Annotated in this window: 57 protein-coding genes, 2 tRNA genes and 3 rRNA genes (1 of these 62 running past the window's edge); 39 read left to right on the forward strand and 23 right to left on the reverse strand. The window is 43.0% G+C overall.

The genetic code is table 11. From position 1 onward, the window contains the following. From F941_RS13645 to rrf, 5 genes are all read left to right on the forward strand, one after another. Positions 1 to 1081, forward strand: a 16S ribosomal RNA gene (locus F941_RS13645); the annotation flags it as partial. 59 nt (positions 1082 to 1140) lie between these two features. Beyond that, positions 1141 to 1217 (forward strand) — tRNA-Ile (locus F941_RS13650). A 50-nt stretch (positions 1218 to 1267) separates the two neighbouring features. Next, a tRNA-Ala gene (locus tag F941_RS13655) sits at positions 1268 to 1343 on the forward strand. A 406-nt stretch (positions 1344 to 1749) separates the two neighbouring features. Then, positions 1750 to 4644, forward strand: a 23S ribosomal RNA gene (locus F941_RS13660). Between the two features lie 184 nt (positions 4645 to 4828). Then, positions 4829 to 4943, forward strand: a 5S ribosomal RNA gene (gene rrf / locus F941_RS13665). 113 nt (positions 4944 to 5056) lie between these two features. Here the strand turns inward: rrf and F941_RS13670 are convergent. Next, a complete protein-coding gene (locus F941_RS13670; RefSeq protein ID WP_005012436.1) occupies positions 5057 to 6448 on the reverse strand; it encodes a dihydrolipoyl dehydrogenase in 1392 nt (463 codons plus the stop codon). 142 nt (positions 6449 to 6590) lie between these two features. On the opposite strand from F941_RS13670, the gene F941_RS13675 reads away from it, so the two are divergent. Continuing rightward, on the forward strand, positions 6591 to 8810 hold the full coding sequence (locus tag F941_RS13675; protein ID WP_005012439.1) for an Ig-like domain-containing protein: 2220 nt from the start codon (positions 6591 to 6593) through the stop codon (positions 8808 to 8810). A 156-nt stretch (positions 8811 to 8966) separates the two neighbouring features. Here the strand turns inward: F941_RS13675 and F941_RS13680 are convergent, their stop codons facing one another. After that, complete coding sequence (locus tag F941_RS13680) at positions 8967 to 9389, reverse strand: protein tyrosine phosphatase family protein (protein WP_005012441.1); 423 nt, start codon at positions 9387 to 9389, stop codon at positions 8967 to 8969. Next, the gene (locus tag F941_RS13685; RefSeq protein WP_005012443.1) at positions 9382 to 9717 is read right to left on the reverse strand and encodes a protein tyrosine phosphatase family protein; all 336 of its coding nucleotides are present in this window, start codon (positions 9715 to 9717) and stop codon (positions 9382 to 9384) included. Before F941_RS13685 ends, F941_RS13680 begins: the two co-directional genes overlap by 8 nt. Positions 9718 to 9839: 122 nt before the next feature. On the opposite strand from F941_RS13685, the gene F941_RS13690 reads away from it, so the two are divergent. The 3 genes from F941_RS13690 (at position 9840) to F941_RS13700 (ending at position 11607) form a co-directional block, all read left to right on the forward strand. Continuing rightward, entirely contained in the window at positions 9840 to 10736 is an 897-nt protein-coding gene (locus F941_RS13690) for an alpha/beta hydrolase (protein WP_005012444.1), read from the forward strand. Continuing rightward, positions 10737 to 11168: a thioredoxin TrxC gene (gene trxC, locus F941_RS13695; RefSeq protein WP_005012445.1), complete on the forward strand. Its 432-nt coding sequence runs from the start codon at positions 10737 to 10739 to the stop codon at positions 11166 to 11168. Positions 11169 to 11241: 73 nt separating this feature from the next. Beyond that, on the forward strand, positions 11242 to 11607 hold the full coding sequence (locus tag F941_RS13700; RefSeq protein WP_018573150.1) for an acyl-CoA thioesterase: 366 nt from the start codon (positions 11242 to 11244) through the stop codon (positions 11605 to 11607). 65 nt (positions 11608 to 11672) lie between these two features. Here F941_RS13700 and F941_RS13705 read toward each other — a convergent pair whose 3' ends face one another. From F941_RS13705 to F941_RS13715, 3 genes are all read right to left on the reverse strand, one after another. Then, positions 11673 to 12167, reverse strand: coding sequence for a nuclear transport factor 2 family protein (locus tag F941_RS13705; RefSeq protein ID WP_005012453.1), 495 nt, complete (start codon positions 12165 to 12167; stop codon positions 11673 to 11675). 158 nt (positions 12168 to 12325) lie between these two features. After that, positions 12326 to 12832: a DUF4442 domain-containing protein gene (locus F941_RS13710; protein WP_005012454.1), complete on the reverse strand. Its 507-nt coding sequence runs from the start codon at positions 12830 to 12832 to the stop codon at positions 12326 to 12328. Between the two features lie 29 nt (positions 12833 to 12861). Then, the gene (locus tag F941_RS13715; protein WP_005012457.1) at positions 12862 to 13350 is read right to left on the reverse strand and encodes a YajQ family cyclic di-GMP-binding protein; all 489 of its coding nucleotides are present in this window, start codon (positions 13348 to 13350) and stop codon (positions 12862 to 12864) included. A 91-nt stretch (positions 13351 to 13441) separates the two neighbouring features. Here F941_RS13715 and F941_RS13720 point away from each other — a divergent pair, with 91 nt between their 5' ends. Further along, the gene (locus F941_RS13720) at positions 13442 to 13756 is read left to right on the forward strand and encodes a rhodanese-like domain-containing protein (RefSeq protein WP_005012459.1); all 315 of its coding nucleotides are present in this window, start codon (positions 13442 to 13444) and stop codon (positions 13754 to 13756) included. Between the two features lie 66 nt (positions 13757 to 13822). On the opposite strand, the gene mnmC is transcribed toward F941_RS13720, so the two are convergent. From mnmC to F941_RS13740, 4 genes are read right to left on the reverse strand one after another with little or no spacing between them, the layout of a single operon-like run. After that, on the reverse strand, positions 13823 to 15718 hold the full coding sequence (gene mnmC / locus F941_RS13725) for a bifunctional tRNA (5-methylaminomethyl-2-thiouridine)(34)-methyltransferase MnmC2/FAD-dependent 5-carboxymethylaminomethyl-2-thiouridine(34) oxidoreductase MnmC1 (RefSeq protein WP_005012462.1): 1896 nt from the start codon (positions 15716 to 15718) through the stop codon (positions 13823 to 13825). Between the two features lie 51 nt (positions 15719 to 15769). Continuing rightward, on the reverse strand, positions 15770 to 16273 hold the full coding sequence (locus F941_RS13730; RefSeq protein WP_005012464.1) for an SH3 domain-containing protein: 504 nt from the start codon (positions 16271 to 16273) through the stop codon (positions 15770 to 15772). 5 nt (positions 16274 to 16278) lie between these two features. Further along, complete coding sequence (locus F941_RS13735; protein ID WP_005012466.1) at positions 16279 to 16581, reverse strand: YciI family protein; 303 nt, start codon at positions 16579 to 16581, stop codon at positions 16279 to 16281. A 28-nt stretch (positions 16582 to 16609) separates the two neighbouring features. Next, a complete protein-coding gene (locus F941_RS13740; protein ID WP_005012467.1) occupies positions 16610 to 17221 on the reverse strand; it encodes a septation protein IspZ in 612 nt (203 codons plus the stop codon). A gap of 46 nt (positions 17222 to 17267) precedes the next feature. On the opposite strand from F941_RS13740, the gene F941_RS13745 reads away from it, so the two are divergent. After that, a complete protein-coding gene (locus tag F941_RS13745; RefSeq protein ID WP_005012469.1) occupies positions 17268 to 18119 on the forward strand; it encodes a PHP domain-containing protein in 852 nt (283 codons plus the stop codon). A gap of 109 nt (positions 18120 to 18228) precedes the next feature. On the opposite strand, the gene F941_RS13750 is transcribed toward F941_RS13745, so the two are convergent. Then, a complete protein-coding gene (locus F941_RS13750) occupies positions 18229 to 19140 on the reverse strand; it encodes a bestrophin family protein (RefSeq protein WP_005012470.1) in 912 nt (303 codons plus the stop codon). Positions 19141 to 19206: 66 nt separating this feature from the next. Continuing rightward, a complete protein-coding gene (gene radC / locus F941_RS13755) occupies positions 19207 to 19908 on the reverse strand; it encodes a RadC family protein (RefSeq protein WP_005012471.1) in 702 nt (233 codons plus the stop codon). Between the two features lie 113 nt (positions 19909 to 20021). Between radC and coaBC the strand changes: the two genes are divergently transcribed. Both coaBC and F941_RS13765 read left to right on the forward strand, forming a co-directional pair. Further along, positions 20022 to 21305 carry a bifunctional phosphopantothenoylcysteine decarboxylase/phosphopantothenate--cysteine ligase CoaBC gene (gene coaBC, locus F941_RS13760; protein ID WP_005012474.1) on the forward strand — a complete coding sequence of 428 codons (1284 nt, stop codon included), beginning with the start codon at positions 20022 to 20024 and terminating at the stop codon, positions 21303 to 21305. 187 nt (positions 21306 to 21492) lie between these two features. Further along, positions 21493 to 21870 carry a cytochrome b562 gene (locus F941_RS13765; protein ID WP_005012476.1) on the forward strand — a complete coding sequence of 126 codons (378 nt, stop codon included), beginning with the start codon at positions 21493 to 21495 and terminating at the stop codon, positions 21868 to 21870. Positions 21871 to 21967: 97 nt separating this feature from the next. On the opposite strand, the gene dusA is transcribed toward F941_RS13765, so the two are convergent. Next, on the reverse strand, positions 21968 to 22990 hold the full coding sequence (dusA, locus tag F941_RS13770) for a tRNA dihydrouridine(20/20a) synthase DusA (protein WP_005012477.1): 1023 nt from the start codon (positions 22988 to 22990) through the stop codon (positions 21968 to 21970). Between the two features lie 133 nt (positions 22991 to 23123). On the opposite strand from dusA, the gene F941_RS13775 reads away from it, so the two are divergent. Then, positions 23124 to 24272, forward strand: a complete 1149-nt coding sequence (locus tag F941_RS13775) for a site-specific integrase (RefSeq protein ID WP_005012479.1) — start codon at positions 23124 to 23126, stop codon at positions 24270 to 24272. Here the strand turns inward: F941_RS13775 and F941_RS13780 are convergent. Further along, on the reverse strand, positions 24256 to 24528 hold the full coding sequence (locus tag F941_RS13780) for a pyocin activator PrtN family protein (RefSeq protein WP_005012480.1): 273 nt from the start codon (positions 24526 to 24528) through the stop codon (positions 24256 to 24258). The genes F941_RS13775 and F941_RS13780 overlap by 17 nt on opposite strands. Before the next feature lie 292 nt (positions 24529 to 24820). Here F941_RS13780 and F941_RS13785 point away from each other — a divergent pair, with 292 nt between their 5' ends. The 4 genes from F941_RS13785 (at position 24821) to F941_RS13800 (ending at position 28768) form a co-directional block, all read left to right on the forward strand. Beyond that, a complete protein-coding gene (locus F941_RS13785) occupies positions 24821 to 25648 on the forward strand; it encodes a hypothetical protein (RefSeq protein WP_005012481.1) in 828 nt (275 codons plus the stop codon). Positions 25649 to 25734: 86 nt separating this feature from the next. Then, positions 25735 to 26748 (forward strand): inovirus-type Gp2 protein, encoded by a 1014-nt coding sequence (locus F941_RS13790; protein ID WP_154649293.1) that lies wholly within the window; start codon positions 25735 to 25737, stop codon positions 26746 to 26748. A 332-nt stretch (positions 26749 to 27080) separates the two neighbouring features. Further along, the gene (locus tag F941_RS13795; RefSeq protein ID WP_005012489.1) at positions 27081 to 27350 is read left to right on the forward strand and encodes a hypothetical protein; all 270 of its coding nucleotides are present in this window, start codon (positions 27081 to 27083) and stop codon (positions 27348 to 27350) included. A 548-nt stretch (positions 27351 to 27898) separates the two neighbouring features. Further along, the gene (locus F941_RS13800) at positions 27899 to 28768 is read left to right on the forward strand and encodes a YagK/YfjJ domain-containing protein (protein ID WP_005012490.1); all 870 of its coding nucleotides are present in this window, start codon (positions 27899 to 27901) and stop codon (positions 28766 to 28768) included. 511 nt (positions 28769 to 29279) lie between these two features. On the opposite strand, the gene F941_RS13805 is transcribed toward F941_RS13800, so the two are convergent. From F941_RS13805 to F941_RS13820, 4 genes are all read right to left on the reverse strand, one after another. Further along, positions 29280 to 29696, reverse strand: coding sequence for a hypothetical protein (locus F941_RS13805; protein WP_005012497.1), 417 nt, complete (start codon positions 29694 to 29696; stop codon positions 29280 to 29282). A gap of 132 nt (positions 29697 to 29828) precedes the next feature. Next, on the reverse strand, positions 29829 to 30359 hold the full coding sequence (locus tag F941_RS13810; RefSeq protein WP_005012504.1) for a hypothetical protein: 531 nt from the start codon (positions 30357 to 30359) through the stop codon (positions 29829 to 29831). Positions 30360 to 30387: 28 nt separating this feature from the next. Beyond that, complete coding sequence (locus tag F941_RS13815; protein WP_005012505.1) at positions 30388 to 30612, reverse strand: hypothetical protein; 225 nt, start codon at positions 30610 to 30612, stop codon at positions 30388 to 30390. 131 nt (positions 30613 to 30743) lie between these two features. Beyond that, the gene (locus tag F941_RS13820) at positions 30744 to 31001 is read right to left on the reverse strand and encodes a hypothetical protein (protein WP_005012506.1); all 258 of its coding nucleotides are present in this window, start codon (positions 30999 to 31001) and stop codon (positions 30744 to 30746) included. Between the two features lie 676 nt (positions 31002 to 31677). Here F941_RS13820 and F941_RS13825 point away from each other — a divergent pair. The 3 genes from F941_RS13825 (at position 31678) to F941_RS13835 (ending at position 34962) form a co-directional block, all read left to right on the forward strand. After that, on the forward strand, positions 31678 to 32715 hold the full coding sequence (locus F941_RS13825) for a DUF932 domain-containing protein (protein ID WP_005012507.1): 1038 nt from the start codon (positions 31678 to 31680) through the stop codon (positions 32713 to 32715). A 148-nt stretch (positions 32716 to 32863) separates the two neighbouring features. Next, on the forward strand, positions 32864 to 33904 hold the full coding sequence (locus F941_RS13830; RefSeq protein ID WP_005012508.1) for a YqaJ viral recombinase family nuclease: 1041 nt from the start codon (positions 32864 to 32866) through the stop codon (positions 33902 to 33904). Between the two features lie 128 nt (positions 33905 to 34032). Continuing rightward, positions 34033 to 34962: a recombination directionality factor gene (locus F941_RS13835; protein ID WP_018573145.1), complete on the forward strand. Its 930-nt coding sequence runs from the start codon at positions 34033 to 34035 to the stop codon at positions 34960 to 34962. A 118-nt stretch (positions 34963 to 35080) separates the two neighbouring features. On the opposite strand, the gene cadR is transcribed toward F941_RS13835, so the two are convergent. Then, on the reverse strand, positions 35081 to 35473 hold the full coding sequence (gene cadR / locus F941_RS13840; protein ID WP_018573144.1) for a Cd(II)/Pb(II)-responsive transcriptional regulator: 393 nt from the start codon (positions 35471 to 35473) through the stop codon (positions 35081 to 35083). An 86-nt stretch (positions 35474 to 35559) separates the two neighbouring features. Between cadR and F941_RS13845 the strand changes: the two genes are divergently transcribed. The 11 genes from F941_RS13845 (at position 35560) to F941_RS13890 (ending at position 45563) form a co-directional block, all read left to right on the forward strand. Then, a complete protein-coding gene (locus tag F941_RS13845) occupies positions 35560 to 36855 on the forward strand; it encodes a cation efflux transmembrane domain-containing protein (protein ID WP_005012516.1) in 1296 nt (431 codons plus the stop codon). Between the two features lie 10 nt (positions 36856 to 36865). Next, entirely contained in the window at positions 36866 to 37120 is a 255-nt protein-coding gene (locus F941_RS13850) for a FeoA family protein (protein ID WP_005012519.1), read from the forward strand. Continuing rightward, complete coding sequence (gene feoB, locus F941_RS13855) at positions 37110 to 38939, forward strand: ferrous iron transporter B (protein WP_005012521.1); 1830 nt, start codon at positions 37110 to 37112, stop codon at positions 38937 to 38939. Before F941_RS13850 ends, feoB begins: the two co-directional genes overlap by 11 nt. A gap of 167 nt (positions 38940 to 39106) precedes the next feature. Next, the gene (gene arsC / locus F941_RS13860; protein WP_005012522.1) at positions 39107 to 39541 is read left to right on the forward strand and encodes an arsenate reductase (glutaredoxin); all 435 of its coding nucleotides are present in this window, start codon (positions 39107 to 39109) and stop codon (positions 39539 to 39541) included. Between the two features lie 57 nt (positions 39542 to 39598). Then, positions 39599 to 39919, forward strand: a complete 321-nt coding sequence (locus F941_RS16310; RefSeq protein ID WP_005012525.1) for a metalloregulator ArsR/SmtB family transcription factor — start codon at positions 39599 to 39601, stop codon at positions 39917 to 39919. Between the two features lie 6 nt (positions 39920 to 39925). Continuing rightward, entirely contained in the window at positions 39926 to 40399 is a 474-nt protein-coding gene (locus tag F941_RS13865) for an arsenate reductase ArsC (RefSeq protein ID WP_005012530.1), read from the forward strand. 7 nt (positions 40400 to 40406) lie between these two features. Continuing rightward, positions 40407 to 41450: an ACR3 family arsenite efflux transporter gene (gene arsB / locus F941_RS13870; RefSeq protein WP_005012531.1), complete on the forward strand. Its 1044-nt coding sequence runs from the start codon at positions 40407 to 40409 to the stop codon at positions 41448 to 41450. Between the two features lie 5 nt (positions 41451 to 41455). Further along, positions 41456 to 42160 (forward strand): arsenical resistance protein ArsH, encoded by a 705-nt coding sequence (gene arsH, locus F941_RS13875; protein ID WP_005012532.1) that lies wholly within the window; start codon positions 41456 to 41458, stop codon positions 42158 to 42160. Positions 42161 to 42177: 17 nt separating this feature from the next. Beyond that, the gene (gene trxB, locus F941_RS13880) at positions 42178 to 43131 is read left to right on the forward strand and encodes a thioredoxin-disulfide reductase (protein WP_005012533.1); all 954 of its coding nucleotides are present in this window, start codon (positions 42178 to 42180) and stop codon (positions 43129 to 43131) included. Positions 43132 to 43232: 101 nt separating this feature from the next. Further along, positions 43233 to 44300, forward strand: a complete 1068-nt coding sequence (locus F941_RS13885) for an ArsO family NAD(P)H-dependent flavin-containing monooxygenase (protein ID WP_005012535.1) — start codon at positions 43233 to 43235, stop codon at positions 44298 to 44300. Between the two features lie 75 nt (positions 44301 to 44375). Further along, complete coding sequence (locus tag F941_RS13890; protein ID WP_018573141.1) at positions 44376 to 45563, forward strand: MFS transporter; 1188 nt, start codon at positions 44376 to 44378, stop codon at positions 45561 to 45563. A 59-nt stretch (positions 45564 to 45622) separates the two neighbouring features. Here the strand turns inward: F941_RS13890 and F941_RS13895 are convergent, their stop codons facing one another. Further along, entirely contained in the window at positions 45623 to 46663 is a 1041-nt protein-coding gene (locus F941_RS13895; protein ID WP_005012538.1) for a flavin-containing monooxygenase, read from the reverse strand. A gap of 64 nt (positions 46664 to 46727) precedes the next feature. Beyond that, positions 46728 to 47051, reverse strand: coding sequence for an ArsR/SmtB family transcription factor (locus tag F941_RS13900; RefSeq protein WP_004651289.1), 324 nt, complete (start codon positions 47049 to 47051; stop codon positions 46728 to 46730). A 194-nt stretch (positions 47052 to 47245) separates the two neighbouring features. Here F941_RS13900 and F941_RS13905 point away from each other — a divergent pair, with 194 nt between their 5' ends. The 3 genes from F941_RS13905 (at position 47246) to F941_RS13915 (ending at position 50479) form a co-directional block, all read left to right on the forward strand. Beyond that, positions 47246 to 48475 carry a DUF6161 domain-containing protein gene (locus F941_RS13905; RefSeq protein ID WP_005012540.1) on the forward strand — a complete coding sequence of 410 codons (1230 nt, stop codon included), beginning with the start codon at positions 47246 to 47248 and terminating at the stop codon, positions 48473 to 48475. A gap of 709 nt (positions 48476 to 49184) precedes the next feature. Beyond that, a complete protein-coding gene (locus F941_RS13910; protein ID WP_005012542.1) occupies positions 49185 to 49613 on the forward strand; it encodes a hypothetical protein in 429 nt (142 codons plus the stop codon). Positions 49614 to 49840: 227 nt separating this feature from the next. Continuing rightward, positions 49841 to 50479 carry a hypothetical protein gene (locus F941_RS13915; RefSeq protein WP_005012544.1) on the forward strand — a complete coding sequence of 213 codons (639 nt, stop codon included), beginning with the start codon at positions 49841 to 49843 and terminating at the stop codon, positions 50477 to 50479. A gap of 9 nt (positions 50480 to 50488) precedes the next feature. Here F941_RS13915 and F941_RS13920 read toward each other — a convergent pair whose 3' ends face one another. Together F941_RS13920 and F941_RS13925 are read right to left on the reverse strand one after the other, a co-directional pair. Further along, positions 50489 to 51688 carry an MFS transporter gene (locus tag F941_RS13920; RefSeq protein WP_005012545.1) on the reverse strand — a complete coding sequence of 400 codons (1200 nt, stop codon included), beginning with the start codon at positions 51686 to 51688 and terminating at the stop codon, positions 50489 to 50491. 165 nt (positions 51689 to 51853) lie between these two features. Further along, positions 51854 to 52783, reverse strand: coding sequence for a DMT family transporter (locus tag F941_RS13925; protein ID WP_005012546.1), 930 nt, complete (start codon positions 52781 to 52783; stop codon positions 51854 to 51856). A gap of 909 nt (positions 52784 to 53692) precedes the next feature. On the opposite strand from F941_RS13925, the gene F941_RS13930 reads away from it, so the two are divergent. From F941_RS13930 to F941_RS13945, 4 genes are all read left to right on the forward strand, one after another. Next, entirely contained in the window at positions 53693 to 54820 is a 1128-nt protein-coding gene (locus tag F941_RS13930; RefSeq protein WP_005012550.1) for a Re/Si-specific NAD(P)(+) transhydrogenase subunit alpha, read from the forward strand. Between the two features lie 11 nt (positions 54821 to 54831). Then, on the forward strand, positions 54832 to 55152 hold the full coding sequence (locus tag F941_RS13935; RefSeq protein ID WP_005012553.1) for a proton-translocating transhydrogenase family protein: 321 nt from the start codon (positions 54832 to 54834) through the stop codon (positions 55150 to 55152). Between the two features lie 3 nt (positions 55153 to 55155). Continuing rightward, positions 55156 to 56610 carry an NAD(P)(+) transhydrogenase (Re/Si-specific) subunit beta gene (locus tag F941_RS13940; RefSeq protein ID WP_005012555.1) on the forward strand — a complete coding sequence of 485 codons (1455 nt, stop codon included), beginning with the start codon at positions 55156 to 55158 and terminating at the stop codon, positions 56608 to 56610. 368 nt (positions 56611 to 56978) lie between these two features. Further along, positions 56979 to 57671, forward strand: the 5' portion of a protein-coding gene (locus F941_RS13945; RefSeq protein WP_228128351.1) for an ammonium transporter. 615 nt of this gene lie beyond the right edge of the window; 693 of the gene's 1308 nt are visible here — the first part of the coding sequence; it begins with the start codon at positions 56979 to 56981; the stop codon falls past the right edge of the window.

A 57671-nucleotide genomic window follows, 5' to 3' on the forward strand; every position in this document is an offset into this window, starting at 1 on the left:
TAATACTACTGGATAGTGGACGTTACTCGCAGAATAAGCACCGGCTAACTCTGTGCCAGCAGCCGCGGTAATACAGAGGGTGCGAGCGTTAATCGGATTTACTGGGCGTAAAGCGTACGTAGGCGGCTTTTTAAGTCGGATGTGAAATCCCTGAGCTTAACTTAGGAATTGCATTCGATACTGGGAAGCTAGAGTATGGGAGAGGATGGTAGAATTCCAGGTGTAGCGGTGAAATGCGTAGAGATCTGGAGGAATACCGATGGCGAAGGCAGCCATCTGGCCTAATACTGACGCTGAGGTACGAAAGCATGGGGAGCAAACAGGATTAGATACCCTGGTAGTCCATGCCGTAAACGATGTCTACTAGCCGTTGGGGCCTTTGAGGCTTTAGTGGCGCAGCTAACGCGATAAGTAGACCGCCTGGGGAGTACGGTCGCAAGACTAAAACTCAAATGAATTGACGGGGGCCCGCACAAGCGGTGGAGCATGTGGTTTAATTCGATGCAACGCGAAGAACCTTACCTGGTCTTGACATAGTAAGAACTTTCCAGAGATGGATTGGTGCCTTCGGGAACTTACATACAGGTGCTGCATGGCTGTCGTCAGCTCGTGTCGTGAGATGTTGGGTTAAGTCCCGCAACGAGCGCAACCCTTTTCCTTATTTGCCAGCGGGTTAAGCCGGGAACTTTAAGGATACTGCCAGTGACAAACTGGAGGAAGGCGGGGACGACGTCAAGTCATCATGGCCCTTACGGCCAGGGCTACACACGTGCTACAATGGTCGGTACAAAGGGTTGCTACCTAGCGATAGGATGCTAATCTCAAAAAGCCGATCGTAGTCCGGATTGGAGTCTGCAACTCGACTCCATGAAGTCGGAATCGCTAGTAATCGCGGATCAGAATGCCGCGGTGAATACGTTCCCGGGCCTTGTACACACCGCCCGTCACACCATGGGAGTTTGTTGCACCAGAAGTAGGTAGTCTAACCGCAAGGAGGACGCTTACCACGGTGTGGCCGATGACTGGGGTGAAGTCGTAACAAGGTAGCCGTAGGGGAACCTGCGGCTGGATCACCTCCTTAACGAAAGATTGACGACCGGTAAGAATCCACAACAAGTTGTTCTTCATTGATGTATCTGAGGGTCTGTAGCTCAGTTGGTTAGAGCACACGCTTGATAAGCGTGGGGTCACAAGTTCAAGTCTTGTCAGACCCACCATTCTGACTAGCTGTACAGAAAGAAGATGCATTGAATCTAGATGATAAGCTGGGGACTTAGCTTAGTTGGTAGAGCGCCTGCTTTGCACGCAGGAGGTCAGGAGTTCGACTCTCCTAGTCTCCACCATATATCGCTTTGCGATATGGTTAAGTTAATAAATGAACAGTCAAAAGGCTGTTAGTTTAGTCCTTAAGCAAACGAAGTTTTAGATCCTAGAGATTAGCAAGTATAAGCGTTATGATACGCGGACTTGATAATCTCTGTGATTTATCACGGTTTCCTGACCTGACGAAGGCTGGAAAAATCATTAACAGAATATATTTGAGTTGAAATAATTTGTTCATACTCGTTTTAGTTAACTTAACAAGCAATTGTTAATGTTGAATGAAATGAGTTACTAGCGAAATTAACTGAATCAAGCGTTTTGGTATATGAATCTAATTGAAGCTGTACAGTGATTAAGTTCACAGAACTCTGAACTAAAATGTTGAAGATGCTACTTGTAGGCATCGTCGGCTGTTTGGGGTTGTATAGTCAAGTAATTAAGTGCATGTGGTGGATGCCTTGGCAGTCAGAGGCGATGAAAGACGTAATAGCCTGCGATAAGCTCCGGGGAGGCGGCAAATATCCTGTGATCCGGAGATTTCTGAATGGGGAAACCCACCTGTCATAAGGCAGGTATCATACACTGAATACATAGGTGTATGAGGCGAACGAGGGGAAGTGAAACATCTCAGTACCCTTAGGAAAAGAAATCAATTGAGATTCCCTCAGTAGCGGCGAGCGAACGGGGAACAGCCCATTAAGTCATATAAGTTCTAGTGGAATGCTCTGGGAAGTGCAACCATAGTGGGTGATAGTCCTGTACACGAAAGGGCTTATATGATGATGTCGAGTAGGGCGAGGCACGTGAAACCTTGTCTGAATATGGGGGGACCATCCTCCAAGGCTAAATACTCCTGACTGACCGATAGTGAACCAGTACCGTGAGGGAAAGGCGAAAAGAACCCCTGTGAGGGGAGTGAAATAGATCCTGAAACCGCATGCATACAAGCAGTGGGAGCCGGCTTAGTCCGGTGACTGCGTACCTTTTGTATAATGGGTCAGCGACTTACATTCAGTAGCGAGGTTAACCGAATAGGGGAGCCGTAGAGAAATCGAGTCTTAATAGGGCGTTTAGTTGCTGGGTGTAGACCCGAAACCGGGTGATCTATCCATGAGCAGGTTGAAGGTTGGGTAACACTAACTGGAGGACCGAACCCACTGTCGTTGAAAAGCCAGGGGATGACTTGTGGATAGGGGTGAAAGGCTAATCAAACTCGGTGATAGCTGGTTCTCCCCGAAAGCTATTTAGGTAGCGCCTCGGACGAATACCATTGGGGGTAGAGCACTGTTTCGGCTAGGGGGTCATCCCGACTTACCAAACCGATGCAAACTCCGAATACCAATGAGTACTATCCGGGAGACAGACTGCGGGTGCTAACGTCCGTAGTCAAGAGGAAAACAATCCAGACCGCCAGCTAAGGCCCCAAAATTATAGTTAAGTGGGAAACGATGTGGGAAGGCATAGACAGCTAGGAGGTTGGCTTAGAAGCAGCCACCCTTTAAAGAAAGCGTAATAGCTCACTAGTCGAGTCGGCCTGCGCGGAAGATGTAACGGGGCTAAAACTATATGCCGAAGCTGCGGATTTGCAATTTATTGCAAGTGGTAGGGGAGCGTTCTGTAAGCCGATGAAGGTGGATTGAGAAGTCTGCTGGAGGTATCAGAAGTGCGAATGCTGACGTGAGTAACGACAAAACGGGTGAAAAACCCGTTCGCTGAAAGACCAAGGGTTCCAGTCCAACGTTAATCGGGGCTGGGTGAGTCGACCCCTAAGGCGAGGCCGAGAGGCGTAGTCGATGGGAAATTGGTTAATATTCCAATACTTCTGTGTAATGCGATGAGAGGACGGAGTAAGTTAAGTCAGCCTGGCGTTGGTTGTCCAGGTGAAAGGATGTAGGCATGTATCTTAGGCAAATCCGGGGTACTCTATGCTGAGATCTGATAGCAAGCTGTACTTGTACAGTGAAGTGGCTGATACTATGCTTCCAGGAAAAGTCTCTAAGCTTCAGTTGCACAGGAATCGTACCCGAAACCGACACAGGTGGTCAGGTCGAGTAGACCAAAGCGCTTGAGAGAACTCTGCTGAAGGAACTAGGCAAAATGGTACCGTAACTTCGGGAGAAGGTACGCTGCCGGCGGTGATAGAACTTGCTTCTTGAGCTGCTGGCAGCCACAGAAACCAGGCCCCTGCAACTGTTTATTAAAAACATAGCACTCTGCAAACACGAAAGTGGACGTATAGGGTGTGATGCCTGCCCGGTGCTGGAAGGTTAATTGATGGGGTTAGCGTAAGCGAAGCTCTTGATCGAAGCCCCAGTAAACGGCGGCCGTAACTATAACGGTCCTAAGGTAGCGAAATTCCTTGTCGGGTAAGTTCCGACCTGCACGAATGGCATAATGATGGGGGCGCTGTCTCCAGCAGAGGCTCAGTGAAATCGAAATCGCCGTGAAGATGCGGTGTACCCGCGGCTAGACGGAAAGACCCCGTGAACCTTTACTGCAGCTTGACATTGAACTTTGATCTTACTTGTGTAGGATAGGTGGGAGGCTTTGAAACCGCGACGCTAGTTGCGGTGGAGCCAATCTTGAAATACCACCCTGGTAATATTGAGGTTCTAACTCTGCTCCATAATCTGGAGCGAGGACCATGTCTGGTGGGTAGTTTGACTGGGGCGGTCTCCTCCTAAAGAGTAACGGAGGAGTACGAAGGTGCGCTCAGCGTGGTCGGAAATCACGCGTAGAGTATAAAGGCAAAAGCGCGCTTAACTGCGAGACCCACAAGTCGAGCAGGTACGAAAGTAGGTCTTAGTGATCCGGTGGTTCTGTATGGAAGGGCCATCGCTCAACGGATAAAAGGTACTCTGGGGATAACAGGCTGATACCGCCCAAGAGTTCATATCGACGGCGGTGTTTGGCACCTCGATGTCGGCTCATCTCATCCTGGGGCTGAAGCAGGTCCCAAGGGTATGGCTGTTCGCCATTTAAAGAGGTACGCGAGCTGGGTTTAGAACGTCGTGAGACAGTTCGGTCCCTATCTACCGTGGGCGCTGGAAATTTGAGAGGATCTGCTCCTAGTACGAGAGGACCAGAGTGGACGAACCTCTGGTGTACCGGTTGTGACGCCAGTCGCATCGCCGGGTAGCTATGTTCGGAAGGGATAACCGCTGAAAGCATCTAAGCGGGAAGCCTACCTCAAGATAAGATTTCCCTAGGACTTTATGTCCTCTAAAGAGCCGTTGAAGACTACGACGTTGATAGGCTGGATGTGGAAGTGCGGTGACGCATGAAGCTGACCAGTACTAATTGCTCGTGAGGCTTGACTATACAACGCCCAAGCAGCTGTATATCATGCTTCAATTGATTCACATATAATCAATCAAACTTGATTTAGTTAAAAAGCTAGATACAATGAACAAATTAAATGAACTCAAGTACTTCTGTTAATAACTCATTTGACCAAGCAACGGCACTGAAAAGATAAGACCAAATGCAAAGTCATAACAGTTGTGCTGGCGACAATAGCAAGAGTGAACCACCTGATCCCTTCCCGAACTCAGAAGTGAAACCTCTTAGCGCTGATGGTAGTGTGGGGTTACCCATGTGAGAGTAAGTCATCGCCAGCTCATTATTCGAAAACACCCCTAACTCAAGCAGTTAGGGGTGTTTTTTTATGCATTAAATAAAAATAGGAAGGATAAAGCGGAAGGACGGGCAGAGTCAGAAAGCCAGCATAAGGTTAATCTGCTGTTTCAATAGAATTTAGCTGCCTGCGCGCATGCTTAAGTGCTGTTCGAAGGCCTTCTTCTAAAGTTGGATGATAAAAAGGCTTTGTTAGAGCAGCATCAACAGTGAGCTCTTCCGCAATGATCCAGGCCAATAAATGTGCGAGATGTTCTGCAGATTCAACAAATAGCTCGGCACCTAAGATTTTTCTTGAAATTTTATCGACGTAAATCTCGGCTGCTCCTTTATTTTTTCCGAGAACCAGCGCCCGGCCTTGTTTTTCATAAGATACAAGACCTGTTACAAATTCAATATTATTGCCTTTAAGTTTTTTAAAGCTCTGTCCGACTGTTGCCATTTCTGGTGAGCTGAAAACAATACCTAAGGGGGTAAGCATTTTTATTGATTGAATCTCAGGAAAATTTAAAGCATTGTGAATGGCGGCTTTTCCTTCATGAGCTGCTTCGTGCTGAATCGGTGTGGTCGTTTTCGCATCGCCAATAATAAAAATAGGATAATGAAGCAGCTGCTTCGTCTGATCATCAACAGGGAGATTTCGCAGATCAGTAAATGCATCATTAATGTTTTCCAGCTTGAGATGCTGTAAATTACTGTCCCGGCCAGTTGCTGAAAGTACGTAATCAGCAATTAACAGACATTCGGAGCCATTTTCCTCATATGTAATTTCAATGCCTGATTGAGAACTTTCAACTTTTTTTGGCAATACTTCAAACTTAATGTCTAATTCAGCCTGTAATTCTTTTTGAGCCAGCATTTGAAGATTCGGGCTGGTTAATGTCCCGACTTTTCGGCTGCGTGCAAATATTGTAGTTTTGACACCAAGCCTGTGCATAGCTTGCGCCAGTTCTATCGCAATAACACCGCTGCCGATAACGGCCAATGATTCGGGCAATTCGGGCAGTTCAAAAATATCATCTGAAGTAATCAGCCGGTCTCTAAGCGCTGATTTCCATTGAGGATTAAATGAGGGGGTGGATCCTACAGCAATGATGAAAGACTTGGCTTGATAAGTGGAATTGTTGACTTGTACTGTATTGGCATTAATAAAAGAGGCATGTCCAGAAATTTTATGCGATGCTTCCCAGCTATTTACGTCTTTTAATGTGGCTGCTGTAAAACGGTTTCGCAACTCTCTTACATGCGGCATGACATTTATTGTATTGATATTGGCTTCTATCTTCAAAGCGACTTCTGCCGCATGCTGAATGTCATGCATTCGGTTTGCAGATGAGATGAGTACTTTGCTGGGCATGCAGCCAACACGCGCACATGTGGTATCCCAAGGGCCATCATTGATGATGAGTATATTTTGTGTATGCTTTATTGCTTCTTTATAAGCCGCAATACCTGCTGTTCCAGCACCAATAATGATAATGTCGAACATATGAACTCCTTGTGAATTGTTGGGCTTAGATCTCAAAACATTTGTCATGCTTTTGTTTACATAAAGCAGCAACTATGATTACATATCCAGCAATAAATATTTATAACGCGCTTAAAAATTGATGAGGGTTTTGGGGATTTCCATGGAAAAGAAACAAATTGGTTTAAAATTATCAGCTGTTGCTTTGGCTGTATTGCTGGCAAGCTGCGGAGGCGGCGGCAGTGAAGGGTATTATAATCAGCAATCAAGCGGTAGCACAGGCTCTTCAAATAATCCTAATACGGGTGAAGCCGTTAAGTCTCTGAATGCTAGCGCAATTCAGCTGAAAAATTTGAATGGCAATTCGACTGCGGTTATTACAGCAGAGGGTGTAACAGCTACTGTAAAAGTGACAGATCAGTCTGGAAATGGTGTCAGCGGAGCAATCGTAACATTTACTTCAACTGGTGGCGTCACTTTTGGCAGTTCCAATGGTGCGGTAGTGACCAATGCAAATGGTGAAGCAACTATTTCAGTAACACCTGAAAATTTGAGCAGTACAGGCGCCTACAAAATTTCAGCAAGTGCTGAATTTGATGGCAATACTGCCACAGCGAAAGATGCAGTCTTTAGTTTACAGTCTTTAAATGTTGTCTTAGCGAATATATCTGCTGCCGCTGCTAGTCTTTCATCTGGCGCTTCTACAAATATTACTTTAAAAACTTTAAATCAAGATTCTGACGCTCAAAATAATGTAACGGTGAACTTTACTGCAAGCTGCGGTACATTTGATCCTGCATCTGTCATTTCATCAAATCAAGGCAATGTTATTACTTCATATAAAGCCATTGCTTCGAATGGTGATTTATGTGAAGGCCCAGTTGTTGTTACAGCATCTTCGCCTAGCAGCTCATCTTCTGTTACAACGACACTGAATATTGCAGCGGTGGCCGCCGATTCTCTAGTTTATACAACGACTGCTGATGTTAATCTGGGTATTAAAAACAGTGGATCAGCAGCATCCAGCTCTATTGAGTTTACGCTGTATGCCAATGGTGTTCCAGCACGAGACAAAAACGTTGAGGTCTCTTTGGAAAAAGCGCCAAATGATCTTCATTTTGTGACATTGAATAACCGTTCTACTCAAACTTTAAAAAGTGATTCTAAAGGTAAAATTGTTGTTAATTTATATCCAGGCAATATCCCTGGCCCTGTAGAGATTAAAGCAACGCTGGTGGCATCTCCAACAGTGTCAGCAATTTCTAAAGGGGTGAAGGTTTCTTCTGGACGTGTTACACAAAATGGTGTAAGCCTATCTGTTTCTAAACAATCCTTACGTACAGATATTGATGGTGATGTTGCAACGATTGTTGCCCGGATGCGTGACCGTACAGGTAACCCTGTACCAAAAGATACAGTCATCAGTTTTGTCAGCGAAGGCGGTAAAGTTGATTCAAACTGTATGACGGATGATAAAGGTGTTTGCTCTGTGACTTTAACTACCCAGAGCCCAAGACCTTTAGATAACCGTGTGACTGTTTTAGCCTATGTTGAAGGTGACAAGAGTTATATAGATAATAATGGCGACAATTTATATACAGCAGGCACGGATACCTTAACTGATAATATTGGCGATTTCTTTAAGGATGATAACGAAGATAATCTACATAGTGTAGGTGAATTCATTTATCAAAAAGCCGCAGGCGCATTACAATGCGCGATTTCTAGCTTTGCACAACCGAATATCCCAAATACTTGCGACAGTGGCCTAAGTGCAGTACTGCGCCAACAATTGGTATTCTCTTTTGCACACGACACACCAACATTTGTTTGGAATGCAGGATTTGATAGTAATGGGTTCATTACAAGTGGTTCAGGCAATTTCAGCTTCCAAGTGTTTGGCAACTCGCAAAAAACGGTACCAATGCCATCAGGTACAACTATTTCTGTAGCAGTGAAAGATAATAGTGATTTTCAACCTAAAGCCAAACTTCAATTAGATACTGCAGATTCAACTAAACAAATCTTGAAAGTTTCAGGGGCAGAACCAAATACTACTTTAATTGTAACGATTAATGATATTGATTATGCTGTAATAATTGATTCAACTGGAACGGGAAGTAAGGGGGGGATTGCATCAACTGTTACGGGCACCCCTGAAATAACTTATAAAAATTTATCTTGTGAAGCTGAAATTAGAAGTGGAAATTTAACCGTTCCGAATACTATGGCTTTATTAACACCAAGTACATTCGCAAATAATGGAAATGACCTAGTGGATTATACAGTACGCTTGAAAGGCTGTACGGCAGGAGATGATGTAAAAATCATTTCAAGTGTTCCAGGCGGTAAGAGCCTAACATCTTGGCTGGATATTAAATAATGTAAGCATAAAAAACAGCGCTTCGGCGCTGTTTTTTATTCAAGGATTCTATAAACGATTTAAATTGAGGTTCCGACGCTTACTCCAACAGTAGGTCGAACATTAAGTGAGCTGCAGCCGCAAACAGCAAGTGTGCAGATGAACATCAAGAGTAATTTATTCATTCAATAGGCCTTGAGCTTTGGCTTGATTAAACAGCGCAGCAGAGCGTGAACCGCTTTTGCAAACCATCAGGATGGGTTTAGGCAGTTCTTGATAATATTTGGCAAATTCAATAATGTCTGTTTGAGAAATTTTACCGCTGGTCACTGGCTGATAAATCACGCTGACTTGCGACTTTTCCGCAATATTGCGCAACTCATTCACGGTAACAGCATTGCCTTGCTCTTGGTCAGGGCGGTTCACAATCACAGATTTAAAATGATGCTGCTTTAACAAAGCGCTGAACTTATCAGCAGTCATTTGTCCTGCCACGCTGAGCTTGCTATTCAGCGCAATACTGTCATTCTCAGCCATAGCGGGAAATGAACACAGCAGCGATGCACTCAACAGCAAACTTCTCAGGAGCGGCTTAGTCATCCAGCAAATCCATCTGTTTTGCCAGCTGGTACAAATTATTAGAACGGTTTCCTGTACGGCAGAACATCAATACAGGTTTAGGCAATTCATTGAAGTGATTAGCAAAAGCACGAACGTCGACCTCAGTAATTTGACCGGCAACTACGGGCTGATAAACATAGTCGAGGCCTGCTGCGCGGGCTGCTTCCTCAATTTGAGCGCTTGTTGGCTGCTCAGGGCCGCCTTCCATATCTGGGCGGTTATTGATAATGGATTTAAAGCCTTTTTCAATCACTTGTGTTACATGTTCAGGGCCGATTTGACCAGCAAAGCCAACATTTTCGCTCATCGTGTCACTCCATAATTTAAATAATAGAATTATGCTTTATGATAGCATTAAGCCTTAATATCAGCTTGATGTATTGAAATATTTATAAACGATTACAACCATAAAAAACATCTGGAGCAATTATGCATGCTTATACTGTTGAGCCGCTGTATGTTAAAAGCGGGCAAGAGGTGATCGCTGCAGATTTCTATCGGCCGAAGAGCGTGCAGAAGCCAGGTGTCATTATTATGGCGCATGGGCTTGCATGCTTGCGCCAATTTAAACTCGTACAATTTGCCCAGCGTTTTGCCCATGCTGGCCATGCGGTTGTCCTGTTTGATTACCGCTATTGGGGCGGCAGCACTGGCCGTCCAAGGGAGCTGGTCTCGCTGCAGGCGCAGCTGGAAGATTGGCGGACGATGCTGATGCATGTCGCGCAGCGCAAATCAATTGACAGCCGTAAAATTGTGCTTTGGGGGATTTCCTTAAGTGCAGGCTATGTGCTGGATATTGCCTCTGAAAATAAAAATATTCAGGCGGTGATTGCTTTAAATCCTTTTGTCGATGGCGCTGAAAGCGCGAAGCAATACCCGCTGCCGCTGCTGCCCAAAGCATTAAAAATCTCCAGTCAGGATTATATGGGCGCAAAAGTGGGCATGCAGCCGAAAAGCTTGCCGGTTGTTTCCGAACAGGAGCTGTGCTTTGTTCCTGTTGCCGGCGCATATGAAGGCTACCAGTCTATTCTGCATTCCGATTATTACTGGAGCGGTGAAATACCGGCAAGGGTCTTCTTTAATTTAATCCGTTACCGGCCCATGCAAAATTTGAGACGCATTGCTGTGCCGGTACTGTATATCGCGTCAAAGCAGGACAGTTTAATTCCTTTAGAAATCAGCCGAGAAGCAGCCACTAATATTGCGCCTTATGCAGATTATCATGAATGGGAAATGCGGCATTTTGACATTTATCATGGAAAATGGTTTGAAAAAGCGGTAGCAGTTCAATTAGACTTTTTGAATCAACATATTGGAGACGGCTAAATGATTATTGTATGCCCAAGCTGCAGCGCTAAAAATCGAGTGCCAGAAGATAAGCTTTCGGCCAGTCCAGCATGCGGGCAATGCCATAGCAACCTGATTCCGCTTGCGCCTATTGAGCTGAATGAGCAGAATTTCAGCAGTTTTATTACGCATAGTGATCTGCCTATTTTGATTGACTTATGGGCGGAATGGTGCGGGCCCTGTAAAATGATGGCGCCGCATTTTGCGCAAGCGGCGAAGCTGTACCCGAATGTGGTTTTCGCTAAAATTAATACGGAAGAGAATCCGCGGCTCAGCAGCGCCTTTAATGTTCGAAGCATTCCGACCCTAGTTTTAATGAATAAAACCAGCGAAATTGCTAGAATAAGCGGTGCGTTACGATCCAGTGAACTGCAAAAGTGGCTGGATCAACAATTAACTGCCCAAAAGTAAATCAGGGCTTGGAGTTACAGTGTCAGATTCTCATGTAAAACCGGAGGGAACCCTATCCCTTCAAACGATTGCAATGCCGGCAGATACCAACTGGAGCGGTGATGTTTTCGGCGGATGGATTGTGTCGCAAATGGACTTGGCCGGAGCAATTCACGCTGAACGCTTCAGCAAAGGGCGCTGCGCCACTATTTCGATTAACCAAATGACATTTTTGGTTCCGGTAAAAGTGGGCGATGTGATCAGCTGCTATACCAAAATATTAAAAGTCGGCAATACTTCAATTCAAATGCAAATTGAAGTGTGGGACAGCCATGACAGTTCTCGTGATCCAGTCCGGGTAACTGAGGGCGTATTTACCTTTGTTGCCGTCGATGTCAAAGGGGCTAAGCGTCAAATTTCTGATGAAGTGAAAGCAAAATTTGCAGCGAAACATGCATAAAAAATTCAGCTGAAATATCAAAAAGCCAGTTCATACACTGGCTTTTTTTGTGCAGATAAAACAGGTTAGAACATGGTGTTGCTATTGGCGCTGTCTGCAGGCACATCCTGCTGTACATCCCAATGCTCTACAATTTTGCCATTTTCTACACGGAAAATATCAACAATTGCTGTGCCTTTGTCTTGGCCGTTTTCGGTAGAAAGCACATGTAAAAAGACCAAATCGCCTTCAGCAGCAGCGCGCTTAATGACGCTTTGGGCTTGAGGGTTTTCCTTAAAGTGCTGCGTGAAATAATTGACAAATGGCGCTTTGCCATCCGGCACATGCGGGTTGTGTTGAATATACTGATTGCCAATATAGCGGTCAGCATAGGCTGCCACCTGATGCTTTTGAAATACGCCTTCATAAAAGTCGATGACTGTTTTCTTATTTTCAGCGGCTTGATCAGCTGAGGACAAGGTGCTGACGGCAGTTCTGGCTGCAGATGGGTTTTGACTGCAGGCAGACAGCAGGGGAATGGCTGTCAATAATAATGCAGAGGTCAGGATCAATTTTTTCATTGTTTGGCTCTGGGACTTTTAGATATGTGTCTATCCTGAGCTGAAGCAGATGTTTTAAATAGAAGAATTCTGTTTGTGCGAAGTACAGGATCAGTAACAATAAAACTTACCTAAAGGTAAGTTTTATTTACATTTTAAGAAAATTCTGCTGGGCTTTTTCAGCTTTTCTTTTTGAGATGGGATTTGGCGACCCATGCCCAAAGCATTTCGCATTTGATCGGCTCTTCGCCAGATTCATCCTGGAGAGTCACACTCACCAAAGTTTCGCCTTTCTCTGTACTCTGCATGAGTTTTTGCTGCTCTGCAGTTAAGGTTGCTGTTGCTGTCATTGCGCCTTTGCTTGGGCGTTTAAAATCAGCCTTCATGCTTTTAATCAGCACAATGGCGCTGTCCGGAACATTCATGGCCGTCACAAAACCTGTTGCGGTTTCCGCAAGGAGCGCCATCGCGCAGGCATGCAGCTGGCCAATATGGTTTTGCATGGCTTTATGATTGGCCAAGCTTACCGTTACCTGTGAAGCGCTGACTTCAAGGTAACGGATTTTGGCTGTGCCGACCATAGGAACGATACGGCCAAAGGCTTTTGACCACAGCGCAGTGCGGATGCCTTGAGGGAATCTGGCGGTGCTGTGCACCAGTTTAGATAAACGGTTGCGCTGAGTCATGTGATCCTCTGCTTGGCAGAGTATCTGCCTTAGTCTTTAAAGTTATTGAATTGCAATGGTACGCCAAATTGCTGTTCTTTTAGGAACGCCATAATTTGCTGCAAAGTATCGCGCTTTTTATCGGTTACACGGATTTTGTCGCCTTGAATAGAAGACTGCACTTTAATGCCGCTTTCTTTAATGGCTTTATTAATTTTTTTTGCAGTATCAGAGTCAAGGCCATCCTTCAGCTTAATCACTTGAATGACATTTTTGCCTGAAGCGGTCATTTTCTGCGGGTCAAGCGCTTGGATATCGACTTTACGCTTAAAGAAATGGCTCTCCAGCATGCTGTATACTTGTTCGCATTGGAAATCACTTTCAGTACTGATTTTGATTTCTTTGGCTTTTTCATTCAGTTCGATCGAAACGTCTTGGCCGCGGAAGTCAAAACGGGTCGCAATTTCTTTTTGAGTGTTCTGAACTGCATGATTTACTTCAAAAACTTCTAATTCTGAAACAATATCAAAAGATGGCATGGATTAAACCTTTACAAATGGAAAGAATATCTGAGATGCTAGGGATGTTTTCTTCATTTGCCAAGTGTTGTTTACATCAAAGGAGTGCACAATGATCCGTAAGCAAGAAATTACAACATTTGAGTTCCCAGAAAATGCGATTATCTGGGATGTACGCGATTCAAGTGCTTATGCTGAAGCGCATGTTAAAGGCGCGGTTAACCAGCCGATTAACGGTCTTTCAGAAAGCAGCCTAACTCAGGTGTCGACGGATCAGCCCATTTACATTTTATGTGGTGGCGGAAGTAAAGCGCCGCGCGCAGCTGAACTATTAGAGGGTTTTGACAGCGGCCGCGAATATGTCATTTTAATGGGCGGCACTCGCGCCGCTCGTGATGCAGGTTTGCCTTTAGAGCAAAGCAGCTGAGGAAAAAGCGCCGCAAGGCGCTTTTTTTATATCATTCAATGCTGCATGTCTGGAAAATCCAAAAAATTATCCAGATTGCTGCGGTTTAAAATAAGGCTTTTTCGGTTTGGCCTTTTTACGGAAACGCTGCGCACCCAGCTTTTTCAATAAGTTCGCAGGAATCGGGCTGGCTTCACCTAAAATTTGCGCCGCCAGCGCCTCGCTGCACAGCGGCGCATATAGAAAGCCTTTAGAGCCTAAGCCTGCAAAGGCATAAATTTCCTGATCTTCTTCAGCTTTGCCCAGCAGCGGAAAATAATCCTGCGTTTGCGCCCGCACCGATGCGCGGCCTTGCCATGTGTCTGGTGCGGCCAAGGATTGTGCATAACTTGGAAATACACTGCGGATAAGTTCATAGTTATGCACATGGTCTTCAGGCAGTACAGCATCATCATCACGGTTGGGATAGAACGAAGCGCCTAAGATTAAATGCTCGGCATCCAGCTGCATGCAGTAGCCGCCATAACTGTATGCATGTTGATGCGCTAAAGGCTGTCCAGTGTTTTTCACCCAGCTGACTTGCCCGCGGATTGGCTTCAGCATAGGGCAGTGCTCAAACAGCTGCGCGCTTTGGTGCGCAGCGCAGACAATCACGTGATCGTAATCGCCTAGAAAATCTTGGTTTTGATAGAGCTGAATTGGGAGTGTGCGCTGAATTTGAGTAATTTCAGCCTGCTGAAATTGAATTAGCGGATGCTGCAGGATTTGATCACGCAATTGATGCGGAGAAACTGCGCCGGCCTGCAGCAGGTTCAGGCTTGGAAATGCGGTTTCTAATCCGCTTTCAGTGGCTGTTTCAGCGCGCAAAATCTCTGCTGGATATTGTTCGGCTAAATGCAGCAATTCTTTGGCTTTTTTCAGCGCCAGCTGATGAACTTGAATGGGCCGGAAAGCGGGAAATTTTGAATAGTGCCGCAGGGCATGTTGCCATGACAGCGTCATCAGATGTTCAGCGCTTTGTTCAATCTGACACAGCTTCGGGTTCAGCAGTGCAAGAGGATTGCCTGAACCGCCTGCTAAAGGTGCTGACTGGTCATACAGGGCAATGCGATGGCCGCGCTGAGCAAAAGCCCATGCGCAGCTTAGGCCGGCTATACCAGCGCCAATGATCGCAATTTGGCGCTGTTTAAAAGCAGGCTTAGAGCTGAGCTGCGTTTTTTTTTCAGGATTAGAGCTTTGAGCAGAATCTTCAGCTGTAGGCCAGATGGCTTTGAGCATTTCACGTTTATGGCGAAAACCGCGTGGACGGCTGATGCTGATGCCATGCTGCTTTAAGCCGCGCTTCAGGACGCCTGCAACACTGAATGATGAAAACGTGGTGCCGATGTCCGACAGGCGAATAATATGATTTAAAACATTTTCTTCCCACATGTCCGGATTGCAGGACGGCGCAAAGCCATCCAAAAACCAGGCATTGACCTGCAGAGTCCGCGCCATGACAGGAAAAACGTCATGCGCTTCACCCAGCCACAAGTCAATAGAAAAGCGCTCATCTGGAAAGTTTAAACGGTGGCAGCCGGAGATCGGCTGCGGATACTGTTCAATCAGCTGCTGCGCCAAAGGCTGCAGTTCAGGCCATGCATTCAGTGCACGGATTAAATCATTTTTAGAGAGCGGAAATTTTTCGACTGAAATCGCATGCAGGCGGCTGTGATTGTCTGGACGCGCCTGCTGCCAAAGCTGCCACAGCGCTAAAATATTCAGCCCTGTGCCAAAGCCGGTTTCACCCACACAGAAATATTCGAAATCCTGCAGCCGGGTGAGGCGTTCGGGCAGATCATTGCCGTTTAAAAACACATGGCGTGTTTCCAGCAGCCCGTTGTCTTTAGAAAAATATACGTCGCCAAATTGCTTGGAAACAGGGATATCAATGCCGTCGACTGTTTGCCAGTCCAATTCGGCCGTTTGAATTACATCAGCCACAGCTCAGCCTTTTACATGATTACAGTTAGCGGTATTTGAGGCCGCTGGGGATTACCATTGGCGGCGGCGTTTGGTGTACACATAGCTGGCAATCAAAAAGCCAAGCAAAACACCGACAGCAATGGTTGCTGCGCCGTATAGGAACATTTGCGCACTGCGTTCACTTTGCAGCACTTGAACCTGTACGCCCAGATTATCGTTTTTCAGCTGCAGTTCCTGATTTTGAGCCAAGGCATCTAAGTTGGCTTTTTCCAGCTGCTGCAGGCGGGAGTGCTGATCTTTCACCAGCGCTTTTATCTTGGCATCCTGCAAGGCTTTGTTTTTTGTCAATTGTTCAGCGGTTAAAGGATTTTCTTCCGCCGTCAGCGCATTTGGGGCGCCCTTTGCAGATGACGGCAAAGTTTTAGGCTTATTGGCTGGCAGAGTTTGCGGCGGGGGTGTTGCAGTCGTTGCTTGCACAGCAGGGGCAGCAGCAGGAGCCGGAGCAGGTTCAACCGCCCATGCAGCGGTACAAAAAATAGAGAGGCCCAGTAAGCTGGAAACAACGGCACGCATGTCACTTATCCTTGAGGAAAGGCTTTGTTGAAAGGTTTTACGTCAATGTGGCCGTAAACGCCTGCTTTCAGGAATGGTTCTTCTTGAAGCCAGTCATCCAGCGCTTCGCGAGAATCAAAATCGACAATAATGGTACTGCCGTAAAAACCTGCTTGAGGATTGCCAGGATCTTTTGGCATTGCGCCGGCAGCGACTAAACGGCCCTCATCATTCAGCTTTTGCAGGCGTTCTAAATGCTGCGGACGGACGGCAAGGCGCTTTTCAACGGTACCTTCATTATCTGTACATGTTACAACGAAAAATGGCATGTGATTTCTCTAAATTTTACCGAAAGTTCTATTCAGAAGTTTTAAAGTATTTACGCAATACAATAAACTGAATAATGATAAAGGAAAACATCACGAGCATGTCGCCAAATGCAGTGAATTCTCCCCAATATTTTCCGCCGGCGTATAAATAAGCAAAGAAAATATGCAAACTGGACATGACGACAAACATGGCGGCCCATGCATAGTTCAGCTTGATCCAGCCGCGGCCGGTTAAATCCAGTACAGGGCCAAATAAGCGTTCGATCAGCGGTTTTTTGTCTTTGCCGAACCAAGGCGAAAGTAAGAAAGCGCCAGCAAAGACCAGATTCAGCAGAACCGCTTTGAGGCGGATATAGAAATCATCGCTAAGCATTAAGGTGATGCCGCCAAAAATAACCGTCATGAACAGCACAATCCACTGCTGTTTGTCTAAGCGGAATTTCTGTATGAAAAACAATGCGCCGTAGACGATCAGCATGGAAATAATCAGACCCGTTGTCGCTGCCAGAATATTATTATTGTCGACACCGCCAGCCGAGCCGACGAGCTGCAGCAAAGGATGATCAGTGTCTTTAGGATCAACAGTTTTATATAAATAAAAGAAAATAATGAGTGGCACAAAGTCTAAAAGTGCTTTCATGTTAAAGTATCTGGTATCTGATCAAATAAATGACATAGTATAAGTGATGCAAGGCGTAGATTTACATACACACAGTAATATTTCTGATGGAACTTTGTCTCCAGAACAGCTGGTGCGTGCGGCCGGTGAAATTGGCATTCATACCCTTGCGCTGACCGATCACGATACGATGGACGGCTTAAGCCTAGCTGAAGGCGCTGCCAAAGATTTAGGCATTAAGCTGGTTTCAGGTGTGGAAATTTCCAGCCAATGGTCACGCCCTGCGACCAAAAAGAATTATGGCGTGCATATTGTGGCGCTGAATATGCAGCATCCAGAGCCTTTGCTGGCCCTGCTCGAACAGCAGAAGCAGATTCGCGCTGTGCGCGCCAAGCAGATTTGCGATTTATTAATTCCCCTAATTGGTGAAGATATTTATGCCGATGTTGTCGCTAAAGTCGATAACGTGCCAGACCGTGTGACCCGCACCCATATTGCCAAAACTTTAGTGGAAAAAGGCTATGTCAGCCGCGCGCAGCAGGCTTTTGATAAGTATATTAAAGAAGGCAAAAAAGCCTATGTGAAATTTGATGGGCTGGGGCTTGAAGAAACCATTCAAGTCATTCATGCCAGCGGCGGTTTTGCGGTGCTGGCGCATCCGACCCGCTATGATTTGTCTGCCACCAATATCCGCTATCTCATTGAAATTTTTGCCCAGTTCGGCGGCGATGCGGTGGAGCTGCCTCCAGCAGTTGAGCCGCTGGGCACACGCCAGATGGTGGACCGCATGATTGCGGAACATGGGCTGAAGGTATCGGTGGGCAGTGATTTTCATGGCGACAATATGCCGTGGATCAGACTCGGCAATATTCCGCGGGTTAAAGAAGGGCAGGCTGGGATTTGGGAAAGTTTTGTTTAATGATTTTCCTCATCCCCTTGCGGAATATCTTCCTCATCCCTGAGGGAGAATGGGTTCCCTCGCCTTGTAGGAGATGAGCAGCACTGCTGCGCAAGGGAGAGGTAATAAATCAAAGCAAATTATTGTCCAGCGCCTGAATCGGCGGCGGGGTCGGTTTGCCTAAAGTGCCCAGCAGTTCAATCTCAATGGTGCGCACCATGGAATCCAGCGGCAAATCATTGCTTTGCGTGCCAAAAGGCTCTTCAATTTCTGAACTGAGCGCATCCAGTCCTAAAAAGGTATAGGCTAAAATGCCGACCAGCAGCGGTGTCGCTAAACCCAGTGTCGAACCTAAGCTGAACGGCAGCATAAAACAGAAAAAATACACCGTGCGGTTCAGCAGCACTGAATAGGCGAAAGGCAGCGGCGTGGTGGCAATCCGGTCACAGCCGGTTTGCACCATGCTCAGCTCCATCACATGCTCATTCATCTGCGCATAAATAATGTCCGAAATTTCACCGTCTTTCAGCGCCTGCATCAGTTCCCATTGAATCAGGCTCAAGGTGTACTGCGGCGCATTGGCCTGCTGATAGAGCTGGGTCAGCGCCTGCTGGCTCATGCCGCTGGTTTGCACCAGTTCTGTGGGGTTGGCTGTTTGATGGCGCAGGCGGTCGCGCAAGACATTGGCGAATACAATCACGTGCTGAATGATCCGTTCGCGGCGGCCTTGGCTGAGCATGCGGCAGTCACGGTCAAAATGGCGCGCATTGGCAATTAAGATGCCCCACAGGCGGCGCGCTTCCCACCAGCGGTCGTAGCAGGCCGAGTTTTTAAAGCCCAAGAAAATAGACAGCACCACACCGATTAAAGTGAAGCCGACTAAGGGCAGCTCAGGAAAGTGAAAGATATTGATGTAAGACAGTCCGCCAATGACGGTGGACAGCAGCATGACAACCCCTAATGGCGGCAAAACCTTCGGCAGAATCGTGCCCCGCCAGGAAAACAGCAGTTTGAATATACTGGGTTGGTCACGCACAATCATGTGTTTGGAATCTTGATGAATTTGGACTGATCTTCATATGTGCTTAGGCCTTTGTCAATAGATGAATTATGTAGAATTTTTCGGGCTGATCAGGCCATGCTCGGCAAAGGAAAAAGAGCCTTCTGCTGAAATAATGCAGTGGTCAATGAGGCGGATTTCCAGCAGGCTGCAGGCGTGCTGAATGTGCTGCGTCAGCTGAATATCCGCAGGTGAGGGCTGCGGTTTTCCGAAAGGATGATTATGCGCAATCACAACCGCGCTGGCATGCTGCTGTATGGCATAGCGCAGCAGCTGATTGATGGAAATTTCACAGCTGCTGATCGATCCAAAGAACAGTTTTTTAAAGTGTATCTTTCTTAAATGCGCATCGAGGCACAGCACGGCAAAGATTTCTTGGGTTTCAGCTAAAAATTCAAAACGCAGAAAACTCAGCAGCTGGGCAGAGCTGTCCAGCTGCAGCGGGCTTTGGCTGAATTGCTGGCCAATGTAGCGTTTTCCAAGTTCTTTTACGGCCATGAGCTGCGCATATTTGGTTGGGCCCATGCCGTGAAACTGGCTGATCTCTTCCAGTTGGGCATCAAGAATCGGGCTGAGGCTGCCAAAATGCTGAATCAGCAATCGGGCTAATTCAACCGCTGAGTGCTGCTGCGAACCGGATCTTAAAAATATCGCCAGCAGTTCGGCATCGGATAAGCTTTGTGGGCCTTGGCGCAGCAGGCGTTCACGCGGGCGCTCCTGTTCAGGCCAGTTTTTAATTGAGAAATTCATTATTCTTAGACTTTTTTTATTATCAGTATGTTGGGTTTTTCCAAGTTGAATCTTGGGTCAGGCCATATTTAATGCTATTGTGAGCGCCACTGCAACAGATAGGTAGCCTGTTCGTGAGTTTTGATTTAAGTGTAATTCCAAACAAAAATATTATTGTGGCTGTTTCAGGCGGCATTGCTGCCTATAAAAGCGCGATTTTAGTCCGCCGTTTAAAAGACGCCGGCTTTGACGTGCGCGTGGTGATGACGGAAGGCGCGCAAGCCTTTATTACGCCGCTGACCTTTCAGGCGCTGTCGGGCAATCCTGTACATACGGCATTATTAGATCCAGAAGCCGAAGCCGGCATGGGGCATATCGAGCTGGCGCGCTGGGCAGACCTTGTGCTGGTTGCGCCAGCCACTTGCGATACTTTGGCCAAATTTGCCGCTGGCTTGGCGGATGATTTGCTGTCGACCTTATATTTGGCGACCAAAGCGCCGGTATGGGTTGCGCCAGCCATGAATCAGCAAATGTGGGCGGCCAAAGCCACGCAGCGCAATTTGAATACGCTGATTGAAGATGGCGTGCATGTGATTATGCCGGATGCGGGTGCGCAAGCCTGCGGCGATGTCGGCTTAGGCCGCATGCCGGAACCGGAAGATTTAGCGCGTCAAGTCACTGAATATTTCCACCGCGCGCAGCGCGCCATTGCCGAAAAGTTTGGCTTGCTGGCAGGCAAGCATGTGGTAATTACCGCAGGGCCGACGCGTGAGTCAATTGACCCTGTGCGCTATATCTCAAATCACAGCACCGGAAAAATGGGCTTTGCTTTAGCCGCAGCCTGCTATGCTGCCGGCGCAAAAGTGAGCCTGATTGCAGGGCCCGTCAGTTTGGATACGCCAAATGGCGTGCGCCGTATGAATGTGCAGTCTGCCATGCAGATGCTGGAACAGAGCATGGATCAGCTGGAAAAAGGCTGCGACATCTTTATTGCGACAGCCGCGGTTGCGGATTACCGTGTGGCGCACGTGGCTGAACACAAAATTAAAAAGGCTGGCGATGAACTGAATGTCGCGCTGGTAAAAAATCCGGATATTGTGGCGACCATTGCGCAGCAGGAAAAGCGGCCATTTATGGTAGGCTTTGCGGCGGAAACCCGCAATGTTGAAGAGTATGCGGCGGGGAAATTAGTCGCGAAAAAGCTGGATATGATTGCCTGCAATGACGTTTCACGTCCGGATATCGGTTTTGCTTCCGATGAAAATGCGATGATCGTATTCTTTGCCGAGCAGTACCGCTTGCCGCAGCGCGATTTAGAAAAAGCCTCTAAGCAGGAAATCGCGCAACAGCTGGTTGAAGCGATTCACGATGCACTGCACCATAAGCCGGATGAAACTGATCCTGATGAATTAAAATGATCAAAGCGGTTCAATATTCATAAAAATGCAGCGATTTCGCTGCATTTTTATGCTATGAACAATAGGCTGGCTGCTTAAAATTAAAATCTATCGAATAATTTAACTGCGGAACAGATTCGCAGCAGCGCAGCAAGCGGCAGTTTAACCATAGCCATAGTTTTGACACGATCTTTATAAGGATACCGGGATGATCAAAAAAACTTTAGCCACAGTCATGTTGTGCACAGCTTTATCTTTCAGCAGCTTCAGCTTTGCCGCCACGCTTCAGCAGAATATGAAGACTCTGGGCAAAAACTTTAAAGCCTTTAATAAGGCTGACAATCAGCAGGATGCACTGCAGGCGCTGGATCAGATGAAAGCCGCGGCTTTAGATGCAAAGAAAGTAAAATTAAAAACCAAAGATGCTAAAGCGCCAAGTTCGGATGTTTTGTTTGATCAATTGGCGGCAGAAATTGATAAAACGCGCGCCTTGGTGAAAGCGGGGCAGTTAGATAAAGCCAAAGCGGAAGGCAAAAATATAGCCGCTATTAAAGATCAGGGCCATTCTATCTACAATAAGCAGTAAGTGGCCTTTGGGCTAAAACGTTAAAACTGGGCAGTGCAGCGCCAGAAATAAAAAAGCCAGCGGACTAAAGCTGGCTTTTTTATTTCTGCTTAAGGAATTATAGAGCAGCTTGATACTCTTTGGCTTCATCTTCTGCGCGGCGCATATTTTCCTTGATATTGCGGATGGCATTTTCCACATCTGCAAACGTTTTAGCATTGCCGCCGCTCAGGGCCTGACGCCATTTACGCGCGCCGGGCAGATTTTGGAATAAGCCTAAAATGTGGCGGGTAATAATGGACAGCGGTGCGCCTTCCGCCATGCGCTGCGCAATATACGGCAGCATTTGATTGATAATGTCAAAGCGGTCAGGCGCTTCCAAATTCCACAATTGCCCTAATTCTGCCAGCAGGTAAGGATTATGATAGGCTTCACGGCCAATCATCACGCCATCCACATGTTCCAAATGTGCTTGAGTTTCAGCGAAGGTTTTGATGCCGCCATTGATTTCGATCAGCAGGTTAGGACGCTCTTGTTTGAGGCGGTACACATCTTCATAGCGCAAAGGGGGCACATCACGGTTTTCTTTCGGTGATAAACCCTGCAGCAGGGCAATACGGGCGTGGACAATAAAGTTGTCACAGCCTGTTTGGGCTACCGTATCGACAAAATGCAGCATTTCTTCATAAGACTGCATGTCATCAATGCCAATGCGGTGCTTTACGGTCACTGGAATATCGACTGCATTGTGCATTTCAGCAATACATTCAGCGACGAGATCAGGTTCGGCCATGAGGCAGGCGCCGATTTTATTATTCTGTACGCGGTCACTCGGGCAGCCGACATTTAAATTGACTTCGTCATAGCCCCAGTCCCGAGCCATTTTTGTACATAGCGCTAGATCTTGAGGGTTAGAGCCGCCCAGCTGCAAAACAATTGGGTGTTCTTCTGTGTTGAAGTCCAAATGGCGTTTGGCATCACCATGAATAATTGCGCCAGTGGTCACCATCTCTGTGTATAGGATGACATTGGGGTTAAACAGGCGCGCAAAAAAACGGTAATCCTTGGTGGTCCAATCCATCATCGGTGCAACACTGATTCGCGGAGATTGAGTGTTTTCAATGTTTTTGTTAATAGTCATTAAAAATCATACCTTTAATCTATACTTCTCAACCTGCGAGAATCTGTTTTAACCTGTGTTTAGGTGGGTTAATCGGTTTGCATTTACACCAAGTTTTACACCATAATCAAAAAAACAGGTTGTGGTGTAAATTATGGGGTCAATTACAGCAAGGAAAGGTGCAGATGGTAAAGTTAACTATCGTGCTGCGATTCGAATCAATCGAAAGGGCTTTCCTACTTTTTCTGAAAGTAAAACATTTCACTCAAAGAAGTTGGCTGAAAACTGGGTTAAGAAACGAGAAGTCGAAATTCAAGAAAATCCTGATATTTTGCTTGGCAAAGAAAAACTGATTGATCTGACCTTATCAGATGCCATAGATAAATATTTGGATGAAGTCGGGAGCGAGTACGGAAGGACGAAACGCTATTCTCTGCTCTTAATTAAGAAGCTACCAATTGCGCGCAATATTATCACAAAATTAAAATCAGTACATTTGGCCGAGCATGTTGCTTTAAGGAAGGGAGGAGTCTCTCATCTCGAACTTGAGCCTATTGCGACTAGTACGCAGCAACATGAGCTTTTACATATCCGTGGTGTGCTTTCTCATGCTGCTGTTATGTGGGAAATGGATATTGATTTAAATGGTTTCGATAAGGCTACAGCGCAGTTAAGAAAAACACGTCAAATATCTTCCAGTCAAAAAAGAGACCGACTTCCTTCAACGGATGAACTGATTGCATTGACGAAGTATTTTACAGAGCGATGGAAGCTAAACCGTTATGGTTCAAAGTATCCAATGCATTTGATTATGTGGTTTGCAATTTTTTCATGCAGACGTGAAGCCGAATTAACACGATTATATCTTCGAGATTATGATTCACATCACTCTACATGGAAAGTACATGATCTAAAGAATCCAAATGGCTCGAAAGGCAATCACAAGTCATTTGATGTCCTTGATCCTTGTAAGGAAATGATTAAAAGATTAAAGCAGTTAGAAGTTCGTGAACGAATGTTGAAGCTTGGGCATGATGAAAATTTACTGCTGCCATTGAATCCTAAAAGCTTAGGCAAAGAGTTCAGAGAAGCTTGTAAAATGTTGGGTATTGATGATCTACGTTTTCATGACTTGAGACATGAGGGGTGTACTAGACTAGCTGAACAGAGTTTTACTATTCCTGAAATTCAGAAAGTAAGTCTGCATGATTCTTGGAGCAGTTTGCAGCGCTACGTATCAGTGAAAGCAAGAAGGAATACTATGCAATTGGAGGAGGTGCTACGTCTCATCGATGAAACGTAGCATAGTCTTTGGCTGCTTTTGTGTATTCAGTATCTAAAACATCAGCTAGGTCTTTCACGTGTACTAAAAAAGGTGCACGTTTACTTTGATCTAATTTAAATACAGAGAAAGGAAACTCCTGGCTATTTGCCTTTCTTAATGCCTCAGCTTTACTAAGATGAGGAAAATAGTCGGACACTATTGTCATTAGTTCTACAGTCATAGAGCGATATTTCATAAAAAGGTAATCATTCGTATTCAATTGAAATGTTCCCATTGGTTAACTCATTTACGATAGTAAAATTTAATTTAATTAGAAAAATTTTATCTTTCTAATTATCTCTTTTTAATTCGAAGGATAGCCCGAGTTATCACGTGCAGTTTAGATATAGGTTAAATTTTGAAGTAGTCATAATTGTTTTCCACTGTGATTTAGAGATTCAAAGTAGGTCTTTTCCTACCGGCGATGAATATATGTTAGAGAAGAATGTACTGAGTAAAAATAATGCTAGAGGTGTATATAAACATAGTGCTAGAATGTTTTTTAACTCATTGATAAGAAATGATTTGTGAAGAAAATTAAGCGTGCTGACTACGAAGAGCTTCTAACTGAATTGTTGAATTGTTTTACTTATTTGATTTCTTCGCAGCTTGGCATATCAGTGGATAACTTGAAAATTCCTGATGATGAGACTAGCTACTCGATGTTAAATGATTTTAAGGATAAGAAAATACATGGATTTCATATCCTTCCACTGTATGATCTAACGCAAAGTATTCAAACATATCTGACTATTTTTGATAATTTAGATCAGAAGTTTCATAATGATATTTATCGAGATGCCTTATATTCATATATCAAGGAAGGTTATCCAATATATGGTTTTGATAATAAAAAGCTTAGAAATAGAATTAATGGATTGTTAAATGTTAGAAAAAGATATGAAGAAAACCTTTATAAGAAAAGAGAGGTTTTATATCGGGTACTGAGAGAAGAAGCTTCTTTGAATGGTAAATGGGAAAGCATTAATCAAGCAGTAAGAGAAGCTTACCCAAAGATTACTTATGAGTTTGAATTGTTTAATAAAGAGTGGATTAGGAATGAAATGATAAAGTTATTAAGTCAGATTGAAGAAAATACGCTATCTTTGATTAAAAATAAAAATAAAATTTATAATGAGGAGTATACATCTTTTCAGAATAGATCTTTTGAAAATAAAATTAATGACTTAAGAAAAAGATATAAAAAGTTAGAAAGAGCATTAAATGAAGAAAATAGTAGCGATGTTTTGGGTAAAACTTTAGCTTTTCATTCAGACTATCAGGAGGAATCTATAATAAATCATTTGAGAAGTTGTCCTGAATTAATTTCAGAAATAATTGGTGATTGTCAATAGTTTTTTTAAAAATAATGAGCTATTTTTTTTAAAAAAATCCAAAAACAACTAACTTGAATGATAACAACTAACTTAATGTGTGAGATATGCTAATACCTTATTTTTCTAACCCAATGGCACACTATGCTTTAGGATTTCAAAGCTTTGAGACAGACTCTCTTTATGATCTGTGTGAGCAAATAGATTATAAAAGGCAGTGTCATATGCCTGAACAAAGCCATCTTGCAGAAACTATACTGAAATTAGAAAAGCATATTTATGATTTAAGAAATATTCCTGAATTAAATGAAATTTATATTGATAATTTTGCAAGTTATATTTGTTCTGAGTGGAGGTGTTTGAAAAGAATTATAAACCCAATTAATGATTTCTCTCCAGAATTAAATATTTTTAGAGTTGAGTTTAAACTTTTTTTAGAGGAGAAGGGACCTGAAAATAAAGTAATTCCTATTACAAAAGATAGGTTGTATGTGTTTATAAATAGATTAGATAGAAAATTTAAAGAAGAAAAATTCTCTAAGGGGAAAAATAATTTAAGAACTAGAGTTGAAAAAAACAGAAAGTCACTTTCTAAATATACTGAATCATTACAGTATGATTACCCTAGTCTGGAAATAATTCGCTTTGAGATAGCACTGTGTCCTAGAAATGAAGATAAAATGGAAGATTTTATAAAGAGGTATATAAAAGATAAGAATGATTTTTTGTATTTTTTAACAAAACGAGAGTTTAAGAAAAATATTATAGGTTATATGTGGAAATTTCAACCTCAGCAGGATGATGGGCACGTAAGTTGTCACATAGTATTATTTCTAAAAAATGATGAAATGGAAAAAGGAAATAAAAAACAGGATATAGATTATAAAATGAAAATATTAAAGTCTAGATGGAGGGAATTAACAGATGGTTATGGAAAGTTTTGGGATTGTTATTCATTTCTGAAATATAGGTGTAACTCTGTGATTTCGTCTGAGAAGAGTAATTGTGAAATTGAATATGAGCTAAAAAGAATTGTAAATTATTTTGTAAATACTGATTATTTTTTTCGCTTAAAATTAGAAAAAAAATATCGTTCTTATGGTCGTGGTGAAATTTCTTGATCTGTATGTTGGATAATTATTGTCTCTTAATTTTTTGTTGATTTAATTAAAATAAATACAGTATGATTTGTTCTGGTTGATATTGATGTTTTTTTGTTGGGTTATTAATAATTCATATTTATTAATTTCTAGCTGGTAATTAATTACATGAGAGTACTTTGTATAGTTTAAACTACCAAAAGGAAATCTCATGAGTAATGCTTTAAATGAATCAAAGGTCTTGATAAATATAGAACATTTTATTGAAGATGTTAGTGCCAGAAAAGGCACCACCAAATCCCAATGTTAGAATTTTAGAAATGCTAAAGCGTTAGCAAAGGAATATTTTAAATATGAGTAAACAATTTCAGCGAGATTTTGGAGTTTATTGCTGTCCACATATTTTTCATAAAGAAAAACCCGTTTTAGTCGTAGTTCGTGATGAAGATTGTGATTGGCAGTTTTTATGTGGTAATGATACTGATGATGAATGCCATTATGTTGGAGTGGGACACCTTTTAGATAGGGATACTTCTTTGGAAGCTTTGGTTAATCTTGAAAAGAATACAGGCGCAGAGCGTGATGATATTGAACAAGTTTGGAAATACTTTGATTTGGCGTAAGTGATATGTGTGATTTATAGAGCTCGTTGAGCTAGTACACAGCTAAAGATTCAAAGGATCTCCAACACCCTTGTGGAGTTCGGTTCCTGCTACCTTCAAATGAATAAGTTGATTAATTTTTGAATCCTTATAATTTTTTAATTTTATATTGTTAATGTGTTAATTTTTAATTTTAGATTCAGCAACTAATTTTCTTCAAATTGTAATTGTAAATCAGCTAATCATGAATCTAAAACGACGGATAAAATAAGCTTTAATAAATAACGGTTTTTTCTGAAAAAAAAGTTTGAAGATTTAATGTGTGACAGCATATGCGCTATTTAATCTAGGTTTTTGTTTTTTAAAAAAAAGGAGGTTATTAATTTTATTAATACAGAACACGTCACTAGATATTTAATTAGTCTTTTAGATACTTCTATTATAAATAAGTATTTTTTTAAGTATGTTTCAGCAAAATCTGAAATTGTGTAATTGCTCTTTTTATCAGTATAAGTAAATAATTACACCAATACCATTCCTATGTATTAGAAATTAAGTAGGAATGGAAAATGAATAATATCTTGAATGAGTCTAAAGTACTTATTGAAATTGAAAACTTTGTTGAAGAGATTGCTCTTGCAACAAAACAGCCGCGTAACTTTTACCACACCCTCACGGATCTTCTAATTCAATTTGATCAAATATATTCAGTTGATTTTGATTACTCTGCTTCGATTGGCGTTTTTATTGTGCTCGAACTAGATTTTGAAGCATACCTGAATGATTACGATGAGCTGTTTTATCAATTAAAGCAAAGCTCATTTAAACAATTGCAGCGCGATTTTAAAAGGTACTACCAAAGACAAAAGCGTCAGCTAAGAGATCATCGTTATAGTGAGTCTAAAAATACTGAGCAACTAGTGAAGCGAATGCAGCGTATCAGTGAAAGATATGCACGTATTTTGGTCGTTCGAGTTGATTTGGCTTACCCATTAAATTTTCAGGATCGAGTTAATATTCAAACATTCAATGATGATATGAGGGTGTTAAGAAGGCGCCTTCAGAATCAAGATACAATTTTCAAAGGTTTGATTGAATATGCATGGGCATTAGAACAGGGAGAAGAGAAGGGCTATCACTGTCATTTGCTGTTGGTTTATAAGGGCAGTGAACGTCGTAATGCTTATTGGCTGGCGAATCAGGTCGGCAAGTTGTGGTTAAGGATTACAAAAGATCAAGGCAGTTATTTTAATTGTCATGGCACTGCTTATCTCAAACAGTTCTCTGATCGCAAGCGTCTAGGCATTGGGATGATTCACCGTAACAATCCAGATGAGGTGAAGAATATGCTGGATACAGTGGCTTATCTGGTACGCCCTGAGAAGAAAGCACAGCATCTGAGAGTGAAAACTAAAAAATGCATGCGGACTTTCGGCTAATAGAAAATAATATAGGCATACATCATCCACATGAAAATCACTGTCGAGTGGTCAGATTGAAGGGCTTATGCAAATAGGCCCTTTTTTTATTTTTCATTGGAGGTGTCAACTATGTTAACGCATTGCCCATATTGTCAGTCTACTCACATTCATCGTGTCTTTGTTTCACATTCTAAACCGTCTGAATCTAGCCCGCACAGAGTATCCTTATTGAGTTCTCATGCGGGATTCGGTGGAATGGTCATAAAGCAGCTGTTCAAGGGCTGGCCTTTATCACCTTGGATCACGGGGCTGGCTGAGGCGCTGCTTAAAAGTGTTTATCTGTATTGGATTGAAACTCGGCAAAGCCATTTTGATTCAGGGATCGCGATAGCGTTTTACTGTGAACAGTGCCAGCAGTATTTTAAGCTTTAGCCATCTGGGTTGAATGCGCTGTTGAATAGGGATAAAAACCGACCCGTGGTGACCGGTTTTTTACGGTATTTGAATGATGGCTTAATCTTTGTCCGCATTAGAACACATACCGTTTATTTCCTTGGATAAGCACATATTTAAAAATGTGCTCAGGCTTGCATTCACTGATTATGACATTGAAGTGGCTTTTAGCAGAAACCGTCTCACCTTCCGGTCCCCAGCTGTCAAGTTCACAGGGCTGATTCAAAGCATCGAACAATTCTATTCGATCAATCTCAATATTATGCCTCGTTGGATTTTCGATTCTCAGCAAAGAGCCGTGATCACCATACTTTTCGACACTGTAGCCTAAGCTGAAGCTAGCAGCGGGATTTTTGCAATTGGTTGAAATGGTGCGGATGCTATCGCTATTACTTTTGCAGGAATACATTTTCTGTGTGATCGGTTTGGCTTGAATATTCAACGCACAGCAAGAAAGCGTCAATAAGGCAGTCAGCAGAACTGAAGGGTGCATGGCATAGATCTCGATATAGAGGTTTATTATAAGAGGAGTGTTTCATAGGGATTCAGCATTGCGCGCTTAAATAATTTAAGCGCGCAATGCTTATTGAAATGAGAAGGACACCCGATTTATTTTTTTGATGCTTTATTTGCAGCCTTGATTGGATGCTGCAGCATCTTGGGTAAATGAAAAGCCATTGATCGGCATGCTGGAAATCGTTTTGACATCATATGCATCAGCAGTGGTTTCAAGAACGATATTCAGTTTATTTTTCACAGCGGTCTTCGGCGTCATGGTATAGGTTGAGCCTTGCCGGCCTTCATCAAAGTTAAAGCAGGCGTGCTTAAATTTTCCCGTTGCGGTTCTGATGGTGTCTTTGCCTAGAGTAATGGTTTTTCCTTCAATATTTATCACGTGCTTACTCGGCGCATTATTGAGCTGATTGACGCTGAACTGAGTTAAGCCCTTAGGGCTGTAATTGGCGTAGATGCTCAAGTTGCCCACGGTCCAATTGCTGAACTGAGCTGTTCCTGATTCAGGCTTGCCAAATTTCTGAATCAGCGTCGAGCGGCTGTCATTCATGGTGACGGTTTTTCCATTAATGATCATGTGATCAGCAGCAAAAACAGAAGTTGTAAAAGTTGCCAGTAGTATAGCGATGATATGTTTATTCATGATGTTTCCTTATTTTAAAGTCATTTCATTATTTGGAACGTAAGGCGAGACTGCCAATAATCACTAACAGCAATAGGCCGCCGATGAACTTGCCCACTGAAGGGAACATGACAGCAGGCCAGATCACGCCTTGTCCGAGATGATAGGCAAATGATTTATAGCTGTATTGCCCCCAGAAGGATTGATACAGCGTGAAAAGCAGGCCAATGGTCAAATAGCCGCGAATGATCCAGGTTTTAATCGATGGATTCATTTATTTCCCCCAAAAGCGTATTGAGCGAGCAAGAAGAAAAGCCCGAACAGGATCATCATTCCAATGAAAGGCAGACCTAAAAAGCAGATCACTGCGATGATGCAGATAGTACCGGCAATAATCCTCATGGCTTATTCCTTCAGACACTGATAGGTGCTGCTGATCATTTCCCTGTGAAATTCTTCGGTTTGCTGAATGGTATGGAGGCTGTGTTCCAGTGCATCCGCTCCGAATTTTTTCTCAAGCTTGCTGTAGATGCATGTGCATGCAGCAGTGTCACCGCCACCGGCCTTGCACCCGCTGACAAATTGACGTTCAGATTTTCCCGCGCAGCCTGTGAGCAGGAGTACAGTCAGCGTGATGAAAGCAATTGATAAAGAGGTTTTCATTAATTCCCCCGAATTTATTGTTTTGGCTATTTTGAAATAGATGGATTTATACGCGTGATTGAATGAACAGACGAACGCAGGCCCTCCAATGAAGGTGGAAGTCTTTCGGTCAATTTAAGCGGATATGTAATCTATGAATTATGCCAAGGGCGAGGGAATGGCCCAGACAGGCTTTAGGGAAAATAATAAGGCGAGATAATGCTTAGTCATGGTGATGACTCCTTAGGTTTAAGAAGTTCTACCAATTACTGCTAAATAATGGTGGCAGAACGAAAAGGGGTTAGCAGACTGAACCTAAGAATCAGCACACCCGAAGGTGTCCCCCTCCCGTTCTACCGCAGAGGGAGCACGAGTACTCACGCCAAAAAAAGGGATTCTTTTAGCGCACTTAGGAAACGGTCTGCTAAAACCGACTGGCAATGTAGGCCAGCACCCAAATCATAATCGCAGAGATGGATCGGGTCAATTGCTGAGGATTGATTTGAATAAAAAATCAGGGGGATGAATTGAACAGGATTTAAATAAATTTCAGATATATAACATTTACATGAATCTTCATGCTGCTTTGCCGCTGCATGATTTACCCGTTTGGCCTGCGCCCCCTGCAGGCCTTTTTTATGCCGGATATTTAGATTGGCGAATCTTAAACATATTCATTGTTAAATAGGAAAACATTATGGCGCATCAACTTGAACAAATGGCCTATGTCGGCGAAACCCCTTGGCATGGCTTAGGCAACCAGCTAACCCAAAACCAGCCGATTGAAGTCTGGGCACAGCAGGCCGGGATGGACTGGCGCATTGAATCATCCAATGTCAGCTACATGGCGCAGAATCAGCGCGGGCAATGCATCATCATGCCGTATGAAGAACAGCGTGTACTGTACCGTTCTGATACCCATACACCTTTATCGGTGGTCAGTCAGCGTTATCAAGAAGTGCAACCGAAAGAGATTTTGGAGTTCTACCGAGATTTAACGGAGCAGTCAGGTTTTGAGCTGGAAACAGCTGGGGTATTGAAAGGCGGCAAGAAGTTCTGGGCTTTAGCCAGAACAGGGCAAAGCGCAGCACTCAAAGGCAAAGATGTCAGCAATGGCTATATGCTGCTGGCAACCGCTTGTGACGGCACACTGGCGACCACGGCGCAATTTACCAGTATCCGTGTAGTCTGCAACAATACCTTAGCCATTGCCTTGAAAGGACAGAACAGCAGTGCAGGTGTGGTCAAAGTGCCGCACAGTACCAAATTCGATGCACAAAAGATTAAACAGCAACTCGGTATTTCAGTACGTGCATGGGATGAACATATGTATGAAATGAAACAGCTCAGTCAACGTAAAGTCACACAGACTGAAGCAGCAGCGTATTTTGATGCAGTATTTAATAACACCAGCTTAAGTCCAATCGAGCAGGATGAAGGCATTATTCAGTTCTACCGTAATGTCGCTACACAAGCCACAAAAGCTGAAAACAAAACTGAACCGAATGGCCGCGCGATGTCGAAAGTCATGACCATGTTTAATGGGCATGGCCGTGGGGCAGAATTGAGTTCAGCTAAAGATACGGCTTATGGCTTGCTGTGCTCAATTACCGAGTTCTGCGACCATGAGCGCCGCGCCATGAGTCAGGATCACCGTCTGGATTCTGCATGGTTTGGGGCTGGTGCAGGGCTTAAGCAGCGAGGACTGGAGCAGGCCTTGCGTATGATTGCTTAAGCTTATTTTCAGATTAGAGATTTAAGATGACGGCATGGGATCAAGATGATTCCATCCTTCCTCTTTGATTCAGACACCTCTTTGCCGCATCTCCAGATGCGGCTTTTTTATGCCCGAAATTTAACAAAATCAGAGTAGGAAAATAAACATGAAATCAGCAATGACCATTTCTCAAACCAAAACGCAGCCGCAACAGCGTATACCGAAGCTATTTATGGCAAAACGCTTTGTTGATACCCGAAAACTCAGTCAGGCCGAATGGCTGGAAGTGCGCAGGCAAGGTATTGGCAGCAGTGACTGTGCTGCTGCCTGTGGGCTCAATCCCTATATGTCGATGCTGGAACTGTGGATGATTAAAACAGGGCGGATTAAACAATCGATTGAGGATGAAAGTGAAGGTCATGCACCTTTGTATTGGGGCAAGCAGTTAGAGCCACTCGTTGCCGAATACTACAGCATGCATACCAACCGAAAAGTCCGTCGAGTGAATGCTGTGCTGCAGCATCCTGATCCAGACAAGTCCTTCATGCTGGCGAACCTAGATTATTCAGTTGTAGGCAGTGAAGACGTTCAGGTGCTTGAATGCAAAACTGCAGGGGAGCATGGCGCCAAGCTGTGGCGGGACGGTGTGCCGCTATATGTGCTCTGTCAGGTGCAGCATCAGTTGGCGGTGACAGGCAAGCAAGCAGCCCATATTTGTGTGCTGATCTGCGGGCATGAAACCCGCATTTTTAAAGTGACCCGCAGTGAGTCGGTGATTCAGCATATTGTGAATGCCGAACGCTATTTCTGGGACTGTGTGGAAAAGGATACGCCACCTGAAGCGGATGCCAGTGAGTCGGCAGCCAAAGCTCTACAACTGCTTTATCCGGAACATGTACCACTCTCTACGACAGATCTATCTGAAAATGAACAAGCTAATCAACAGTTTGAACAACTAATCCGAGTACGCAATCAAGTTGAAAAGTATCAACAGCAATTTGAGCTAATCAAACACCAACTGCAAGGCCAGATGCAAGAGGCTGAGAGAGCGACCTTTAAAGCGGGTTCCGTGACATGGAAGAAATCGAAGAATTCGATCAGTTTAGACACGAAGGCTCTGCTTAAGTCACACCCTGAGTATCTGAATCAGTTTCCACAAAACAAGCAGGGTACACGGCGCTTCAATATTTATACCAATGATGATTGAAATAGATTTAGCCTAAGTGTAATTCACAAGTCGAACACCCAACCGGCAATCAAAAATCCCATGCCTAAGAACATGGGATTTTTTATGTCTATTTCATTTTAATTCAAACATGAACAGAGGAAACTATGATGATTAAAGGTTTAGCGATTACACCGCCAATACTCGGGCGGATCAGTATCGGTAAAGTCGTTGAAAAGAATGGCAAACGTATTCCTGAAAAAGATGATCAGTTCACCATTACCAGCCAAATCCAAAATAAAGAGGGCTGGGTCAAACACCCCTTAGATGAGCAACTACGAGCCAAAGCTCAAAATCAAAAACTTAGAAGCATTCCAGTACGCATGATTTTTAATGATCCTGAACTGAATCTACGTGCAGAGTACAGCTTATTCGATCGACAGACAGGACGCCCAGTTTGTATCGGCAATGGCGAAACGTGTCAGCGCTTAACCAATCAAGGCGTAGAGCAACATCCATGTCCATCACCTGATTTATGCTCATTGGCACAAGGAGGGCTATGTAAGCCTTATGGGCGTTTGTATGTGAATTTAGATGAGTCGGATGAGTTTGGTGCTTTCGTTTTTAGAACCACTGGTTTTAATAGTATTCGCACCTTAGCCGCACGACTCAGTTACTACCATGCTGCATCGAATGGCTTACTTTCATGCCTGCCTCTGCAACTCACACTGAGAGGCAAGAGCACCACACAAAGCTATCGTACGCCAGTCTATTACGTAGATCTGACTTTACGTGAAGGCATGCATTTACAAGAGGCGATTCAAACCGCAAAGGAAATTGATCAGAAAAGTAAGCTCTGTGGATTTAACCAAGTTGCTTTAGATCAGGCAGCTTTACAAGGCTATGTAAATTCGCAGTTTGAGGTGAATGTGGAGGAAGGCTTGGATTTGGTAGATGAGTTTTATACAGATGGGCTTGTTGAATCTGAACAAATGAAACCTGAGTCGAAACCCAAGGTTAAAGTAAAGTTCAATCAAGGGGATGGTTTTGTGCAGGATATTCAGCAAGGGTTGCAGGGGAGTGTGAGGGCAGTGAATTGAAGCTAATCGTAAAGAATCATTAGATTCTTTACGAGTTATACACTCGATTTATTTTTTTATCATATTTAGTATCAATAGCTTATAGAACTATCGTATTAAGTCTAAACTTTGTATTTATTCAAGCTAAATTTTTCAATACACCACATCTATCAACTGTGCATGAACCATCGCATGTCTTTCTTATATCTAATAATTGTTCAATTAGTTTTTGCTGATTTTTGATACTTTCTTGTACATCTACAATATGTGCGTCAATTAATTCATTTACTTCTGAACAGTTTTGGGTAGGTAAATCTTTATAAGAAAGCAATATTTTAATTTCATTAAGATTCATATTTAGAGAGCGGCAATTAACTATAAATTTTAATCGGTCGATATAAGCTTCGGAGTACATTCTATAGTTCCCCTCAGTTCTTTCAGGCTGAGGAATAAGACCCTCCTTCTCATAGAACCTAATAGTTAGTACTGAACAAGAAGTTTTCTCAGATAACTCACCTATTTTTAAAAACATTGAAATCAACCAAATCTAGCTTGACTCTATAGTAGCTATAGGGATTCTAATATGCAATAAGTGAAAATATGACTATAGGTACATCCATGAGTGGTTGCGGTTGTAATGAAAGTTCTTGTGACGATACTAAACCCAAACAAAATATATCTGAAACTGATTCTTGTAGTGGTACAGATTTAAAAACTGAAACAAATAAAAAGTCTTGTTGTGATAAAGGTATTGCTAGCGTGTCTAAAGAGCAGATCACTGTAGATGCTTGTGGTGGTAGTCAGCCTTGTTCAACAAAGGCTAAATCATGCTGTGGAACAGATACAAGTAATCAGCAACAAGACATACATAAAGAAATAGGCAAAGCAACTCTCATTAGCGATTACACCATTCCTAAAATGGATTGTTCCGCAGAGGAACAGATGGTCAGAATGTCTTTGTCCTCTTTAGAAAGCGTTAATAGTTTAATTTTTGACTTACCAAATCGAAATCTAAAAGTTTTGCATGAAGGCAATACAAATTTAATTACTTCAAAACTTGAAGCACTCGGTTTTGGAGCAAAGTTAAATTCAACTGAAACCTATATTGATAACAAAAGTTCGAAGCAGACCAGCACCTATATCATTCCTAAAATGGATTGTTCCGCAGAAGAACAAATGGTGCGAATGGCTTTAGCACCACTAAGTGAGGTCAAAGCCTTAGCTTTTGATCTTCCAAATAGAAAGTTACAGGTTTTCCATACCGATGGAATCTCAGAAATCACAACGAAACTTGAGGGTCTTGGTTTTGGAGCGAAGCTCGAAAGTACTGTTGAATCAACAGGAGTTTTACCTGACAGTCCTGATCCAACTAGACAAGCTAAAGTTCTCAAAATACTACTCGCAATTAACGCAGTGCTTTTTGTCATTGAGTTTATTAGTGGCATTATTGCCGCTTCCACAGGATTAATCGCCGACTCTCTGGATATGTTTGCTGATGCTGCCGTTTATGGCATTGCACTTTATGCAGTAGGTAAAGTAGCAAAATATCAAGTTAGAGCAGCTCACTTCGCTGGTTGGATTCAGCTCTTACTAGCTGTAATTGTTATTGTTGATGTCGTTAGACGTTTTATGTTTGGTAGTGAACCTGAATCTAATCTCATGATTATCATCGGCTTGTTTGCACTTGCCGCGAATGTCACTTGTTTATATCTCATATCTGGGCACAAAGATGGTGGTGCTCACATGAAGGCAAGTTGGATTTTCTCAGCGAATGATGTGATCGTTAATATGGGTGTAATTCTCGCAGGAGTACTCGTTGCTTGGACAGGCTCAGCTTACCCTGACCTGATTATTGGAATTATTGTTTCTTTATTCGTGCTGAATGGTGCTCGAAAGATTTTGGCCTTGAAGTAGGACTTTTATAATGAACTTATTTCAAGTGAAACCAAATCAGTTTGCAAAGATTGTTGATCTCAAAAAAAGGGATCAATACACCAACAAAGACCCTGTGCTTGAAAGACTTGAGTTACTGGGTTTTAGAGTTGGGGAATCTCTACAAGTTCTTGAAAAGGGGTTATTCGGTGGCGATCCAATCTTAGTTCAAATCGAAACATCACGCTTTGCCCTAAGAAAAAATGAAGCTGAACGAATTTTTGTAGAGATCATCAATGAACACTAAAAATATTGCACTCATTGGTAATCCCAATTGTGGTAAAACCTCACTTTTTAACACTCTTACTGGTACTCGACAAAAAGTTGCAAACTATGCGGGTGTGACTGTTGAACGTAAGGAAGGTTTCTTTAAGTTACCTTCAGGAGATTCCGTTCGAGTATTAGATTTGCCGGGGACTTATAGTTTAAAACCAAGTAGCTTGGATGAAGAAGTAACAAGAGCTGTTTGCTTCGGTGAGCTAAAAGGTGAAGTATTACCTGACATTTTTGTTTGTGTTGTTGATGCTACAAATCTTCACCTTCATTTAAGCCTAGTACTAGAGCTCAGAGCGTTAAATAGACCGATGTTACTCGTCTTGAATATGATGGATGAAGTAAAAAAACGTGGAATTTCAATTGACACCTCAAAACTATCACAACTTTTAGGAGTGCCTGTTGTTGAATCCGTCGCTGTGAAAACAAAAGGGATTCAGGAGCTATTAACGCAGTTAGATCAAAAAAATCTATTTGTTGCACCTTATTATTCTGAGCTAAATCATTTTGATCAGATTAAATACATTACTAAGCAAGTTATTTTAAAAAATGACAGTGGTGATAAACGAACTGCATTTTTAGACAAAATATTTTTACATCCTGTCTTTGGCCTACTAATTTTGACGCTGACCATGTTTGTCATGTTTCAGGCCGTTTTTATTTGGGCACAGCCTTTCATTGCTTTTATTGAAGACTCAATTACTTGGCTAAGTGGTGCAATTGGCCCCTTGATTTCGCATCCATTATTAAGAAGTTTGATTGTTGATGGTGTGATTGCGGGTGCAGGCAGTGTTCTAGCTTATATGCCCCAAATTCTTATCCTTTTCTTCTTTATTTTGATCTTAGAGGAATCGGGTTATTTGCCAAGAGCAGCCTTCTTATTAGACAAGCTTATGTCTAAAGCAGGGTTAAGCGGTCGTTCATTCATTCCATTACTTTCCAGTTTCGCTTGTGCTATTCCTGGAGTCATGGCAACAAGAAGTATTAGCTCTGAACGAGATCGTTTAGCAACGATTATGATTGCGCCATTAATGACATGTTCTGCTCGACTACCTGTATATGCTTTATTAATAGCCGCGTTCATTCCTAATAAGTTGGTTTATGGGTGGCTCAGCTTACAAGGTTTAGTCCTGTTCGGACTTTACATGTCAGGAATCATATCTGCGCTATTGGTTTCGTTATTTTTAAAGTTAGTTCGAAAAGATAAAACTGAAAGTATTTTTATTTTTGAATTACCAACTTACCGTTTACCAGATATTAGAAATGTTGCATTAGGCCTATATGACAGAGCAACAATTTTCTTAAAGCGAGTTGGTGGAATTATTGTCGCTTTATCAATTTTGTTATGGGTACTCGTAACATTTCCTCAGCCACCAGATAACGCCACAATGCCTGCAATTAATTACAGCCTAGCAGGGCAATTGGGGCATATCATTCACCCTATTTTTGCCCCAATCGGCTTTACATGGGAAATTTGTATTGCGCTCATTCCTGCAATGGCAGCCCGTGAAGTAATTATTGCTGCATTAGGTGTGATTTACGCTATGTCTGGGGATGAAGATACAGTCACACAAACTCTGCTCAGTCAAATTTCTGGGCCTGATGGATGGGGACTTGCAACAGGCTTATCACTCTTGGTTTGGTTTATTTTTGCACCTCATTGTCTTGCAACATTAGCAACAATCAAGCGTGAAACAGGTAGTTGGAAACAACCAATTATTATGGCTGCCTATTTGTTCTCACTCGCTTATTTTTTCTCTTTTGTTACGTATCAGATTGCTAGCCGCATATAGTTAAGTTGAATATCGAACAGCGGTGAAATTATCGCTGTTTGTATCTTCTTAATTAAAGTTAGAATTTTGAAGTAGAAGTTTTATTATGAAAACGGGTTTATTTGGAATTGCATATATATGTTTATTCGTATATAAGTATATATAACGATTCAATTGAGTTTGAGCAAATGTCTGCTACCCTAAACGTTAAAATTTATCACAATCCTGAATGTGGTACATCACGCAATACATTGGCGTTAATTCGTAATGCCAATATTGAACCTGAAGTCATTAACTACCTTGAAACACCACCATCTAAAAATGCACTGATTCAAATAATTGCGGATGCGGGTTTAACTGTGAGAGAAGCAATTCGAAAGAATGTTGATCCTTATTCTGATCTAGAGTTGGACCGTGAGGATTGGACGGATGAGCAGCTGCTTAACTTTATGCTTCAGTATCCAATTTTAATTAATCGTCCATTCGTGGTGACTGAACTAGGAACTCGTTTAAGTCGCCCGTCAGAACTGGTTTTAGAAATTCTGCCACTCCCACAAAAGGGTGCTTTTACTAAAGAAGACGGCGAACAAGTGCTAGATGCAAATGGGCAGCGATTGAAATAAAAATTTCATGGATATATGTGAATATTGATATATCCATATGTTTGAGTGAGTAAAAATATGGATCAAATCAATTTCTTTAAATGTTTGGCTGATGAGACGCGATTCAATATCGTCATGTTGGTTCTTGGAAATAATGAACAGTGTGTTTGTGATTTGACTGAAAAACTAGAGTTGAGCCAACCCAAGATTTCACGGCATTTAGCCTTACTGCGTTCTTCTGGTCTTTTACAAGATCGACGTCAAGGACAATGGGTCTATTACAGTCTCAATCCCAATTTACCCACTTGGTGTATAGACGTACTTAACACCCTTAAAAATGCTGATTTACAGCCAAAAGTTGCTCCATCATTTCAACAAATCAATAGTTATTGCGAGTAGAACAAGATGAAATTCCTTTTTTTATGTACTGGAAATAGTTGCCGTAGCATCCTGTCAGAAGTGCTGTTTAATAGTCGTGCCCCAGAGGGTTGGAAAGCATATAGTGCAGGTAGTAAGCCATCAGGGCAAGTACATCCATTGACCATTGAAACTCTAGAAAATTTAGGTCTTTCAACTGAAGGGTTATGGAGTAAAACCATTGATGATTGTGAACAATATCAACCTGACGTAGTGATTACGGTTTGTGATTCGGCTGCGCAAGAAGCGTGTCCACTGTATTTAGGTGGAGCAATCAAGGCACATTGGGGCTTGGCTGATCCTTCGCATTTAGACTTGCCGAAAGAAGAGAAGCTCAAAGCATTCCAAGTGACTGTAGACCATATCAATCGTCGTTTAGATGCGTTATTTGCACTGGATACAGCGCACATGTCTCGTGCTGAATTGATTGCTGCAATCAATCACATCTCAGATATTGAATGAGAACATCATGGCTCAACAAAGACTGTCATTTTTAGATCGTAACCTCACGCTATGGATTTTCATTGCGATGGGGGTGGGAATAGCGATAGGTGTGTTCTTTCCACAAGCCTCAGTGGCATTGGATAAAATGAGTGTGGATTCTGTCAATATTCCAATTGCGATTGGTTTGATTCTGATGATGTATCCACCATTAGCTAAAGTGGATTATGCCGCGCTACCACAAGTGTTTAAAGACAAAAAAACCTTAACTCTGTCTTTGGTACAGAACTGGGTGATAGCACCAGTATTGATGTTTGCATTAGCCATTATTTTTCTACATAGCTATCCAGAGTATATGACAGGCTTAATCCTGATAGGACTGGCTCGTTGTATTGCGATGGTCTTGGTGTGGAACGGTTTGGCCTGTGGGGATAACCAATATGTTGCTGCATTGGTGGCTTTTAACAGTATCTTCCAAATTTTATTTTTCAGTACCTATGCTTGGTTGTTCTTGACCTTCTTACCACCTTATTTTGGTGTTGCAGGGCAAGTGATCAATGTCGATTTCTGGACCATTACCCATGCGGTACTAGTGTATTTGGGAATTCCATTTTTCCTTGGCTTTATGACGCGATTCACTCTAGTGAAAGCTAAAGGTCTGGATTGGTATCAAAATGTCTTCTTACCTAAGATCAGTCCACTGAGTCTACTGGCTTTATTATTCACGATTGTGGCGATGTTTAGTCTCAAAGGGAACGACGTAGTGAGCTTACCGATGGATGTCTTGCGTATTGCGATTCCATTGACGATTTACTTTATCGTGATGTTCTTCATCAGCTTCTTCATGAGCAAATGGATGGGGAACGATTATCCTAAAACCACAGCTATTTCTTTTACTGCCGCGGGAAATAACTTTGAATTAGCACTTGCTGTAGCGATTGCAACTTTTGGTTTAGCTTCACCTGTGGCGTTTACCACGGTAATCGGCCCATTGGTTGAAGTACCAGTGTTGATTGCTTTAGTCAGTGTGTCTTTGTGGCTCAGAAAAAAGTTTTTTAAAGCAGAGGTGTAATTTCTATGACTCTCCCAAATGTAGATATGAATCTTTTGGATCAACCGACTTTAGAAAAGGTACAAGCTAAAGAATTGGATCATCCACCCCGTATTTTGCTGCTGTATGGTTCAAACCGTGAGCGTTCATACAGCCGTTTGGCCGTAATGGAAGCAGGACGTATCTTGGAGCAGTTTGGTGCCGAAGTAAAAATCTTTCATCCTAAAGGGCTACCTTTACCTGAAGATGCGGACACTGAACATCCAAAGGTTAAAGAGTTGCATGATTTACTCGCTTGGGCAGAAGGCATGGTGTGGTGTTCGCCTGAGCGTCATGGCTCAATGAGTTCAATTTTCAAATCGCAAATTGACTGGATTCCACTGGCAGGTGGTGCAATTCGTGCAACCCAAGGCAAGACTTTGGCGCTCATGCAAGTCAGTGGTGGATCGCAGTCTTTTAACAGCTTAAACCAGATGCGTATTTTAGGCCGTTGGATGCGGATGATCACCATTCCGAACCAATCGTCTATTCCTAAAGCTTTTTTAGAGTTTGAGGAAAATGGAAGGATGAAACCTTCATCCTTCTATGATCGAATTGTCGATGTCATGGAGGAGCTGTATAAATTCACGCTACTGACGCGTGGGCAGAGTCAGTACCTCACGGACCGTTATTCAGAGCGAAAAGAGTCGGCAGAAGAATTATCTAAGCGTGTCAATCAACGTAGCTTATAAACTTTAGGTGATCAGAAATGCAAAAGAGACATTCTAAATTAGTGATCTTAGGTTCAGGGCCTGCGGGTTATAGCGCTGCTGTGTATGCAGCACGTGCAAACTTAAAACCTACATTGATAGCGGGTATACAACTTGGTGGTCAATTAACAACGACCACTGAGGTAGATAACTGGCCGGGCGACCCAGAAGGTTTAACTGGTCCTGCACTTATGGAAAGAATGCAAGCCCATGCTGAACGCTTTGGTACAGAGATTGTGTATGACCATATCAATGAAGTTGATTTAAGCGTCCGTCCATTTGTGCTAAAAGGCGACATGGAAGACTTTACTTGTGATGCACTGATTATTGCAACAGGTGCGACAGCACAATACTTGGGTCTTGAATCTGAAGCTAAATTCATGGGACAAGGTGTCAGCGCATGTGCAACTTGTGATGGTTTCTTTTATAAGAATCAAAAAGTCATGGTCGTGGGTGGTGGTAACACAGCAGTTGAAGAAGCACTTTATCTTTCTAATATTGCTGAACATGTCACCTTAGTTCACCGTAGAGACAGTTTACGTTCAGAGAAAATTCTACAAGATCATCTTTTTGCCAAAGAAAAAGAAGGCAAAATTAGTATTCTTTGGAACAATCAAGTTGATGAAGTCTTAGGTGATAATACTGGTGTTACTTCAGTTCGCTTGAAGTCAACTTTGGACGAAAGCATACAAGACGTTGAAGTTCAGGGCTTATTTATTGCTATTGGTCATAAACCAAATACAGGTATGTTTGACGGCCAACTCAACCTACGTGATGGCTACATTCAAGTACAAAGTGGTACTTCAGGCAATGCAACAGCAACTTCTGTGGCAGGGGTATTTGCTGCGGGTGACGTTGCGGACAGCATTTATCGCCAAGCAATTACTTCGGCAGGCTCAGGCTGCATGGCAGCTTTGGATGCCGAAAAGTATCTTGATCAATTGAGCAATTGAAAGGCTCATTTAAACGCTTGAAAATTGCATGAAATACGCCCAGTCTGTTGAGCGGACTGGGCGTTATTTTGATTATGACAATAAATAATAGGAGAGAAGCTTTGACTCAATTACAAGCTGAAGTCGATGTAGTCATTATTGGTGGCGGTCAGGCAGCCCTTGCCACAGCTTATTTCCTCAAACGTAAGAAAATTCCATTTATTATTTTAGATGACCAATCTCAGGCGGGCGGTGCATGGTCACATGCTTGGGAATCTCTTCGTCTTTTTTCTCCAAATACTTGGAGTTCGTTGTCAGGTTGGATTATGCCAACAACTGAACAAACCTACCCAACGCGAAATGAAGTGATTGACTACTTGTCTGCATACGAGCAACGCTATCAATTTCCAATTATTCGACCAGTTCATGTCGATCATATCGAACAAAAAGATGGCTATTTAGATGTGTATGCTGGCGATCAATATTGGCGAGCTAAAGCGGTGGTCAGTGCGACAGGGACATGGAGTCAGCCTTATATTCCGCATTATGAAGGACATGAACGATTTGAAGGATTACAAACGCATTCAGCACATTATGTAAATCCAGAGCCTTTTATCAATAAGAAAGTGATTGTAGTTGGTGGTGGTAACTCAGGGGCACAAATTCTTGCCGAAGTCTCAAAAGTTGCAGATACCACTTGGGTCACAGTAACACCACCTCAATTTTTATCGGATGATGTTGATGGGCGTGTTTTATTTCTTCGGGCTACTGAACGTTTAAAAGCCCAACAGGAAGGTCGTGTGATTGATCAACCCGTTGGTGGTCTGGGTGATATTGTCATGATAGACAGTGTCAAAGAGGCCCGCGAACGTGGCGTACTACATAGTCGAGAGCCTTTTACCTCATTTGAGGAGCATTCCGTTGTTTGGGCTGATGGTACAAGACAAGCAGTAGATGCTGTGATTTGGTGTACAGGGTTCAAAGCTTCATTGAATCACTTAAGAAGTCTTGATGTGGTAGAGCCTGATCAGACAGTTGCTGTGAATGATGGGCGCTCAGTAAAAGTAAATAACCTTTGGTTGGTTGGCTATGGGGAATGGACAGGCATGGCATCCGCAACACTCATTGGGGTTTCTAGAACAGCAAGAGCAACGGTAGATCAAATAGCTGCTTATTTGGCTAATGTTTAAGAGCTATGCATTTAAGGCAGTGTATAGAAAGGTTTGCATTGCCCCTCAAGACTTTATGGATACTTCTTTATTGTGATGTTACTTCATTCAAGAAAATACAAACTCATTGCTGTTATGGGCTTCACGCAGATTCTTGCGTGGAGTTCTACATTTTATCTACCCGCAGTACTGGCTAATCTTATTGCCAAAGACACAGGATGGTCTCTAACTTTAGTGATTGCAGGATTGTCTTGGGGATTTATTGTTACAGGTATTTGCTCTCCAAAAGTTGGACGGGTTATCGAGCAATTTGGTGGAAGAAAAGCACTCTCTATTAGTTCAATATTCTTCGCTATCGGACTGTTATGTTTAGGGCTTTCCTCTCATCTATTGGTTTATTATTTTGCATGGACAATGCTCGGTATTGGTATGGCTTTTGGCTTATATGATGCTGCATTTTCAACCTTGGGGCGATTACTTGGTCAAGATGCAAAAACAGCTATAGTAGGAGTAACACTATTAGGTGGCTTAGCCAGTACTATCGGATGGGCACTCATCGTATTTTTAGAAGGCTTATACGGTTGGAGAATTACTTGCTTCATTCTTGCATTATTTCATCTGCTACTCGGTTTGCCGTTGCATTACTTTTTACTTCCTAGAGAAGAGCAAAGCACGGAAGCTCACGCTAAAGAACTCAATAGCCAAACCAATCTACATAAAGGAGGTAATAGACTCTTTATGTTGGTAGCCGTTATTTTGACGGTACAATCTTTTGTTGTGGCGACAATTTCAGTTCATTTATTATCGATGCTAAAAACCATTGGTTTTAGTGTATCAACAGCCCTTGCGATTGGGATGATGATTGGTCCCGCGCAAATTATAGCGAGGCTGCTTGAGTTCTCTTTGTTTAAAAACTTGCACCCAAGTTGGTCAAGTCGTGTTGGGGTCTTGATTAGTTTCTTTGGCATCATTTTTTTGTTCACGGATGGATATGTCTTAGCCTTGCTTGGTGCGGCGTTATATGGCGCAGGGAATGGTATTCTTACTATTATTCGAGGCACGTTACCTCTCGCCTTATTTGGGCAAGAAGGTTATGCAACCAGAATGGGCTTATTAGGTCGGCCTATCATGATTGCACTGGCTTTTGGGCCTCTCATCTCTGCGTTTATTCTTGAAAAGTGGGGAATTAATATTTTACTAATAATTTTAACTGCTTTGGTTTTTATCGCATTGCTTGGCACGCTGAAATTACCCGTTCAACAAGCGGAGAAAGTGGCAGAGTAAACTCTATTGAATGGAAGCAATAGAGTTTTCTTTCAACAAACTCAAGATTGACTTAAAACTTAACTTTTCAAGTCTTTCAATAGCAATGGCATGATATAGGCAGCATCAGCACCGACACCACGTAAGGTCGCTGATGCAAAATTTCTTTGTTTAGGAAAGCCTAAAAAATATAAGCCTGAATGTGCATCCGATACTCCATTACGCTGAATTAGGTTTTGATTTGAATCAATCACTTTTAACCCATCTAAATACGAAACATTAGGTCTAAATCCTGTGGCAAATAAGAGTGTGTCAATTTCTTCTTTTACACCATTTGACCAAATGACACCAGATTCATCTACTTCAGTAAACATTTCGCGTTGCTGAAATAGTCCGCTTTTCAGGGCCGCACGGTATCTTCCATCATCTAAGACAGGTGTGCTTTGATCGTTTAGCCATCGTGTTTTTTCTAAGCCTGTCCATTTTAACCACCAGTGAAAATCCATACCTAGGATTTTCTGCGGGAAGAACTTTATCTTCTCTCGGCTTGCAATTGTAACGTTTGAGGAAGCTCCTAATTCAGCTGCGATTTGTACAGCAGAGTTTGCGGCTCCCACCACGACTATTTTTTGATTGATATAGTTTTGTGGATTCAGATATGAAGCACTATGGATAATTTTTCCTTTAAATTTATCTAGTCCTTTTATTTTAGGGATATACGGCTTAGCAAATGCACCAGAGGCAGCAATAATTGTTTTGGTCTGATAACGATTGTTTTGTCTTGTTAAGACTTCAAAACCTTGATCATTAGGAGTAACGCTTATGACGCTTTCATTCAGCTGAATAGGAAAGTTAAATTTTTCAGCATACGATTTTAAATAGTTGATTACTTCGTCTCGTAGAGGATATGCATGTGCAGTTTTAGGAAAGCTGAAATCAGGTAGTGATGAATATGCGGCAGGAGAGAATAATTTTAAGCTGTCGTAATAATGATGCCATGAACCTCCAATCTGATTAGTTGCTTCTAGAATAAGAAAATTAACCTGATTTTTTTTAAGATGCCATGCAGCCGCTAGACCTGCTTGCCCTGCACCAATGACCAATGTTTCTATTGTTTTCATAAAATCGAACCTGTATTAAATGTGTTTATATGCACATATATACATATATTGGATAAAAAAAGAGTTAGTTACAGCAATACGGCATGATGAGTTTCAGTTCCTTCAAGATGGCTTCAAACTTATGAATAATCTCTAAACCATTGATTTCGTAAATACGATGCCTTCCTGCGCGTTCAACACGTAAAATTCCTGCATCGAGTAGAACTTGTAAATGACGCGATATTACAGATCTTTCTTGAGGAAGGTCTTCAGCAATTTGGCTGATATCTGCTTTACCAAGTATTAAAAGTTGACGAATCACAGCAAGTCTTGCAGGTTCTTGTAATGCCTTAAAAAGAGGGTCATTGAGAACGCTAAGTGCGGAATCAATGGCGAGTTCTTTATTCATTTGGATAAAGTCTGATTGTATCGTGGCCTAAAGATAACACGATAAAATACATATGTGTATATTTGCGCACATATTGAAATGGGAAATGTAGATACTTAAACCAAAATTAAAGTTTATTTCATTCATATATGTTCTGGTTTATATTAATAAGAATTTGATTTAAAAGCTAAATAATAAAATTTGGGGGATTGAATTTGGAATTTAATATTACTTTTTATGATAGTTTCGGAAATCCATTTGATTTTGAAACATTACAGCAATTAAAGAATTTTCTTAATTTAGAAAAAAAATTTTGGTCTGAGCAGAAACAAGATATTGGTGAAAACCTTACAGGAAATTTTTCCAAATTCCCTGAACAAGTTGACCGTCTTTTTACTCATTTAGAACCTTATGAAAATGCTTTGAGTATGGATCCTCCCCCAGTCAATATTGATCAGCTAATGCATAATTATGAAGGTTATAAATCTCAATTTATACAGTGGTGTGGATCATATTGGATTTACAGAGGAAATCCAAATACTGAAGCTTTAATTAATGCTTATAGGTATTCTACAGCTTCGGGGATAGCTTTTTGGAATGCCATTAAGAATAAGCGTGTGGAATTGGGGAACCAACAATTTCATACATTTATCGGAATGATCATGGCTTATGAGTTTGTCTTTCAAGATCATGCGCAAATGTTTAAGCGTAGAAATTCTGAGAAAAAAACTTTCAGTACTTTAAGAAATGAACTTGAGTCCGAAAGAAATGAACAGATTAAAGAATTTCAGAACTTTTGTGATCAATATTCTGAATGGTCTATTGAATCAAAAAAAGATTTTGAAAATAGAATTGCTGATTATCAAGAACGTTCAAATTCAACTATTCAAGACCATTCTAATTTTTTTAACGAAATGGCTGATCATGCAATCAACAGAAATAAAGAACTTGAGGACCTGTACGTCGAAAAATTAAGATTAGAAAAGCCTGCAAAATATTGGGAGAATCGTGCAAAAGATCTTAAGAACCAAGGTATCATTTGGTCAATTTTCTTGGTGGTAGTTTTGGGAATAGGTATTGCTTATTTTAGCTATTTATTTACTCACTGGTTAAAAGGGCAGGAAATAGCACTTTCGCTCCACAGTTTGCAGGGGGCAATATTACTAGCTGTGATTATTTCAATGTTTGTTTTTTCAATCAGAGTACTTTCTCGTTTAGTATTCAGCTCATTCCATTTGCAACGCGATGCTGAAGAACGTCAGCAATTGGCTTATGTTTATTTAGCATTAAGTAATGAAACAAATGTAGATGAAGAATCAAGAAAAATTGTCCTACAGGCCTTATTTAGTAGAGCTGAAACAGGATTACTTGCCTCAGAGTCTGGTCCAACTATGCCGGGTGTAGAGGGTATTGCAGGATTGATATCTAAGGCTAATAAAGCTTAGATCAATAATTTCAATAAATCTGCTACAAATATGCCAATTTTAAGTTATCACTTAACTGGTTTGATACACATTTATAATTGTGTATAAAACTGTGTACATATTGAAGATTCCCCTTATGTTTAAAGATCAATTAGCTAGAGAAGTCGCGGCTCGCAGAACTTTTGCTATTATTTCCCACCCAAATAGTTAAATTTAGACATTCCTAGTTTTTTATCTAATAATTGATTCTTACACCAAATTTACACCATTAATTTAATTTTAAAATTTAAATTGTTGAATTAATTGAGTTATTTTTTAAGTATTGTCCAATCCATCATCGGGGCAACAGAAATGCGGGGATGAAGTTTATTTTCAATGGTATGAAGATTCGTCATTAAAAATGATGCCTCGAAAACAATGCAATGGACAATGGGGATCAAACTGAATTGGGGAGTATATTGAAATGGCTGGAGATGCCCTTTCAAAATAGGCCGTCATACTATCATAAAATAGGCGGATTTCGCGAAGCATTGTTCGCAGTCAGGGTTAACGCTACGCTATTTTAAATAGCAGAGGATGCTTTCATCGAATTGAAAAAAGTCATATGATCAATGAAAAATAATGAAATTTTCATCTTGAAGCAAATGCATAATTTGAGATGTGCGGGTATGCTTGCTAAGCTGAAAATAAAAAATATATTGAATAATTTAGTTAAGAATAAAGGAATTGTATGTACAAAATTATTGGGGCCATTGGATTGGTATTGAGTTTAAGTTTCACATCAGGCTGTGCTGTGGTAATGGCAAGCAAGCAGCCGACAAAGAAGAATACGGCAATGATTCAGCAGGGCGTATCCAGAAGCCTTGTCATTGCAGAGTTTGGCGCACCTGTGACTTCTGAATTTAAAAATGGCAAGCGCTATGAAATATATACCTTTATGCAAGGCTATTCGACCGCCAGTAAAATCGGCCGCGCATTTTGGCATGGGGCTGCAGATGTGGCTACAGCGGGCTTGTGGGAGCTGATTGGCACGCCTGCAGAAACTGTATTTAATGGACAAAAGATGTCCTATGAATTTATTTTTGATGAGAATGATTTGCTCGAAAGCCATAAACTATTAACTTTAAAAACTGATAAGAAACTGGCAGCAACAGAGTAAAGGAGTATGCATTGCTCTTGGTCTTAATGGTGAACATCATCAGCATCGAGAGCGCTGTTGAACAGAGAAATTGCTGTGCTGTTTATACCTTGCCAATAATGCAGCCAGAAAAGCTTATAATTAAAGGCAATTGTGCAGTATTTTGTTTGAGCAGTGAATACTGCGTTTAGCAAGCGTTAGGCCTGGCCCATAAAAATCCAGAAAAAGAAAAAATAGGATGAATAAATATGTTGATGCTTGAAGAAATTTTTAAGATAAAAAAGGCTGAAAATTCAGAGGCATTTAACCTACGTATTCTGCGCGGACTCAGCTGGCTCAAGAAAGCGTATGATTTGAATGAAGAGCCTGATTTGCAGTACATGAGTTTGTGGATTTCATTCAATGCCATATACGCGCAGGGTACAGAACCGAATGAAAAATGCCTGCCGCAGTTTTTAAAGATGCTGTGCCAAAAAGATGCAGAAGGGAAGCTGGGCCAAATGTTATGGGAAAAACTCAGCCAGCCTGTACAGGCGCTGCTTCATCAGCATGCGCTTTATCAAGGATTTTGGGATTATCAGAATGCTCAAATTTCTATGGAGCAGTTTAAAGAGGGGCTGGCTCAAGATATGGGACAGCAGCGTTTGGCCATGCAGCAGCAGGATACGTTCGCCCTGTTAATACTGCTGTTTAAGCGTTTGAATACCCTGCATATTCAGCTGATGCAAGGCGGGATGAGTTGCGGCAGCGCCGTGAACCGTAAATATATGCAGGACTGCTGCCATGTTTTGGGCGCTTTAATGCCAGTCATGATTTTACTGTTGTTGGAAAATGCGCAGGCGATGGATTTAGGCAAGCCTTATTATCCTGCTGCGCATGTGTGTTAGCTGCAGGGTTTAACTTTGCTTTTGCTGAATATGCTGCAGATTATAGCGCTGATCGAGCAGGGCAAAAAACGCTGCGGCCGCGGCCAGGACTAATCCTGTGAGGCAAACCATCGTCCAGCCGCCATGATGCCATGCATAGACCCCCAAAGCGGAACCGCAAGCGCCTCCGATAAAGTAAGAGGTCATATAAATAGAGTTAATGCGCGAACGCGCAGCGGGATTAAGCTGAAAAATAATATTTTGATTGCAGCTGTGCACTATGGCCAAGCCCAGGCTGATGATGCCATAGCCTAAGGCATAACTGAGCAGGGAATGCCCGCCGATATACAGCAGCAGCCAGCTGAAGGCCATAATGCTGCAGCCCGCCCAAGTCAGTTTTGCATTATAGCCGCGGTCAGCCCATTTGCCGACCGATTGTGTGGACAAGGCGCCAAAGACACCCACTAAAGTCAGGACACCTACCCAAACATCCGCCAATGAAAAAGGCGGCGCCGTCAGCAGCATGGCAATCGTTGAAAACAGCATACTCATGGCTGCAAATACGCAGCCGCCAAGCAGGGAGCGGTAAACCAAACGGCGCTCCTGTTTCAGCAGCTGGCCCATGGATTTAAAGATGCTGCTGTAGCTCATCTGCATGGTGCTGACATTCGGCAGCTGGCGCATCAAAATGGCCGCAATCACCAGCATGAGGATGGCGCTGAGGATATAAATCATTTTCCAATGGATTAAATTGGACAATAAGCCTGACAGGCTGGTCGACAGCAGAATGCCAACCAGCAGGCCACTCATGAGAAAGCCGACCGTCTCGCCAATTTTTTCTGGACGTACAGCAAGGGTCACCAGCGGAATCAATACCTGCGCCGCTACAGAAAACAGGCCGGCTGTAATGGTACCAATCCAAAGCATTGGCAAATTCACAGCAAGCGCGCAAATGCCAAGGCCAATTGCAGCGCCAAGCATCAGGATCGGAATAAATTTGGTTTTATTGACAATATCGCCCAGAGGCACAATGAACAGCAGCCCTAAGGCATAAGAGATTTGCGCAAAAGTGACGGTTAAGGCGACTTGAGATTGAGGCACATTAAAACTGTGCTGAATTGAACTGATCAGCGGCTGGCAATAATAGTTGGCGCCTGCACAGAGGCCGCAGGCAACTGCCATGAGCATAAGTAAAGGTTTATTCTGGCTGATGTCAGCAGAGGTATGCATATTAATCCTAAAGAACATGTCACTTAGCCGCAAGATGGCGGCTAAAGAGGTGCTGAATCGTCTGCGATTCAACCGCTGTTACTATAAGCAAAATCAAGGCCTGCATATAGTCTCAGACTGTAAAATGCGGTGATGAGCGTCTATAGGATATTGTTTGACGGTGGCTTAATGGGTGCTCAGTTTTTTCTTAGACAATGTAATCATCAGCACGCCTAAAATATTTAAAATGCAGCCCATCCACTGAATCATGTTCAGATGTTCATCTAAAAATGCCACAGCCAGCAAAATGGTCAAGATTGGGCCGATTGAGGCAATCATCGCCGATTGCGCAGCGCCAAGCCGAACAATGCTTTGCATCATGAGGATGGTGGGCAGCACGGTGACAAAGAAGCCCAGCGCCGCGCCATAGCCCCAGACACTCAGCGGCAGTTGCCGCAAAAGCTGCAGCGGCTCTGGAACGGCCAATGCAAAATGCACCAAGGTTCCGATGCAGGCAATGCTGAGCGCCAAGCCGTTATAATGCCAAGAACCGAATTTCACAATGAGTTTAGGCGTCATCAATAAATAAGATGCAAAGGCTATGGCACTGGCAAAAACCAAGCTGGCGCCCAGCCAAAAATTGCTTTCATGCGGCGCATTGCTTTGTTCCTGCAGCATGACAATGACCGTGCCGCCGTAACTGAGCGCAATGGCAAATATGCTTTGCAGCGTGAGCCGCTGCCGGTAGATAAAGCTGGTAGCAATCACGGTCAGCGTGGGATAGAGAAATAAAATAATCCGTTCCAGTGATGCACTGATGTACATCAGGCCCTTAAAATCCAGCCAGCTGGCAAAATAATAGCCCAGCAACCCAGCTAAAATCAGCAGGACCCAGTCTTTTAAATGGAGGTCTGCATAGCTTTTACGGCTGAACCAAGTGATCAGCAGGAAAAACGGCAGTGCGCAGCTCATGCGGAGCGCCATCAGAACAGTGGCATCCACCTGAGGCGACAGCGCGTAGGCCTGTTTAATAAAAATGGCTTTGGTGCTGAACAAAAAGGCTGCGCAAATCGCGCAAAGTGAGCCGATTTGAGTCCGCGTCAAAAATAGCTGCATGGACTGATCATTCTGGCAGAGGCTTTAATGCTGAATAGTATAAATGGCGCAGTTTAAAAGTTGAAATGTAAAATAATCATAAAGGCTATTCCAAAAAGGCATAGAAAATTGACGCTATAACAGCATTTAAATGAATGATTCTTGAAATTGAAGTGTACATTCGCTTAAAAAGCCGACTTTTAGATTTTTATTCCTTGCTGAAAGAGAAGATTCTTGGAGGGAAAATAATTTCCGCACCAACATAGGGCAAAACTACCATAAATAGCCCAAACTGATTTAGGGTCATCATGGTGTAAAATATTCAAAAAATTATTTTTTTATTAATTTTTTATCTAATTAGACTTAAGGTGCATAAGGGAAATGAATATAAAACATCCAAAATGCAGAATTTTCTAAAAATCTGCGCTGCTGAATGCCGCGGGCTACATTGACAGAATATTCCAAAATTTCAGTCATGCCGCGTTTGCAGAAAAGGCTTGTTTATTGTCACTAAAGCCAATACTGCAATTGGGGACATTTGAATAGGCTGAATAGGGCAGGCATTCCATGCATTTCCGCGGATAGGGCCGGCGTGTCCCAGCCATGCAAAACTTGTCAGAATCATCAATCAGTCAGGCAGCGGCAAACAAACCGTTCCAAAATTGGTAAAAAAATCCCCAATGCAGCGTCCGAAACTTTAAAACCAGTATAAAAAAGATTCATACGATTAAAAATAAAAATGAATAAGTGTTATATCGCATCATAATTTTTATGAATCATCAGTTCAAAATATGGGTATTTATTAAATAAATATTGGGTGGTAATTTAAAAAAGTTCAATTAGAATCCAAAAATTCAACAAGAACACACCTGAGGGGAAGCGCCGGTTTTTTCGGTGCTTGCTTAAGAAAAATTAGCTTGAGGAACGCTCATGCAGATCGGAATTCCAGCCGAAACTGTTGTCGGTGAAAATCGCGTCGCTGCGACGCCAGAAACAGTAAAGAAGTTGATCAGCGCTGGTCATAATGTGGTTATTGAACGTGGCGCCGGTGTAAAAGCGGCCTACATCGATAGCGCTTATGAACAGGTTGGCGCCAAAATTACAGATGATGCTTATACTGACAGTCAAATTATTTTGAAAGTCCGTGCACCGCAAGGTGAGGAAATTCAAAAGCTTGCGCCAAAAAGCTCAGTCATCGGAATGTTTGACCCATACCGCAATCCCGAGTTGGACAAATTTGCTGATCAGCAAGTGTCTGCATTTGCGTTGGAGCTTTTGCCGCGGACGTTATCCCGCGCGCAGAACATGGACGTACTGTCGTCTCAGGCTAACTTGTCTGGCTATAAGTCTGTGCTTTTGGCAGGGGCTGAGTATCAGCGCATGTTCCCAATGCTGATGACAGCTGCCGGTACTGTAAAGCCTGCACGTGTCGTGATCATGGGGGTCGGCGTTGCCGGCTTGCAGGCGATTGCAACGGCTAAGCGGTTAGGCGCAGTTGTTGAAGCAACCGATTTGCGTCCTACAGCGCGTGATCAGGTTGAATCTCTGGGCGGCAAATGGCTGGATGTGCCAATGTCGCCAGAAGAGCAGCAAAAAGCTGCCGATGCCGCTAAAAATGGCTATGGCTGGATGCCGGGTGAAGACTATATCCGTGATCAAGCCATCATCGTGGATAAAGCGGTATCCAATGCCGATATTGTGATTACCACAGCATTGCTGCCGGGCCGCGATGCGCCGCGCCTGATTAAGGCGGAAACCGTTGCCAAAATGAAACCGGGCTCCGTCATTTTAGATATGGCGGTCGAAACAGGCGGCAACGTTGAAGGCTCAAAATGCGGCGAGACCGTGTTGACTGAAAATGGCGTGAAAATTTTGGGTATTCCGAATTTGCCGTCTACCGTGGCGACAGAAGCGTCGGCACTGTATGCGCGCAACGTTTTTAATTTCTTAGACACGCTGTTTGATGCGGATAAAAACTTCGCGATTAATCCGGAAGAAGAAATTCAAAAAGCCCTTCTAGTAACTCATAGCGGCCAAGTTCTGCTGAAGCGCGGTTAAGGAGAGTCATCATGGTTGAAACTATTACTATTTTCGTCTTAGCCATCTTCGTTGGTTACTACGTTGTTTGGGGCGTTACGCCTGCATTGCATACACCGCTTATGGCAGTAACCAATGCGCTGTCTTCGATCATTGTGGTAGGTGCAATGCTCCAGACTGTGGGCATTCCAGGCTTGGTTGAAGCGAATGTGCAATTTCAAAGCATTAATGTTGTGAGTGTATTGGGTGCAGTCGCTGTATTTTTGGCAAGCATCAATATTTTCGGCGGTTTCGCAGTGACTGCGCGCATGCTTGAAATGTTCAAGCCGAAGCAAAAGAAAAAAGAGGGCTAAGACATGGAATTTATTCGAGACTATGCGGATTGGTTCTACCTGATTGGCGCCGTGCTTTTCATTCTGACTTTACGCGGTTTATCTGGCCCTAAAACCGCCATTCAAGGGAACCGCTACGGCATGATCGCTATGGCGATTGCTGTGATCACGACATTCTTTGTGGCGGATCATCCAGTTGTTTGGATGATTGGCGGCGCGATGGTCTTGGGCGCTGTGGTGGGCATTGCCCGCGCGCGTACCGTTCCGATGACGCAAATGCCGGAAACTGTCGCGCTTATGCACTCTTTGGTAGGTTTGGCTGCTGTACTGATTGCCATTGCTGCGATTCTGCACAACAACCAATTGACTGCTTTATTTGCTCAAAATGAAGTTGCGTTAACAGCTGCAGGCGTTGAGCATGCACACATGAGCAAAGTTCATTTATTTGAATTGTTTGTGGGCTGTTTCGTTGGTGCAATTACCTTTACTGCTTCTGTATTTGCTTACGGCAAACTGGCTGCGAAGAAATGGGCAAAAACGATTTCCGGTGGCTGGGTAAAACCTGTTCAAGCTTTGATATTCCTTGCAATGCTGGTGTGCGGTGTTTACTTCTTCACGACAGGCAACATGAATGCGTTCTGGGCAATGACTGTTCTTGCGCTGGCATTTGGCTGGGTGTGGATTGCGCCAGTGGGCGGCGGTGATATGCCGGTTGTGGTGTCGCTCTTGAACTCGTTCTCGGGCTGGGCTGCAGCAGGGATCGGTTTCACGCTTGAAAACAATATGCTGATTGTTGCGGGTTCACTGGTGGGTTCATCAGGCGCGATTCTGTCTTACATCATGTGTAAAGCCATGAACCGTTCAATCATTAACGTGCTGTTTGGCGGCGCGATGGGCGGTACAGCGGTTGCTTCAGCAGATAAAGGCGAACAAGCGCAGCGCAACCACCGTTCAGGTTCTGCAGATGACGCAGGCTTCCTGATGTCAAATGCGGACAGCGTTGTGATTGTTCCGGGTTATGGTATGGCGCAAGGCCGTGCGCAAAATGCGGTCAAAGAGCTGTGTGAAATTCTGAAAGAACAAGGCGTAAAAGTGCGTTTTGCGATTCACCCGGTTGCCGGCCGTATGCCGGGCCATATGAACGTACTTTTGGCTGAAGCAGACGTAGCTTATGAAGACATCTTAGAGATGGATGAGATCAACTCAGACTTCCCTGCAACAGATGTGGTGCTGGTGATTGGCGCGAATGACGTGGTAAACCCTGCAGCCAAAGATGATCCGACATCGCCGATTTACGGCATGCCGATTTTGGAAGCGCATAAAGCGCGGACCATTATGGTGATCAAGCGCTCTATGGCGACAGGTTATGCGGGCCTTGACAATGACTTGTTCTATAATGAAAAAACCATGATGATTTTCGGTGATGCGAAAAAAGTTGTGGAAGACATGACCAAAGCTATTAATGGCGGCGGGCACTAATGCAGGGCCTTCAAATCCCGCTTTTATCAAGCGGGATTTAGGGAGAGTTAAACCGCCTTCGGGCGGTTTTTTATTTCGGGTGTCTTTAACTTTGTTTTCAAGACGGGGTGTTATGCATTTTCAGAGGCTGTATTTGGTGCACTGCATGCCGGCTGAGCAGAGTTCATCCTGAAAAAATAAAAGAATAGAGGAAAAATAAAATTTATAAATTTGGATACGGCATTAATTTATAGCTGAAACATCAAGAGCGGCAAGGCCTTGTATCGGCTTCACAGGATCATGCAACTGTTCCAATGATGATATGGCATCGTTTTTGCTAAAAATAAATTATTCCGGGGGGATTATTTATGAAAGTAAAAGCAATTTTAATGGGGCTATGCATCATATTTGCAGCGCCAGCGATGGCTGCAGAGAATACAGCTGCAAATATTCAAGAAATCCGCATTTCGCTGGATAGTGTCTGGGTCATTTTAGGCGGTATTTTAGTCTTTTTCATGCAGGCTGGATTTGCCTTAATTGAAAGCGGTTCGGTCCGCAGTAAAAATACTGTCAATGTTCTGATGAAAAACTATATGGATACGTGTCTAGGCGGATTAGTGTTTTGGCTGGTCGGCTTTGGCATTATGTTCGGTGTCAATCACAGCGGTTTTTTTGGGCAAAGTCATTTTGCGCCGAATAATTTAGATGACTGGAATTGGAATTTGCTGTTTTTCCAAATGATGTTTGCGGCTACCGCAACCACGATTGCCAGCGGCGCAATGGCAGAGCGCATTCACTTTGTGGCTTATGTGGTGAGCGCGACGATTGTGAGTGGCTTAATTTACCCAGTCTTCGGCAGCTGGGCGTGGGGTAGTTTATTTGGCGGTGAGGGGTGGCTGAAAGCGCTGGGCTTTATCGATTTTGCCGGCTCAACGGTGGTTCATTCGATTGGCGGCTGGGTGGCGCTGGCTGGCCTGATTGTTCTGGGCCCCCGTTTAGGCCGTTTTGGCCGGGATGGCAAAAGCCACTATTTGCCAGGGCATAATTTAACATTAGTTGCCTTGGGCGGTTTTGTCTTGTGG

Source organism: Acinetobacter bouvetii DSM 14964 = CIP 107468 (assembly GCF_000368865.1).
GTDB lineage: Bacteria > Pseudomonadota > Gammaproteobacteria > Pseudomonadales > Moraxellaceae > Acinetobacter > Acinetobacter bouvetii.

Bases quoted from the DNA above. Each gene is read 5' to 3' on its own strand.
- F941_RS13680 (WP_005012441.1), bottom strand. From the start codon at position 9,389: ATGACTAAGCCGCTCCTGAGAAGTTTGCTGTTGAGTGCATCGCTGCTG.
- F941_RS13915 (WP_005012544.1), top strand. From the start codon at position 49,841: ATGTTGATGCTTGAAGAAATTTTTAAGATAAAAAAGGCTGAAAATTCA.
- F941_RS13830 (WP_005012508.1), top strand. From the start codon at position 32,864: ATGAAATCAGCAATGACCATTTCTCAAACCAAAACGCAGCCGCAACAG.
- F941_RS13895 (WP_005012538.1), bottom strand. From the start codon at position 46,663: ATGAAAACAATAGAAACATTGGTCATTGGTGCAGGGCAAGCAGGTCTA.
- F941_RS13730 (WP_005012464.1), bottom strand. From the start codon at position 16,273: ATGCGTGCCGTTGTTTCCAGCTTACTGGGCCTCTCTATTTTTTGTACC.
- F941_RS13810 (WP_005012504.1), bottom strand. From the start codon at position 30,359: ATGAATAAACATATCATCGCTATACTACTGGCAACTTTTACAACTTCT.
- F941_RS13815 (WP_005012505.1), bottom strand. From the start codon at position 30,612: ATGAATCCATCGATTAAAACCTGGATCATTCGCGGCTATTTGACCATT.
- F941_RS13825 (WP_005012507.1), top strand. From the start codon at position 31,678: ATGGCGCATCAACTTGAACAAATGGCCTATGTCGGCGAAACCCCTTGG.
- F941_RS13705 (WP_005012453.1), bottom strand. From the start codon at position 12,167: ATGAAAAAATTGATCCTGACCTCTGCATTATTATTGACAGCCATTCCC.
- F941_RS13865 (WP_005012530.1), top strand. From the start codon at position 39,926: ATGAAATTCCTTTTTTTATGTACTGGAAATAGTTGCCGTAGCATCCTG.
- F941_RS13735 (WP_005012466.1), bottom strand. From the start codon at position 16,581: ATGCCATTTTTCGTTGTAACATGTACAGATAATGAAGGTACCGTTGAA.
- F941_RS13820 (WP_005012506.1), bottom strand. From the start codon at position 31,001: ATGAAAACCTCTTTATCAATTGCTTTCATCACGCTGACTGTACTCCTG.
- dusA (WP_005012477.1), bottom strand. From the start codon at position 22,990: ATGACTATTAACAAAAACATTGAAAACACTCAATCTCCGCGAATCAGT.
- F941_RS13720 (WP_005012459.1), top strand. From the start codon at position 13,442: ATGATCCGTAAGCAAGAAATTACAACATTTGAGTTCCCAGAAAATGCG.
- radC (WP_005012471.1), bottom strand. From the start codon at position 19,908: ATGAATTTCTCAATTAAAAACTGGCCTGAACAGGAGCGCCCGCGTGAA.
- F941_RS13780 (WP_005012480.1), bottom strand. From the start codon at position 24,528: ATGGGAACATTTCAATTGAATACGAATGATTACCTTTTTATGAAATAT.
- F941_RS13800 (WP_005012490.1), top strand. From the start codon at position 27,899: ATGAATAATATCTTGAATGAGTCTAAAGTACTTATTGAAATTGAAAAC.
- F941_RS13930 (WP_005012550.1), top strand. From the start codon at position 53,693: ATGCAGATCGGAATTCCAGCCGAAACTGTTGTCGGTGAAAATCGCGTC.
- F941_RS13850 (WP_005012519.1), top strand. From the start codon at position 36,866: ATGAACTTATTTCAAGTGAAACCAAATCAGTTTGCAAAGATTGTTGAT.
- F941_RS13685 (WP_005012443.1), bottom strand. From the start codon at position 9,717: ATGAGCGAAAATGTTGGCTTTGCTGGTCAAATCGGCCCTGAACATGTA.
- F941_RS13700 (WP_018573150.1), top strand. From the start codon at position 11,242: ATGCCGGCAGATACCAACTGGAGCGGTGATGTTTTCGGCGGATGGATT.
- F941_RS13835 (WP_018573145.1), top strand. From the start codon at position 34,033: ATGATTAAAGGTTTAGCGATTACACCGCCAATACTCGGGCGGATCAGT.
- F941_RS13715 (WP_005012457.1), bottom strand. From the start codon at position 13,350: ATGCCATCTTTTGATATTGTTTCAGAATTAGAAGTTTTTGAAGTAAAT.
- F941_RS13750 (WP_005012470.1), bottom strand. From the start codon at position 19,140: ATGATTGTGCGTGACCAACCCAGTATATTCAAACTGCTGTTTTCCTGG.
- F941_RS13740 (WP_005012467.1), bottom strand. From the start codon at position 17,221: ATGAAAGCACTTTTAGACTTTGTGCCACTCATTATTTTCTTTTATTTA.
- F941_RS13920 (WP_005012545.1), bottom strand. From the start codon at position 51,688: ATGCATACCTCTGCTGACATCAGCCAGAATAAACCTTTACTTATGCTC.
- F941_RS13745 (WP_005012469.1), top strand. From the start codon at position 17,268: ATGCAAGGCGTAGATTTACATACACACAGTAATATTTCTGATGGAACT.
- cadR (WP_018573144.1), bottom strand. From the start codon at position 35,473: ATGTTTTTAAAAATAGGTGAGTTATCTGAGAAAACTTCTTGTTCAGTA.
- arsH (WP_005012532.1), top strand. From the start codon at position 41,456: ATGACTCTCCCAAATGTAGATATGAATCTTTTGGATCAACCGACTTTA.
- F941_RS13805 (WP_005012497.1), bottom strand. From the start codon at position 29,696: ATGCACCCTTCAGTTCTGCTGACTGCCTTATTGACGCTTTCTTGCTGT.
- F941_RS13925 (WP_005012546.1), bottom strand. From the start codon at position 52,783: ATGCAGCTATTTTTGACGCGGACTCAAATCGGCTCACTTTGCGCGATT.
- trxC (WP_005012445.1), top strand. From the start codon at position 10,737: ATGATTATTGTATGCCCAAGCTGCAGCGCTAAAAATCGAGTGCCAGAA.
- F941_RS13935 (WP_005012553.1), top strand. From the start codon at position 54,832: ATGGTTGAAACTATTACTATTTTCGTCTTAGCCATCTTCGTTGGTTAC.
- trxB (WP_005012533.1), top strand. From the start codon at position 42,178: ATGCAAAAGAGACATTCTAAATTAGTGATCTTAGGTTCAGGGCCTGCG.
- F941_RS13910 (WP_005012542.1), top strand. From the start codon at position 49,185: ATGTACAAAATTATTGGGGCCATTGGATTGGTATTGAGTTTAAGTTTC.
- F941_RS13765 (WP_005012476.1), top strand. From the start codon at position 21,493: ATGATCAAAAAAACTTTAGCCACAGTCATGTTGTGCACAGCTTTATCT.
- F941_RS13710 (WP_005012454.1), bottom strand. From the start codon at position 12,832: ATGACTCAGCGCAACCGTTTATCTAAACTGGTGCACAGCACCGCCAGA.
- F941_RS13940 (WP_005012555.1), top strand. From the start codon at position 55,156: ATGGAATTTATTCGAGACTATGCGGATTGGTTCTACCTGATTGGCGCC.
- F941_RS13790 (WP_154649293.1), top strand. From the start codon at position 25,735: ATGCTAATACCTTATTTTTCTAACCCAATGGCACACTATGCTTTAGGA.
- F941_RS13900 (WP_004651289.1), bottom strand. From the start codon at position 47,051: ATGAATAAAGAACTCGCCATTGATTCCGCACTTAGCGTTCTCAATGAC.
- F941_RS13670 (WP_005012436.1), bottom strand. From the start codon at position 6,448: ATGTTCGACATTATCATTATTGGTGCTGGAACAGCAGGTATTGCGGCT.
- feoB (WP_005012521.1), top strand. From the start codon at position 37,110: ATGAACACTAAAAATATTGCACTCATTGGTAATCCCAATTGTGGTAAA.
- arsC (WP_005012522.1), top strand. From the start codon at position 39,107: ATGTCTGCTACCCTAAACGTTAAAATTTATCACAATCCTGAATGTGGT.
- F941_RS13795 (WP_005012489.1), top strand. From the start codon at position 27,081: ATGAGTAAACAATTTCAGCGAGATTTTGGAGTTTATTGCTGTCCACAT.
- F941_RS13845 (WP_005012516.1), top strand. From the start codon at position 35,560: ATGAGTGGTTGCGGTTGTAATGAAAGTTCTTGTGACGATACTAAACCC.
- F941_RS16310 (WP_005012525.1), top strand. From the start codon at position 39,599: ATGGATCAAATCAATTTCTTTAAATGTTTGGCTGATGAGACGCGATTC.
- F941_RS13690 (WP_005012444.1), top strand. From the start codon at position 9,840: ATGCATGCTTATACTGTTGAGCCGCTGTATGTTAAAAGCGGGCAAGAG.
- F941_RS13675 (WP_005012439.1), top strand. From the start codon at position 6,591: ATGGAAAAGAAACAAATTGGTTTAAAATTATCAGCTGTTGCTTTGGCT.
- F941_RS13890 (WP_018573141.1), top strand. From the start codon at position 44,376: ATGTTACTTCATTCAAGAAAATACAAACTCATTGCTGTTATGGGCTTC.
- F941_RS13775 (WP_005012479.1), top strand. From the start codon at position 23,124: ATGGGGTCAATTACAGCAAGGAAAGGTGCAGATGGTAAAGTTAACTAT.
- arsB (WP_005012531.1), top strand. From the start codon at position 40,407: ATGGCTCAACAAAGACTGTCATTTTTAGATCGTAACCTCACGCTATGG.